The organism is Neobacillus muris (assembly GCF_943193175.1).
GTDB classification, from domain to species: domain Bacteria; phylum Bacillota; class Bacilli; order Bacillales; family Cytobacillaceae; genus Neobacillus; species Neobacillus muris.
Map to the genome: position 1 here is coordinate 115,344 of NZ_CALPDF010000003.1, position 57,671 is coordinate 173,014.

The window sequence follows — 57,671 nt, forward strand, 5'->3', positions numbered from 1 at the left end:
TGACTTAGGCAGCCGGCTGCCCCAAACCATCCTGAATGGATAGCGAACTTGAGCCGCTTGCCAAAAATCAGCTTCATCGCCTAAATTCAACTGCGTCTGGAGCCTTCCGCCCGTTAACGCATTTCTTGATGTAATTTCACTAAACTGCTGGATAGGAGTTGAATTTCTTCAGAAGAGAAGTTCTTCAATATTTCTTCAAGATAGATCTGACGTTTGTTGATGACTTCATTAATAATTCGCTTGCCTTCATCGAGCAAATGAATTCTGACAACTCGCCGGTCGTTCGTATCCTTCACCCGTTCAACCAAAAGATTGCGCTCCATGCGGTCAATTAAATCGGTTGTTGTGCTGCATGCCAGGTACATTTTATTGGACAACTCGCCGATTGTCATATCTCCATCTTCAAAAAGCCATTGCAAAGCAACGAACTGAGGTGGTGTTATTTTATAATTGCTTAAAATTTCCCGCCCTTTTTGCTTGATGATCCCCGAGATATATCGTAATTCTTTTTCAATAGTACCAACAATATCTGCATTGCCGGCTGGAAGATTATCGAGTTCCATGAACCATACACTCCTAAAATATGCTTCTCCTCATGACTTGATAATGAAAATAGACATTTTTTCGGTCAAGCCTGTCCTTATTTTGTACTTTTTTCACTAAAATTTCAAGCTGGAACTATCCATGCCTTCACAAACAAAAATAGAATGGATGGAATTTATCAAATCCCATTAATCGTCTATTATGTAGATTTCTAGTTTTTTCGCCCATTCATGGGTCAAGAGAACCCAAGGGGTATTTCAAGCACTATGAAAATTTATCGCCTAAATGTATGAACCGGCCTCCATTACGGATGCCGGTCATGTTTAAAGTTCTAGTTCTCCCATACGAAGGAGTTCTACAACTGCTTGTGATCGCCCCTTAACACCAAGCTTTTGCATAGCATTCGAAATGTGGTTCCGAACTGTTTTTTCGCTGATAAATAATTCACTAGCGATTTCTTTTGTTGTTTTGTCCTGTACTAACAGCTCGAATACTTCTCTTTCACGTTTGGTGAGTAATGGCTTGTGAGTATAATCATTCTCCTTCAAGTATTGTGACCCTCCTTGCCTTCGCCAGTTATGCACCGGGGGTGGGTATATATTTAGTCACCATATATTATGTGAACAGCACACTTCTAGTGACTAAATTGCTTAAGGGAAATTGGAAATTATCAAATAATTTCCGCCGCTTTTAACCTGATTTATGCAAAAAACAGAAAAGCTCCACCTAGGAGCTTTTCTGTTTTGCATAAATAATATATCGTTTCGGCGCATTTCCCACATAACGGAATGGATAACAGGTGGTCACGATTAATTCCTCTTTTTGATTTTGCAGCGTGATGATGCTGGTATCATCGGATTTTACGATTTTCGTATCGGTAATTTCATAGGTAAAGTTTCCATACGGCATTTTAACTTGAAGTGAATCACCAATTTTCAGCTCTCCCAGCCGGCGGAAAACGGTATCACGATGGCCTGACAACACAATTTGTCCATTATCTCCTGGAAAATAGGAGCCTTTATAATGTCCTACCCCTTTGGCTAAATCATCAGGATCGGTCCCTTCAATGATGGCCAGTTCAGATTTTAATTTAGGAATCACCAAAAGACCCACTGTATCCCCAAAACTGGGCTGTGGAGCTGTCTCATCGGTATTTTTATCTGTTTTGATGGGTTTTTCCTCCACGAGCTTTTTGGCCTCCTCGACAGATGCGGCCGTTTGCACCTTCACATCGATAATTTGCCAAACGCCAATCCCCATCACAATCAGGCCAATTAAGATAATCAAGAGCGGAAACTTTGATTTCACCTTTCCATACCTTCCTTTTTCAATAGGACTTGATATTCCAAGTATATCAAACGTTAGTGAATTACACTATATTTGTAGGAATTAATGTATACAGAAAGAGGCTGTCCCAAGGGAACCACCTATGAGACAGCCTTTCATAGAAAATAACATAGGCCGAACAGCAGGATTAAACATGATCGCTTCCAAAGAAGTTTCTGAAGGCCTGGAAAGTAGTTTCACGGTTCAATGCTGCAATCGAGGTTGTCAATGGAATGCCTTTAGGGCAGGATTGAACACAGTTTTGTGAATTTCCGCAGTTGGCAAGGCCGCCATCATCCATAATCGCTTCTAAACGTTCAGCTTTATTCATGGCACCCGTTGGATGGGCATTAAACAAGCGTACCTGTGAAAGAGGCTGCGGTCCGATAAAGTTCGACTTGCTGTTTACATTCGGACAAGCTTCCAAGCACACACCGCAAGTCATGCATTTTGATAATTCATATGCCCATTGCCGTTTGGTCTCTGGCATGCGCGGCCCTGGACCCAAATCGTATGTTCCATCGATCGGAATCCACGCTTTTACCTTTTTCAATGCATCGAACATTCTGCTCCGGTCAACCTGAAGGTCACGAATAACCGGGAATGTTTTCATTGGCGCTAACCGGACTGGCTGCTCCAGCTTATCCACTAACGCCGAGCAGGATTGGCGCGGCTTGCCATTGATCACCATGGAACATGCCCCACAGACTTCTTCCAGACAGTTCATTTCCCAAGTGACTGGCGTTGTTTTCTGCCCCTTTGAGTTTACTGGATTTCTGCGAATTTCCATTAGCGCAGAAATGACGTTCATATTCGGACGATATGGTACCTCGAACTCCTCATCATAAGGAGCAGAATCCGGGGTATCCTGACGAGTTATTATAAATTTGACCGTTTTAGTTTCAGCCATTCCTTCCCACTCCCCTTTTTATTAATGCTTGGTCGTATAATCCCGCTTTCTTGGTTTAATCAAGGAAACGTCAACTTCCTCATAATGGAAAGCTGGTGCCGACTCTGCATCAACAAATTTCGCCATCGTTGTTTTTAAGAATTCCTCATCATTCCGTTCAGGGAATTCTGGCTTATAATGTGCACCGCGGCTTTCATTACGATTGTAAGCGCCAAGAGTAATGACCCTTGCCAATTGCAGCATGTTGAATAATTGGCGGGTAAACGCTGCACCCTGATTGCTCCATTTCGAAGTATCATTGATATTGATGTTTTTATAGCGTTCTAATAATTCTTGAATCTTTTCATCTGTTTTTAATAACTTATCATTGTAGCGGACAACGGTGACGTTATCTGTCATCCATTCGCCAAGCTCTTTATGAAGAATATAGGCATTTTCTGTTCCATCCAGCTTCATGATGTGATCCCATTTTGCCTGCTGTTCTTGGACATGGCGGTCATAGACGCTGGAAGAGACTGCATCAGAGCTCTTTTCAAGTCCTTCAATATATCGAACTGCGTTAGGGCCGGCAACCATACCGCCATAAATCGCCGACAATAATGAGTTGGCACCTAATCGGTTCGCACCATGCTGTGAATAATCGCACTCACCAGCAGCAAACAGCCCTGGAATATTGGTCATTTGATCATAATCAACCCATAGTCCGCCCATCGAATAGTGAACGGCAGGGAATATTTTCATAGGAACCTTACGAGGGTCATCGCCCACAAATTTTTCATAGATTTCGATAATTCCGCCGAGTTTGACGTCCAATTCATGTGGATCTTTATGCGAAAGATCCAAAAATACCATGTTCTCGCCATTAACGCCAAGCTTTTGGTTGACACAGACATCAAAAATTTCACGTGTTGCAATATCACGAGGAACTAAGTTACCATAAGCAGGGTATTTTTCTTCAAGGAAATACCATGGCTTGCCATCCTTATACGTCCAAATCCGGCCGCCTTCACCGCGTGCTGATTCACTCATAAGGCGAAGCTTGTCATCACCCGGAATGGCGGTTGGATGAATTTGAATCATTTCGCCGTTCGCATAATAGACCCCTTGCTGATAGACAATCGAGGCTGCTGAACCTGTGTTAATGACAGAGTTCGTTGATTTGCCAAAAATAATTCCAGGACCGCCTGTCGCCATAATAACAGCATCGGCAGCAAAGGACTTGATTTCCATTGTTTTTAAATCCTGGGCAACAATACCGCGGCAAATGCCATCATCATCAACGACGACGCCAAGGAATTCCCAGTTTTCATACTTGGTAACTAATCCAGCTACTTCTTGACGGCGAACCTGCTCGTCCAAAGCATATAATAATTGCTGGCCAGTCGTTGCGCCGGCAAAAGCTGTACGGTGATGCTGTGTTCCTCCAAAACGGCGGAAGTCCAGCAATCCTTCAGGCGTACGGTTAAACATAACTCCCATCCGGTCAAATAAATGGATGATGCCAGGTGCTGCTTCGCACATTGCTTTTACCGGAGGCTGATTTGCCAGGAAATCTCCTCCATAAATCGTATCATCAAAGTGAATCCAAGGGGAATCCCCTTCACCTTTTGTATTGACTGCTCCATTAATACCGCCTTGGGCACAAACAGAGTGAGAGCGTTTTACTGGAACTAATGAAAATAATTCAACTGGTGTCCCATGTTCTGCAGTTTTAACCGCTGCCATCAAGCCGGCTAATCCGCCGCCGACTATGATCACCTTTCCTTTACTCATCGTGACTCACTCCCTTAATTCGAGAATCCATTATGTTTTTAAGTGAATAATCCTGCTAGTTTAAATAAATGCTAGTAATGTCCGTATTCCTACAATGGAAAGCAGCACGAAAACGACCATCGTGAAATATGTAGAAATTTTTTGAGAACGCGGTGATACGGTAATTCCCCAGCTGACCAGGAAAGACCATAGACCATTGGCAAAGTGGAAAATCGCTGATAGGATCCCCACTAGGTAAAACCCAAACATAAATGGCGATGACAGGATTTCCGCCATCATATCGAAGTCAACTTCCGAACCAAATGCGGCAGCGACCCGGGTTTGCCATACATGCCAAGCAATAAAGATAAGTGTAATGACACCGGTCACACGCTGGATAATATACATCCAGTTTCTGAAATATCCGAATCTACTAATATTGCTTGTTGCCGTAAAGGCAATATACAATCCATAGATTGCATGGAAAAGAATAGGAAGATAGATCACCACTGTCTCCAGGACGATTTTGAATGGAAGATTCCCCATAAAATTGGCAGCCGTGTTGAATGAATCTGCTCCCTTTGTTGCAAAATGGTTGACTGTTAAATGCTGCAATAGAAAAATTCCAATCGGAATGACCCCGAGCAGTGAATGCAATCTTCGATTAAAAAACTCGCGATTCCCCGCCATAGATTTACCCCCCTTTAGTTTTAAAAAACCAAAAATTCTCCCTTTAAAAAGTCACTGCTTCACTGTGACAATTATGTGACATGTTCATTTTACTCCCAACATTTTGGAGCGTCAAGGAAACGGATACATAAAACACGCGTAAAAAATAAAATTTTTAAAATATATTGATATTATACTAGAAAACGCTTGCATTTTAGGAAATTTGAATTAGATTTTCTTCTTCAGCTGATAAGTTCTGTGATAAAATTACCAACATCTTACGGGTAACATTTTTCTTCTTTAGGTAAAGATAACGTTATTCAAAAAATCAAGGTATTTTACAATAGCAAAAACTTCCATGAAAATCTGCCGGCTTTTTTAAAAAACGGTACTGAAATACGCTCAAGTTTGTATATAATAGAATCGTAGAAAGAGGGGAAACTCGTGAAGGAAAGCACTGCTCTAGAACAATCTGTTCATTCATTAGAAACAAGAACCATATCGACTTTTGGATATGAGTTAATCAGGGAAACTCTATTGCCGGAGATTTTTGGTAAAGATACCCCTGAGATTCTCTATTGGGCCGGGAAACGTCTTGCAAGGAAATACCCATTAGCCAATTATGAAAGCCTAATCGAATTTTTTGAAAAAGCCTCTTGGGGAACGCTTGAAATCGTAAAAGAAACGAAAAATCAGCTGGATTTGGAGCTGACGAGCCCGCTGCTTGCCCCCCGTGTCAAATCAAAGGCAGAACATTACTTTCAGCTGGAAGCTGGCTTCTTAGCACAGCAGATTGAACTGCAGAAAGAAGTTGTGGCGGAAACGTTTGAGCATCCTGTAAAAAAATCCAATAGGGTTCAATTTACAGTAAAATGGGATCAAAACGACCCCGTCTAACAGCTAAAAATGCAGGAGGATGCTAGTGCATCCTCCTATTTTTTATAGGCTTCCCTTATTCCACTCTTCCTAGTTCAAAGGCATCGTGCAAAACTTCCACAGCCTTGAGCATATTTTTCTCTTCCACAACCGCAGACACTTTAATTTCTGATGTGCTGACCATTTTCACTTGAATATTGTTGTCAGCCAATACTTCAAACATTTTAGCTGCGACACCCGGATTCGAAATCATGCCTGATCCCACAATGGACACTTTCGCCAGTTTATTTTCCGCATCCAGCTGCCCATAGCCCAAAACCGCTTTGTTGTCTTCAAGCACATTCAATGTTTCCAGCCAATCATTGGTATGGATGGAGAAGGAAAGATTAGCTGTTCCTGCTTCCGTTGTGCTCTGGATAATAATATCCACGTTAATATGATTTTTGGCCAATGTCGTAAAAATCGTCGATAGACTTGTTAATGAATTTGTTAGCCCTAACACGGTTACTTTAGTGATTTCATCCTCAAATGCGACTCCGCGGACAACTAGATTTTGTTCCATTGTTGCTTCCCCCTCAATAACAGTACCTTCTTCTTTTTCCATGCTTGATCGGACTTCCAGACGAACCTGATGGTTTTTGGCAAATTCCACTGCTCTAGGATGCAGGACGCCAGCTCCCAGGTTGGCCAGTTCAAGCATCTCATCATAGGATACCGACAATAATTTGCGGGCATTCTTAATATATCGCGGGTCGGTTGTAAAAACGCCCGTAACGTCTGTGTAAATGTCACACCGCTCTGCCTTAAGGGCTGCCGCCAAGGCAACAGCCGTCGTATCGGATCCGCCGCGGCCCAGTGTGGTAATTTCTCCATCCTCTGTAATCCCTTGAAATCCAGCTACAATGACGATCCTGCCGCGGCCAAGCTGCTGTTGGATGGCCTTAGTTTCAATCCTCGCAATTCTAGCATTGCCATGCACTGGCTCTGTAATGATTCCTGCCTGCCATCCGGTATAGGAAATGGCCTCAAGCCCCTTTTGGTTAAGGGCAATGGATAATAAGGAAATCGTGACCTGCTCGCCAGTTGTCAGCAGCATATCCATTTCCCGCTTGCCCGGCTGAGGAGAAAGCTCCTTTGCCATATTCACCAGCTGGTCAGTTGTTTTGCCCATGGCCGAAACCACTACAACCACTTGGTTTCCCTTGTCTATTTCCTCTTTAACACGTCCGGCTACATTGAGAATGCGGTCGATGCTGCCTACGGAGGTTCCTCCAAACTTTTGTACAATTAGCCCCATGTTTTCTCCCTCTTTCACATTTCAACTATCATTACTGTTATCTCCCAAATAAAAAAGCAATGGGAGATTATCCCATTGCTTGTTCAACACGAAGAAAAGTTCATGCGCACACAATGAAAGATAGCTCTCCAAGAACCTTGTCTTGACAGTCCTGCATCTCTTAAATACAGAACCAGCAAAGAAAGCCATGAGTCTTTCTTTACTTCGGCGAACATCCCCTTTCAAAGCCCTTCCTTGAAGCTCATCCTTCTCCGGACTTCTACTATTGAAGTTCGCACCTCTACCTTCACTTTAACACGTAAAAGTGATAGTTATTAAATTTTCACTCATTATAGCACAATCAAAATTTTATGACAATCAGTCTGACTGAAGTTTTTTGGCCAATTCCTCCGCCACATGAACAGGAATCCCGATCGCAGTGATCTCTTCTATCGTGGCTTCCTTCATTTTTTTTACGGAACCGAACTGTTTCAGCAATAATTTTTTCCGCTTTTCACCGATACCCGGTATGTCATCCAGCAAGGATTGGAAGGCCGTTTTGCCGCGCAGCTGTCGGTGGAAGGTGATGGCAAACCGGTGCACCTCATCTTGAATTCGCTGCAGCAAATAAAACTCTTGGCTGCTGCGCCCCAGCGGAATAATTTCCAAGGGATCTCCATATAACAGCTGGGATGTTTTATGCTTGTCGTCTTTGACGAGACCGGCCAATGGAATATCCAATCCCAGCTCATTTTCCAATACATCCCGCACCGCTTCGACATGGCCCTTTCCGCCGTCAATTAAAATTAAATCCGGCAGCGGCAAATCCTCTTTCAGAACTCTCGAATAGCGCCTTCTGGTTACTTCCCTCATAGATTCATAATCATCTGGTCCTTGAACCGATTTGATTTTATACTTCCGGTATTCCCGTTTGTTGGGCTTTCCGTCTGTAAACACAATCATAGCCGATACCGGGTCGGTCCCTTGGATATTGGAGTTATCAAATGCCTCAATCCGGTGAGGGGTATAAATTCCAAGATATTGGCCCAAATTTTCCACCGCTTTGATCGTTCTCTCCTCATCTTTTTCAATTAAGGAGAACTTTTCTTTCAGAGCGATTTTCGCATTTTTGACGGCCATTTTAACAAGATCCTTTTTCTGCCCCCGCTGCGGCTTGACCACTTTTACTTCTAAAAGCTGTTCAGCCAATCCTTGGTCGACTTCATCCTGAATGAGGATTTCCTTTGGCTTAAAGTGATTGGACTTTTGATAAAATTGTCCAAGGAAGGTGAGCATTTCTTCCTCTGGTTCATTGTAGGCCGGGAACATCGAGACATCTCTTTCAATCAGCTTTCCCTGGCGCACAAAGAAGACCTGGACACACATCCAGCCTTTATCGACGGCATAGCCAAATACGTCGCGGTCGGTAAAATCGGTCATGGTGATTTTTTGTTTTTCCATAATCGTTTCAATATGGACGATTTTGTCGCGGTATTCTTTTGCCCGCTCAAAGTCAAGCTCTTCTGCTGCGGCACCCATTTTTTCGGTCAGCTCTTTTTTTATATCCTTATAGCCGCCATTTAAAAACCTGGTGATTTCGTCTGTCATTTCCTTATAGGTTTCTTCTGCAACTTCATTTACGCACGGGGCCAGGCACTGGCCAAGATGGTAGTAGAGGCAGACGCGGTCCGGAAGTGTCGAGCATTTCCTTAATGGATAGATCCTGTCGAGCAGCTTTTTAGTTTCGTTGGCTGCTCCCACATTAGGATAAGGCCCAAAGTATTTCCCTTTATCCTTTTTCACTTTTCTTGTGATGATCAGTTTCGGATGCCGTTCTGCGGTGAGCTTAATGAACGGATAGGTTTTATCATCCTTCAGCATGATGTTGTATTTAGGATCGTATTTTTTTATTAGATTCAATTCGAGCAGTAATGCTTCTATATTGGAGGAGGTGACAATATATTCAAAGTCTTCGATTTCATTTACGAGACGCAATGTTTTTCCATCATGTGAGCCTGTAAAATAGGAACGGACACGATTTTTTAATACTTTTGCTTTCCCTACATAAATAATCGTACCCTGACGGTCCTTCATCAAGTAGCAGCCAGGCTGATCTGGAAGCAGTGTCAATTTTTGCTTTATCGTTTCATTCATTACGGCTGCTCCCCCCTTCCGTCTATTATCCTTAAAATTGTAAAACAAAGTGCGTTTAAATGGAAGTATGAGTTTATGGAAACAAAAGAAAAACCCCCAACGGATTAACCTCCGCCAGGGGTTGTAATGTTTAGGAATTAGATGTGTTTTTGCAGGACGCCTGCTAAAGCGTCTTTTGGCTGGAAGCCAACTACTTTATCGACTACTTCTCCATCTTTCAATACCAATAAAGTAGGGATGCTCATTACGCCAAAGTTGGCAGCCGTTTGTGGGTTGTCGTCCACGTCTAATTTTTTGATGGCTACTTTATCGCCCATTTCGGCGTCAAGTTCTTCAAGAACTGGAGCGATCATTTTGCAAGGTCCGCACCAAGGTGCCCAGAAATCGACAAGAACAAGGCCATTGCTTGTTTCAGCCGCAAAGTTTGAATCAGTTACGTGAGAAATTGCCATTTTAAAGCCCTCCTAAAATAGAACTAAAATCTAACGAAAGTATACCATCGAATGGTAAATCACGCTATTAATATGTTTCGTCATACATTTTCCCCTAATCCCAATTTTCCTATTCCGCTGATTCCGGTTCCTCATGTTTAGTTTTTTTAAAAATTAACAAATTTTTCATTTTCTTTGTGCTTGGCCGCTGAAAACTTTCTTTAGAATGGAGTTGAATCTAATTAATTGGAAAGGTTGTGGCCTATGGCATTTAAGCAGCGGTATGAATCAGATGAATTAAAGATTCTTCGTTCTTTGGACAATCGGATGGTTTTATCGCCATCGGACAAGCAGCATTATTTGAACTTAAAAAAAGGGTATGAGGGTGAGGTGATGTTTGATGAGATGACGGAGAAGCTAAAATGTGAGTGTCACATTCTCAACGATTTGCTTTTCAAAGTAAACAGTTCCACCTTTCAAATTGATTCGTTAATCATCATGCAAGGGCAAATTCATATTTTTGAAGTTAAAAATTATGCGGGAAATTTAATATATGGAGATGATTATTTTAAAACAGAAGCAAATACAGAAATCCAAAACCCGCAGCACCAATTAAATCGAAGTGAAGTATTTCTCCGGCAGTTATTTCAAATTCATAAAATCAAGTTGCCTATTGAGGCACAAGTGGTATTTATTAACCCCGAGTATACACTTTATCAATGTCCGCTTAATAAACCTTTTATTTTCCCAACACAATTAGACCGTTATTTTCAAAAATTGAATCAAACCCCTTCGAAGCTTAATGAAAATCATATGAGGCTTGCTGAAAAATTAATTTTAATGCATATTAAAAAATCTCCCTATACTCAGCTTCCTTTATATACATATGAACAGCAGAAAAAAGGAATTACTTGTTTTTCCTGTGATTCATTTTCTGTAAGGGTCAATAATCGCAAGTGTGTTTGCGAGGATTGTGGTTATGAAGAAAGTGTTGAGTCAGCCGTTATGCGGAATTTAAGGGAAATGGTGTTGTTGTTTCCTGAAATGAAGGTTACTACAAACCTTGTTCACGAGTGGTGCCAGGTGATTGAGTCAAAGAAGAGGATAAGCAGGGTTTTGGAAAAGAATATGAAGATTGTGGGAATGGGGCAGTGGGCATACTATGTAGAAAAATGAGAATCAAAGAACAAAGTGATTGTAAATTTTTTATACGGATAGATTTAAAGACTCTACCTGTGGCTGTCTAGCTGGACTTTTTCTTTAAGAACTCTTATTGAAGACAGTTCTACTCTTTCCTTGACGCGTTTTGTCTTCAAGCGCCCTTATTGAAGACAGTTTCACTCTTTCCTTGACGTGTTTTGTCTTCAAGCGCCCTTATTGAAAACAGTTCTACCTTTCCCTTGACGTGTTTTGTCTTCAAGCGCCCTTATTGAAGACAGTTCCACCTTTCCCTTGACGTATTTTGTCTTCAAGCGCCCTTATTGAAGACAGTTCTACCTTTCCCTTGACGCGTTTTGTCTTCAAGCGCCCTTATTGAAGACAGTTTCACTCTTTCCTTGACGCGTTTTGTCTTCAAGCGCTCTTATTGAAGACAGTTTCAACGTCTCTTGGTCTTGTTTCGACTTTAAGAGCCTTCTATAAAATTCTGCTCAGATATGTAAAAAAGCGAGCGGCCGATTGACCGCTCGCTCACCATTATTGATGTACCTTCAACTTTTTAAACTCTTCCGTCAGCATTGGCACCACTTCGAATAAATCACCGACAATTCCGTAGTCAGCCACCTTGAAAATATTGGCCTCAGGATCCTTGTTAATGGCTACAATGACTTTTGAGTTAGACATGCCCGCCAAATGCTGAATCGCACCGGAAATACCGCAGGCAATATATAGATCAGGCGTTACAACCTTACCCGTTTGGCCAATCTGGAGCGAGTAATCGCAATACTCCGCATCACACGCGCCACGGGATGCTCCTACTGCACCGCCAAGCACTTCTGCCAATTCTTTTAAAGGCTGGAATCCTTCAGCGCTCTTCACGCCGCGGCCGCCGGAAACAACCACCTTCGCCTCACTCAAATCAACGCCTTCAGATGCTTTACGAACCACTTCTTTTACAATCGCACGCAGATCCTTAATGTCTACAGCAATAGAAGAAACCTCACCGCTTCTGCTTTCATCTTTTTCTAATGGGGCAATATTATTTGGACGGACAGTTGCAAAAATTAGCCCCTCCGTGACGATCTTCTTTTCAAACGCCTTACCCGAATAAATTGGACGTGTGAAAACCACATTGCCTCCGGCCACTTCAACAGCTGTCGCATCAGAGATAAGACCTGAGCCAAGTTTGGCTGCAATTCTTGGCGCTAAATCTTTACCAAGTGCCGTATGGCCTAAAATAAGTCCCTCTGGCTGCTCTTGATCAATAACAGCTAGCAGCACTTGAGAAAAACCATCCGATGTATATTGCTTTAATTTTTCATCTTCCGCCACTACCACACGGTCAGCACCCGATTTAATCAATTCAGCGCCTAAAACGCTTACAGAATCGCCAATCAACACGCCTACTACTTCGCCGCCTTCTGAAACGGTTTTGGCAGCTGCCACTGCTTCGAATGATACATTCCGCAATGAGCCGTCACGAACTTCCCCTAACACCAACACTTTTCTAGCCATTCGTTTTTACCTCCTGCAAACAATTTTTATGAAAACCTATTAAACTACTTTTGCTTCAGAATGGAGCAAATGTACGAGTTCTTTCACCTGATCAGCCAGATCGCCGGATAGGACTTTTCCTGCTTCTTTTTTAGGAGGCAGATAGATCTCGATCGTTTTCGTCTTGGCTTCCACGTCTTCTTCCTCAAGATCAAGGTCGTCTAATTCCAATTCTTCAAGCGGCTTTTTCTTTGCCTTCATGATGCCTGGCAATGATGGATAACGCGGCTCGTTAAGGCCTTGTTGGGCAGTGACCAATAATGGCAGGCTGGTTTCAATCACTTCAGAATCACCTTCTACGTCGCGTGTCACGACAGCAGAAGTTCCGTTAATCTCTAATTTAGTGATTGTGGTAACGTAAGGGATATTCAGCAGTTCAGCCACACGCGGGCCAACCTGTCCAGATCCGCCGTCAATGGCTACGTTTCCGCCCAGGATTAAATCAGCCTCTTTATCCTTCAAATATTCTGCAATAATTTTTGCAGTGGTAAATTGGTCGCCATTTTCCACATCATCTTCCGTATTAATCAGGACAGCTTTGTCTGCGCCCATGGCAAGTGCTGTACGCAATTGCTTTTCTGCTTCTTCATTGCCGACAGAAATGACGGTTACCTCGCCGCCATTGGCATCGCGGACCTGAATCGCTTCTTCAATTGCGTATTCATCATAAGGGTTGATAATAAATTCGGCCCCATCCTCATTGATTTTCCCGCCGGAAATGGTGATTTTTTCTTCCGTATCAAATGTTCTTTTCATTAATACAAAAATGTTCATGGTTTCCCTCCTAAATATTCAAACATTCCTTATGTTTGAAAGATTGAGAAATTTATTAGCAAAAAAATATATTAAACCCTCGTCTCAAGCGATAGACGCCCGAAACGAAGAAGTTTATGCACCTTTAAAGTTTGGCTCCCGCTTTTCGATAAAAGCAGAAATGCCTTCCTTTGCATCTTCAGAGGCAAAAACTTCACCAAATAATTGAGCCTCTCTGGCAGTCCCCTCATAAAATTCTTTTGTTTTTCCATAGTTTAATAGTTCAATAGCTGCTTTAATGGCAACAGGACTCTTTTTGGCCATTTTTTTAGCAAGCTTATAGGTCTGGTCTAAAAGCTCAGCCTCCGGGTAAGCGCTATTTGCCAAACCATATTGAACAGCCTGCAATCCAGTGATTGGCTCCGAGGTAAACATCATCTCAGCTGCCCTTGCAGAACCGATGTATTTTGGCAGCCTCTGTGTGCCGGCAAATCCAGGGATCAGGCCAAGCTGCAGCTCAGGAAGGCCCAATTTGGCATTTTCCGTGACATAACGGATATGACAGGCCATCGCAAGTTCCAGACCGCCTCCGAGGGCAGCGCCATGGATAGCAGCAATAATGGGTTTCGGAAACTTTTCCATACGGTCAAACAAGCCTTGTCCAAATTTGCCAAGATTCGCAAAATCGTCAGAAGATTGGACAGTGGTAAATTCTTTAATATCAGCCCCCGCTGAGAAAAAGCGGCCATGGCCATGAATGACAATGGCTCGGATTTCGCTGTTTTCCTCGATTTCATCCAAGACGCCGGAAATCTCACGCAATAGGCCGGATGACAGCGCATTAGCCGGCGGCCTGTCTAACGTGATCGTGGCAATCCTGTCCTCAATGGACCATTTCAAATATTCCAATCTAACCCCTCCCCTTGTTCCCACTTTAAAACGTTAATGTGTCCCGCACCCATTGATCAAAAGACGGTGGACTTGCGGTGCGAGTGCATTCAAGTCATATTTTTCCTCATTCATCACCCAGGTTGTGACTGTTTCATCAATCGTGCCAAAGATCATTTGCCGTGCGAGCCGGACATCCAAGTTGCTGGAAAACTCTCCGGATTCCTTTCCTTCGATGATGATTTTGTCGATGACCTGCAGATACCCTCTGAGAACTTCATTTATCCGGTGACGCAACTCTTTATTGGATTGGCGCAATTCAAGCTGAGTGACCACTGCCATATGATGATCCTCAGAGAGAAGCTGGAAATGAGTCTCAACCATCATTAATAACTTCTCTGCCGCCGTATCTTTTCCTGCAATTTTTTCATCTATTTTTTCAACGAAAGCTCCCATTTTTTCTTCAAAGAGAGAGATCAGGATGTCTTCTTTGTTTTTAAAATATAGATAGATGGTGCCGTCGGCTACCCCGGCCTGCTTGGCAATTTTAGAAACCTGCGCCTGGTGATAACCATTTTCTGCTATGACAATCACGGCAGCATCAATAATTTGCATAAATTTCGGTTTAGATCGTTTCATGTTACCCTTCCTTTGAGAAAAATAGAAAAAGCGCAGGACACTAGAATGAAGCGGACTTGGTTCCGAACACTCTTAAGGTAAGCTACGCTTTTCCTTCCTAAGCTTACCTTAAAGAGTGGAAAAAGTAAAAAAGATTAAAAATATGAATGAATCATCATTCATATTTTTATGATAATTTTTAACGGCCGTTCTGTCAATAAATATTTGCGATATTTTGAACTAGCCTATTTTTCTCATTTACGCCTGTTTTTTGTCTTCTTCTGCAAACTTTTGTTTATCTTCCTCCACCAGGGTCCGGCGCAAAATCTTGCCGACTGCCGTTTTAGGAAGCTCTTTTCTGAATTCATAGATTCTAGGAACCTTATAGGCTGCTAAATATTTGCGGGCAAATTGGTTCAGCTCTTCCTCGGTAACCGATGCACCTTCTCTCAGTACCACATAGGCCTTCACTGTTTCCCCGCGATAGGGATGCGGGACACCTGCTGCAACCACTTCAACGACATCTGGATGCTCATATAATACTTCTTCAATTTCTCTTGGATATATATTATAGCCGCCGGCAATGATCATATCCTTCTTGCGGTCAACCACATAGAAGTAGCCTTTGTCATCTGCATAACCAAGGTCTCCTGTATAAAGCCATCCATCTTTTAAAATTTCTTCAGTTTCATCAGGACGATTCCAATAGCCTTTCATGACTTGCGGACCCTTGACAACAATTTCGCCAATTTCACCTGGCGGCAAGACTTCCCCTGTCTCTGTCGAAACGATTTTGGCATCGGTGTCAGGATAAGGAACCCCAATACTTCCCTTTATCCGCTGATCCCACAAGAAGTTGCAATGAGTAACCGGTGAGGCTTCTGATAAACCATATCCTTCCACCAGCTTACCTCCCGTGACCTCTTCGAATCGCTGCTGTACCTCAACTGGAAGCGGAGCAGAACCGCTGATGCATGCCTCAATCGAGGAAAGATCATATTTGGATAGATCGGGATGGTTTAATAAACCGATGTAAATGGTTGGCGCCCCTGGGAAAAGTGTCGGCCGCTGTTTATCAATCGTTTTTAACGTTTCCAGCGCATCAAATTTCGGCATCAGGATCATTTTAGCCCCCATTTTGATCGATAACAGCATACATACCGTCATTCCATATACATGGAAAAATGGGACAATCCCCAATACGATTTCCTTCCCCGGCTTCGCTTTATAAACCCAAGCTTCGCTCATCAACGTATTGGAAATTAAATTTTTGTGAGTTAACATAACCCCTTTTGGAAAGCCCGTTGTTCCTCCGGTATATTGGAGCAATGCCAGGTCTTCTTCAAAATCGAAGTCATATTTGGCTATATTCTTGGCTGGCATTTTGACAATTTCAGTCAGTAAGTGTGTATTGCCCTCATGCCTTACTTTTACGACAATGCCGTACTGCTTTTTCTGGATGTAAGGGTATACAAAATTCTTCGGAAAGGGCAAGTAATCCTTGATAGCTGATACAATAATATGCTGCAATTCTGTTTGCGCCATGATTTTTGTCACTCTAGGATACAATATGTCCATTGTAACAATAGCTATGGCACCGGAATCCTTCATTTGGTACTCAAGCTCACGTTCCGTGTATAGCGGGTTTGTTTGAACTACGATGCCGCCAGCCATTAGGATGCCGAAATAACAAATGACGGCCTGTGGAGTATTTGGCAGCATAATGGCGACCCGATCGCCTTTTTTTATGCCGATTTGTTGTAAGTAACCCGCAACGCTGGCGGCTTTTTGATAAACCTGTTTAAAGGAAAACTCTTTCCCCATAAAATGAATGGCCGATTTTTCCGGATGTTGTTGGGCAGAATGCTCCAATAATTTATAAACAGGTTCATTGAGGTAGGTCAGAGTGGCTGGAATTTCCTTTGGATATGCCTTCAACCACGGTCTCGTTTCCATCATATTCCCCCCTTTTTCTGATAAACAATTTAAAAAATTCAAACTACTAAAACTATTATAGTACAGCATTTACCAATTAACAATTAAACTTCCTAAATTTTGTCTGATAACCCAGTGCTGTTATAACAAAATAACATTAAAAAATCACCGCCGGTTCGATTCGGCGGTGATTTTAAGCGTAGAAAAGTTTTATGTCCATACAACCATATATATGATTCCAAAAAGCAAAAACAAACCGCATAACACAAAAAGCACTTTCGCTAATGTCTCCAATTGTCTTCTCCCCTTACGAAATACCTGCTCCAATGACATAGGATAATCCAATTGATATAATCATGGATATCAACCCCACTGCCTGGTTATTGTTTTGAATTTCCTCGTCAATCTTAAATTTTGGTGTGAGAAATTCAAAAATAAAATACCCTGCCAGTAAAAGAACAAAACCGTATACACCCCAACCAATCATGGTTAGCAATGAGTCATGCGCATCAATCGTGTGGCGGAAGATATTGGCTACTCCAAAAATTTTGCCTCCTGTTGCCAAGGCCACTGCCACATTCCCTTTCTTAATCTCTTCCCAATTTTTATACTTTGTTACCAGTTCAAAAATGGCCAAAAAGACTACCATGCATAAAATAACCACACTATAATAGGCTGCGATTTGAATATATTGATTTTCCCAAAACTGGTCCATTGTCGCTTCTCCCCGGACTTTATTTAAATTCAACGACGGTTACCCCGGAACCGCCCTCTCCCGCTTCACCAAAACGGATTTTTTTAACGGAACGGTGATTCTTTAAGTATTCTTGTACACCCTGCCGTAACGCCCCGGTCCCTTTTCCATGGATAATCGATACCCGCGGATAGTTTGCCAGAAGGGCATCATCAATATATTTCTCTACCTTCATTAAGGCATCTTCATACCGCTCCCCGCGCAAATCGAGTTCAAGCTTGACTTGAGAATCCTCCCGCCCTCTTACTAGAGCCATTGGCCTTGTTTCCAATTGTTTAGGAGTTCCGAGATATTCGATATCTTTTTCTTTCACCTTCATTTTCAGTATCCCGATTTGCACCTGCCATTCCGTATCCGAGACCTGTTCCACCAAGGTCCCTTTTTGGCCGAAGGTCAAGACCTTTACCTCATCGCCAGGCATATAGGTATGCTTTTTGGTTTTCTTGGCAGGAAGCTTGGATGATTTCTTTATTTCAGGGCTGGCTGCCTCCAATCTTCTTTTCGCGTCAATTAACTCATGCTCTTTTATTTCAGCATGCTTTTCCGTACGCATTTTCCGAAGATCGCGGATGACCTTTTCAGCCTCCTCCTTCGCCTCATCAATCAATTTCCCGGCTTCCTCAGCAGCTTTTTCCAGCATGGAATCCTTCTGCTCATAAAATTCGATCATTTGCTTTTGCAGGTCATGATGCAGCTTTTCCGCTTGTTTTAAATAGTCACGGGCCTCCTGCATTTCTGTTTCTGCCTGTCGTTTGCTGGATTCTAACGAGGCAATCATGTTATCAATTTGATTGGTATCCTCACTGACATGCGACCGTGCTGCCTCAATGACCTTGTCATTTAAGCCCAATCGTTTGGAAATCTCAAATGCATTGCTTCGGCCCGGCACCCCTAAAAGCAGCTTATAGGTCGGACTTAGCGTTTCTACATCAAATTCTACACTGGCATTTAAAACACCTTCCCGGTTATAGCCATAAGCTTTCAATTCCGGATAGTGGGTAGTGGCAACTACACGCGCACCGCGGTTATGCACTTCATCCAGAATCGAAATGGCCAAAGCGGCCCCTTCTTGCGGGTCTGTTCCGGCGCCAAGTTCATCGAATAACACAAGACTGTTATGATCCACTTTTTTAAGAATCTCCACAATATTGACCATATGCGATGAAAACGTACTTAAACTCTGTTCAATCGACTGTTCATCACCAATATCCGCATAAACCGCGCCAAATACGGCGAGCTCCGAACCGTCCAAAGCAGGGACCTGCAGCCCGGCCTGCGCCATTAAGGCACATAGTCCCAACGTTTTTAAAGTGACCGTTTTTCCCCCTGTGTTTGGTCCGGTTATCACAATCGTCGTGTAATCTTTCCCGATTAGAATATCGTTCGGTACCACTTCATCCATCGGGATTAACGGATGTCTTGCTTTATATAAGCTGATTTTGCCTTCGTTGTTCATTTGCGGTTTCGACGCTTTAATTTTTTTTCCATAACGGGCTTTGGCAAAAATAAAATCCAAATTGGCCATTACCTCTACGATCACTTTCAGCTCACTCTCATGCTCCGCCGTTTTCGCAGAAAGTTCGGTTAAAATCCGTTCTATTTCCACCTGCTCTTTGACCCGGATGTCCTGCAATTGGTTATTTAATTGCACAATTACCTGCGGCTCAATAAATAGTGTCTGGCCTGATGCGCTTTGGTCATGGATAATTCCGCCATAATGGCCGCGGTATTCTTGTTTCACAGGAATGACGAATCGGTCATTACGGATGGTAATGATGGCATCCGATAACATCTTCTGCGCACTGGACGAGCGGATCATGCCTTCCAATTTTTCCCGAACCCTCGCTTCATTGGTACGCAGCTGATGCCTTAAGGAGCGCAGCAGCTCGCTGGCACCGTCCAGCACTTCCCCGCTTTCATCAATGGCCATTTTTATCGTTTGCTCCAAATTAGTAAGCGGAATAATTTGCGACACTTGATCCAGCAAAATAGGCAGTTCGGTCCGTTCCTCAGCGATTTCTTCAATAAATCGTTTCATTTGCCGGCTCGCATGAATCGTGCTGGCAACCTGAATCAATTCATGTGGACTTAAGACACCGCCAATGACCGACCGCTTAATATGTGCCCTTATATCGTGAATCCCAGCTAACGGGACCTGGCCCTTGATGCGGATGACCGTTGCTGCCTCATCAGTTTCCGCTTGCAGTTTTACTACCTCTTCATAATTGGCAGATGGAACTAAATTTTTAATTTTTTCTCTTCCAAGCGAAGAAGCGGCATGTTCTAATACCTGGTCTCTTACTTTGGTGAATTCTAATACTTTTAAAGTTCTATCTTGCACGAGGATCATCCTCCTTGATGTCAATTCGATGCAGCTTCCTTGTTGAATTTTGCGGCTTTTTTTCCTTAACGGAAGCTCATTTTTTATTTGCCAGGTAGTCCAGCAAATCATATTTGTCCAACGCGTTAAGCACCGTCGACTTTTTAATCCAGCCCTTTTTGGCGGCGGATACCCCTATTTCCATATGCTTTAAGGTATCGACTCGGTGTGCATCGGTATTGATTAAGATTTTTACCCCTGCATCCTGTGCTTGGCGCAAATATTCGGCAGCCAAGTCCAGCCGGTTAGGGTTCGCATTTAATTCTAAAGCTGTATGGGTTTGTTTGGCTAACTCAATCAGCATGGGGATATCTACTTCATATCCTTCACGCCGGCCAATTTTTCTCCCGGTTGGATGGGCGATTAAATCCACATGGGCATTTTCAAGCGCAGTCCTCAACCGCTCCATAATTTTTTCTTTTGGCTGGGTAAAGGCCGAATGAATCGAAGCAATCACAAAATCAAGCTCCGCCAATAGGTCATCCTCAAAATCCAAGGTCCCGTCAGGTAAAATATCCATTTCAATGCCGGACAGAATGACAAAATCAGTGTACTTGGCATTTAATCGCTTAATCTCTTCCCTCTGCTGCAGCAGCCGTTCCCGGGTCAGTCCGTTGGCAACCTTTAAATATTGCGAGTGGTCAGTAATCGCCATGTATTGATACCCTCTCGCGCGGCACGCTTCTGCCATTTCCTCAATCGTATGGGCCCCGTCACTCCAGGTAGAATGCATATGGAGGTCCCCTTTGATGTCTCCAAGCTCAATTAAATCCTCATTCTCCGAAAAGGTGTCAACCTCTTTGCCGTCCTCTCTTACTTCAGGCGGGATAAACGGAAGACCGAAATGGTTATAAAATTCTTCTTCTGTAGAGAAAGTTAAAATTTCTCCTGTCTCAATATTTTCGATACCATACTCACTGATCTTTTCGCCTCGGTCCTTGGCCAGCTGGCGCATTCTTACGTTATGGTCCTTGGAACCGGTAAAATGGTTAAGTGTCGTAATGAACTCATGAGGCTTGACCAAACGAAAATCAACGGACACATCGTAATCAAAGGCAAACACAACTGAAACTTTCGTATCGCCAGCTCCAATTACCTCTTTTATCGCAGGCAGGTTCAACAGTTGATCGCGAACTGATTCATAATCGTTCGTTGCGATGATAAAATCAAGATCCTTAATCGTTTCCCGCATTCTTCGCAGGCTGCCTGCACGGGAAAACCGTTCGATGTCTTTCATTTCGGCAAGCTTTGCTTCAATTTGCTCAGCAAGCGGCAGCATAAACGCCAGAGGCAGACGGTCTGGCCGGGTTCCAATATTTTCAATGGCGCTTAATATTTTCTCTTCCGTTTTTTTGCCAAAGCCGGCTAAAGCTTGAACCTGTTTTGCTTCACAGGCTTGCTTTAAGCTTGTGACATCGACAATTCCTAGTTCCTGATAGAGCTTAGCAATTTTTTTGCCGCCTAGTCCCTGTATCTGCAATAACGGAATTAATCCTGGAGGCACTTCCTCTTTTAATTCTTTTAGCACGGTTGAACTGCCTTCTTTTATGTACTCGACTATCACAGCGGCCGTCCCTTTGCCAATCCCAGGAATTGAGGTAAAATCTTCAATTTCAAAAAGGCCTCTCTCATCGGTTTCCAAGGCATTAGCCGCCTTTCGAAACGCTGATATCTTGAAGGAATTTTCTCCTTTTAATTCTAAATAAATGGCAATCGTTTCCAGTAAACGAATGATTTCCTTTTTAGTTATTTCCATGTAATCACCTGCTTTTTAGATTCCACTACTCCATTTTACCCTTTTTTATCACATAAAGAAAAACTTCTCTGCTAGAGAGAAGTTCAACCAGCTGTATAATCCATCCACCAGTCTTTGATTTGCTCAGAAAGGATTGGGGTGTAGTTGACAATTGCTTTTGATAAAGCAGAACCATCCAACTGAGTTTGAATAAATTCGATTGGAATTAATGCAGCAATGTATAATAAAATAAACATAATCAAATAGACTTCACAAAAGCCCAAAACGGCTCCGGCCCAGCGATTCAATTGTTTCAAAATCGGCAAATGGGCAATAAAGTCAAACATCGAACCGATAATTTGCAGCACCACCTTGGCGGCAAAAAAGATAATCACAAATGCAATCGCCCGGTAAAAGGCATTTTCCATATTGGCAGAGTCTGTTAAAATCTGTAGAGCCGTATTCTCTCCGAAATTCGGATATGGAATCCACAGGACAAGTTTGGGGGCAAGTTCATCATAGTATAAAAATGCCGCCACATATGCAATAATAAAGCCGACTAGATGAACAAGCTGAAGAATAAAGCCTCTTTTAAGGCCGATAAAAATCCCAGCAATCAGAAAAATAATGATAGCTAAATCTAACATAGTTTAATAGTCCTTTTCTTTTTGTTGTTCTAATTTCAATTGTTCCAATTCATCTTTCATTTTCAAATATTCATTGACTGCATTGACTGCGGTTAAAACAGCTAGTTTATTAACATCCAGATTCGGGTTCTTTGAATGGATTTCACGCATTTTATCGTTAACTAAGGATGCAACAAGCCGGATATGGTTTGGGCTTTCCGTGCCCATAATGATGTATTGCTGTCCATAAATATCTACGCTTATTCTGCTTTTATGTACATTCGTCAACGTAAAGGCCCCTTTCAAAGAATCCTACAAACTATCATAACACGAACAGAAAAAGTCGAAAAGCAAAAGAAATTGTATAGAAATGTGGTGCAGCTATTGGGTAATATTGTTTTGCAATGCCAAATGAAGCAAATAGAAAAAATGAAAGACTTTTATGATGAATTTCTAAGAGATCCCAATCCCCCTGGCAGTGTGTTTGCCGCGAAACTTCCAGCCTGTATGGTTACGGCCTATAAATCTGGCAAGGTTTTATTTCAGGGAAATGATGCTGAAAAAGAAGCAGAAAGATGGGGAAACCGCAGCCCTGCTGTGAACAAGCCGGCTGTTAAAACTGCGGGGCAGAAATCCGCCGCAAAAGGTACCGTTCCGCCGGGTATTGCGCAAATGTCGGTCATCGGGTCGGATGAAGTGGGCACCGGTGACTTTTTCGGTCCCATCACGGTCGTGGCTGCTTATGTAAAAAATGAAAATATTCCTCTACTAAAGGAATTGGGGGTCAAGGATTCCAAGGATTTAAATGATCCAAAAATTATCGAAATTGCCAAGATCATCAAAGATGTCATTCCATACAGCCTGATGACGTTAAAAAATGAAAAGTATAATCAGGTGCAGAGTTCGGGCATGTCACAGGGTAAAATGAAGGCGATTCTTCATAATCAAGCAATTTTAAATGTCCTTGGAAAAATAGGTCCAGAAAAGCCTGATGCGATTCTGGTTGACCAGTTTGTTCAAGCAAGCACGTATTTCCAGCATTTGAAAGGGCAAAAGTCCATTGCCAATGAAAATATTTATTTTAGCACTAAAGCAGAAGGAATTCATCTAGCGGTGGCTGCTGCCAGTATTCTTGCCCGCTATGCCTTTATCCAATATATTGATAAGTTGAGTAAAGCAGCAGGGTTTACGATTCCAAAAGGAGCTGGGGCACAGGTAGATGAGGCTGCCGCCAAGCTGATTCTTAAAAAAGGCAGGGATGTTCTTCCGGCCTATGTGAAGCTTCATTTTGCCAATACAGAAAAAGCGATAAAGCTTGCAGCAAAAAAGAGAAAATAGGAGGGGGAAGAGATGAATAAGTTAACGGAGGCCGAGCGGGATCAAGCCTTGGCAGCGTTATCCGGCTGGCAATTAGACGGGAAATTCATTGTGAAGAGGTACCGCTTTCAGGAGTTTTTAAAAGGAATTGATTTTGTTAATGAGATTGCCCAGCTTTCAGAGAAAAAAAATCATCATCCGTTCATTTCGATTGATTATAAGTTACTGACGTTAAAACTAACCTCCTGGCACGCTGGCGGACTAACCGCATTGGATTTCGAGTTAGCGAAAATTTATGATTCAATCTATGAGAAATACTAAAAAAGAGGCTGCCCTTATCGTTTTTTCGAGCGGGCAGCCTTTCATGGTTTAGTTTTCTTAACAGCTGGCAATATGTATTGGTTACCTACTTTCAATAAACTCATCTCTACTTACCTTTCTGCCGTTTGGCGGAGGAGCTCCTATTTACCTAAAATGTAAAAACAAAGCCGGCTTCCCCTTACAGAGCGAGCCGGCTTTATTGCTATTTATATTTATCCCCTTAACACAGCTCCGGCTTTTTCTGCCAGAGCAGTTAAGACACGGTCATGAACTTTTGTTACTTCTTCATCTGTCAGGGTGCGTTCAGGGTCCACATATTTAAGTGAGAAGGCAATAGATTTCTTGCCTGCCTCCATCTTATCTCCTTGATACAAATCAAACACTTCTGCTTCTTTCAACAGCGGTGCGCCTGCTTCAAGAATAATGCCTTTCAATGTACCAGACACAGTTTCTTTATCCACAACAAGAGCGATATCTCTCGTAATCGATGGAAAACGTGGAATGGCTTGATATTGCAAGGCTTCCGTTTCTTGTTCTAAAACCGCTTTTAACGAAAGCTCGAAAACATAAGTATCTTTTAAGTCTAAATCCTTTTGGACATTTGGATGAACCTGGCCGACAAAGCCGATTTTTTCACCGTTCAACTGGATTTCAGCCGTACGTCCAGGGTGCATGCCCTCTGCTTGTGCCTGCACATATGCCACTCTGTCCGTTAAACCAAGCTTAGCAAACAATCCTTCCAAAATCCCTTTTGCGACATAGAAATCGACCTGCTTTTTCTCGCCCTGCCATGAATGGTATTGCCATAAACCGGTAATTGCTGCGGCAAGATGTTCGCTTTCATCCGGCTGCACATCGCTGCCGTTTGCCAAAAAGACATTTCCTGTTTCATATACAGCCAAGCTGTCGTTTTGGCGGGCACTGTTATATTTCACTACCTCCAGCAGCTGCGGCAGAATGCTTAACCGAAGTACACTGCGGTCCTCACTCATCGGCATCGCCAGGTGAATAGTATCGCGTTTTTCTAAGGCAAATTGCCCAGCTTTCTGTTCACTTGTTAAAGAATACGTTACGGCCTGGTAGAGACCGGCTCCTTCAAGGTATTGACGCACAACCCGGCGTTTCTTTTGATAGTCCGATAATTTGCCTGGTGCTGCAGATCCGATTGGCAAGGTAAATGGAATGTTGTCATAGCCGTAAAGACGGGCTACTTCTTCAATTAAATCCTCTTCAATTTTAATATCGCCGCGGCGGGTTGGAACGGTCACAGTGATCGTATCCCCCTCAGTTACTGCTTCAAACTGAAGACGGGCAAAAATGTCTTTCACCTGGTTCATTTGAATGCCGGTACCAAGCACTCGATTAATTTTTTCAAGAGTAATCGATACTACCGCTGGTTCCACAGTAAGAACATCGACTTCCGCCGTTCCTTCCAGCACCTCGCCTCCGGCATACTTAGCGATTAAGTAAGCAGCGTGTTCCCCTGCTGGGCGGACACGGTTCGGGTCAATGCCTTTTTCATAGCGGGCACTTGCTTCACTTCTGAGACCGTGGTCTTTTGAAGCCTTTCTGACGGTCGCGCCATTAAAATAAGCGGCTTCTAATAATACAGTCGTCGTATCGGAAGTGACCTCAGAATTGGCTCCCCCCATAACCCCGGCAAGAGCAACCGGCTCTGTACCATTGGTGATGACAAGATGGTCAGAGGTTAATGTCCGTTCAACATCATCAAGCGTAACAAACTTCTCGCCATCGGCTGCCCGGCGTACCAGGATCTGCTTGGAACCTAAGCGGTCATAATCAAAAGCGTGCAGCGGCTGTCCGTATTCCAATAGAATATAGTTCGTGATGTCAACCACATTATTATGCGGACGGATTCCAGCTGACATCAGACGTGTCTGCATCCATAATGGCGAATTGCCAATTTTAACATTTTTAATGACTTTCGCTGCATACAGCGGATTATCCTCTTTTGCTTCAACAATGACCTGTACGTAATCAGAAGCCTTTTCACCAGATGGCTCGAGGTTCGTTTTAGGAAGCTTCACTTCTCTTCCCAAAATCGCGGCAACCTCATAGGCCACACCCAGCATGCTCAGGCAGTCAGCACGGTTTGGCGTTAGGCCCAGTTCCAAAATTTGATCGTCGCGTCCAAGCAAAGCTAACGCATCCGTTCCTACTTCGGCATCAGACGGAAAAACGAAGATTCCTTCTGAGTACTCTTTTTGGATTAATTTGCTTTCAATGCCGAGCTCTTGCAGGGAGCAGATCATTCCGTTGGATTCTTCTCCGCGAAGCTTGGCCTTTTTAATTTTAAAATTGCCAGGAAGCTTGGCACCTACTGTAGCAACCGCAACCTTTTGTCCTTTATCAACATTCGGAGCGCCGCAAATAATCTGCACTGGTGCTTCTGCACCGATGTCAACAAGGCACTTATTTAATTTATCGGCATTGGGATGCTGCTCACGTTCTAGCACGTGTCCGACCACGACACCTTTTAACCCTTCGTTAAGGATTTCTACCCCTTCGACTTCAATTCCGCTTTTGGTGATTTTTTCAGCCAGCTCGGCCGGGGTCACTCCAGATAAATCAACATAGTCCTGAAGCCATTTATATGAAACAAACATTTTGTTTTACCTCCTATTCCTCAATTGCAAACTGTTTTAAGAACCGTACATCGTTTGTATAGAAATGGCGGATATCATCTACGCCGTATTTCAACATCGCAATTCGCTCTGGTCCCATTCCGAACGCAAATCCGGTATATTTTTTCGAATCATAGCCGGCCATTTCGAGCACATTTGGGTGAACCATGCCAGCCCCAAGGATTTCAATCCAGCCAGTCTGTTTGCAGACGCTGCAGCCATGGCCGCCGCACATTTTACAGGAGATATCCATCTCGACTGATGGCTCTGTGAATGGGAAAAAGCTTGGACGCAAGCGGATTTCACGATCCTGGCCAAACATTTTCTTAGCAAAAACATCCAATGTGCCTTTCAAGTCACTCATGCGAATATTTTCGCCAACGACCAATCCTTCAATCTGCATAAACTGGTGGGAATGGGTTGCATCATCATTATCGCGGCGGTACACTTTGCCAGGGCAGATAATTTTGATCGGCCCTTTGCCTTGATGCTTTTTCATTGTTCGTGCCTGAACAGGAGAGGTATGCGTACGAAGCAGGATTTCTTCGGTAATGTAGAAAGAATCTTGCATATCGCGGGCAGGATGGCCTTTTGGCAGGTTCAAGGCCTCAAAGTTATAATAATCTTGCTCTACCTCTGGGCCTTCTGCAATTTCGTAGCCCATTCCAATAAATAAATCTTCAATTTCTTCAATGATTTTGGTTAATGGATGGTGGCTGCCCACATTGACTGGCCTTCCAGGCAGTGTCACATCAATACTTTCTCCTGCCAATTTTTCTTGGACAGCCGCTTCTTCCAACTCGGATTGTTTTGCTTCAATTCTTGCTGAGATGGCTTCACGCACTTCATTAGCAAGAGCGCCGATCACAGGACGCTCTTCAGCCGAAAGTTTGCCCATGCCTCTTAATACTTCGGTAATCGGTCCTTTTTTGCCTAAGTAAGCGACGCGAATGTCATTCAATTCTTTTAAGCCCGCCGCTTGATCCACTTTTTGAATCGCTTCTGTCTGAAGCTCTTGTAATCGTTCTTGCATGCTATTTCCTCCTTCATTTTGTTACATATGTATAAAAAATAAAAAACCCCATCCCAAAAAAGGGACGAGGTTATCATTCGCGGTACCACCCTTGTAAACACACCATATGTACATGTGTTCGCTTCATTCGGATAACGGCTGTGCCGGGGCATCTTTACATGGATACGATTTTTCATGGTCCCGATGCCAACTCTGGAGGTGAACATCTCCTGTCTGGTCCATAAAAATGCTTTCAGTCGCGGCATTTTCTCCCTAAGATGGCCGATTGACAAGACACTCTTCTCCGTCATAGTCGATACAATATAACATTGTTCAATATTATATACCAATTTTTCCTGTGTTTCAAACCTATCTTCGCCTATTTTTTCAAATAATATAACAGAATGCCGGCTGCAACAGCCACATTCAAGGATTCACTCTTTCCATATATCGGAATATAAAGGTTTGCGGCAGTGGCTGAAAGCAGTTCTTGGCTGATCCCATTTCCTTCGTTTCCGACAACGAGGGCAAATGAATCGGCTGGTGAAATTTCCGTATAAACGGAGGCTCCTTCGAGGGCGGTGCCATATACCGGTATGCCCCTGGCAGAAAGTTTGCTGATCCATTCCTCCAGATCCCCTCTTACGATCGGCAAATGAAAATGGCTGCCTTGTGCGGACCGTAACACCTTGGAATTGAAGACATCCACACTGCCGCGCCCGACAATGACGCCATCGATCCCAGCCGCATCCGCGGTGCGGATCATCGTCCCGAGATTGCCTGGGTCTTGGACGGCATCAATAAAAAGAAAGGTTCTGGCATCCTCCAAAGACTCGTCAATGGCTGGCTGGCGGCATACAGCGTAAATTCCTTGCGGCGCTTCTGTATCCGTTAACGCGTCGGAGATTTCCTCGGTAACCATTGTGATTGGGGTATCCCCGCTATCTAAACGTGAAGGAACGCCAATTTTTTCGGAGACGATAATTTCCACGACAAGCCCGTCTTGTTTCAGTGCCTCCTCTACGAGGTGAAACCCTTCGACGAGGAAGGTGCCTGAACGGTCCCGCTCTTTTTTCGTCTGCAGCTTTTTCCATTGTTTTACTTGCGGATTTTGTATCGATTGTATGTATTTCAAAGTATTTTTCCCCTCTAAAGTAATTGATTGATTTTTTTATTATAGCTGAAATACATATTAAAGCCAAAATCAGACAATCTAATAAGGTAAATGAGCATAAAAAGGAGTGTGCCATCATGAACTTAAATTTGCGAAAAGCGGTCATTCATAATGTTGCCAACGACACGCAGGAACAATTGGAAAATACGATTGTGGATGCGATTCAGAGCGGGGAAGAAAAAATGCTTCCTGGTTTAGGTGTATTGTTTGAAATCATTTGGAATAACGCTTCGGAAGATGAGAAAAAAGAAATGCTGTCTACTCTTGAAAACGGGTTAAAACAATAAAAATGAAGTCAAAGCCGGTCCATTTATCAAATGCCGGCTTTTTTTATGATAAAATTCCACCCTTTTTGCTGTTTCAAATTTTCTATTTGCAAATTATATATGTTTTTGCGAATTGATTGTTTCTTTTTGCGAATCGAATCCAACATAAAAAAATCCTCGGCACCTGTCTGCCGAGGATCCACTTTTTATTCAAAAATGATCTTATCAACTGCCTCGCGATCTAACCGCTTAATGACCTCAACGATCAGTTTCACAGCATTCTCATAGTCATCACGGTGCAGCATGGCAGCATGGGAATGAATATAACGGGTCGCAATGGTGATCGCCAGTGCCGGTACCCCATTATGGGTCAAATGAATTGAACCGGCATCCGTACCGCCGCCAGGAATTGATTCAAATTGGTAAGGAATGTTCAATTCATCCGCCGTATCCGTGACAAAGTCACGCAGTCCTTTATGCGCTACCATGGATGCATCATAGACAACGATTTGCGGGCCCTTGCCCATCTTGCTCATTGCTTCTTTTTCCGTGATTCCAGGCGTATCCCCTGCAATGCCGACGTCAACAGCAAAGCCAATATCGGGTTCAATCTTATGTGTGGAGGTTTTGGCCCCTCGCAGGCCGACCTCTTCTTGAACATTACCGACACCATAAACCACGTTTGGATGGTCCACACCTTGGAGCTGCTTTAACACATCGATGGCAATCGCACAACCAATTCGGTTGTCCCACGCTTTTGCCAACAGCATCTTTTCATTGTTCATCACAGTGAATTCGAAGTACGGCACGACCATATCTCCAGGGCGGACACCCCACTCTTCGGCTTCTTCACGGCTGGAGGCGCCGATATCAATAAACATATCTTTGATTTCGATTGGTTTCTTGCGGGCTTCAGCGGACAGGACATGCGGCGGCTTGGAACCGATAATACCTGTAACATCCCCTTTTCTTGTGACAATCGTCACGCGCTGAGCAAGCATGACCTGCCCCCACCAGCCGCCAACTGTTTGGAAACGCAGGAACCCTTTATCGTCAATTTGGGTTATCATAAAACCAACTTCGTCCAAATGCCCAGCCACCATAATTTTCGGGCCATCTGCTTTTCCTGCCTTTTTCGCAATTAAACTGCCAAGTCCATCCGTTGTGATTTCATCAGCATAAGGTGTTATGTATTTTTTCATGACCTCGCGAACTTCCCGCTCATTGCCAGGAATGCCTCTGGCATCCGTTAAATCCTTCAGCATGGTTAATGTTTCATCTAATTTTGCCATTGAAAAGCCCCCTTCATTTTCATCAAACTACACCCTCTATTATAGCGAAACCCGCAAGCAGCCAACAAATTTAACCATCAATAATTATCGGCTTGTCTTTGATAATTTACTTCATTTTTCCGTAAATATGCCTGCTCCATTTCAGTTTGGCTGATTCCTAATAAAATCCCCAGCTGCAAATAGGTCTCTATTACGGTTAAAAATCCACTAAAACTCTTGTCTAGCTTAAAACGATCAATCGTTTCGTATAACAATAAAAATTGCTCGGTCACATTTAAACCGGACGGCTTTACTGCCACTTCAAATTCCTGACGGTCAAACCCGCATTCAATTCCAAGCGACAAAATAAAATGGACCCCATCGACAAACTCCTCTAAGATGACGTCTTTGGGAGAAGATGGCTTCACACTCCAAAATTTAAAGCATCTCGTTTCATTGGCGAGCTCCCCCACTTCTACCAGTAACGCGAGCACTTTTCTAGAAAATAAATCTTCTTCCTGCAGCTGATGTTTTTGTTCTATATGTTGATCCAACGCTTTTTGCATATCAAAAAGTTTTGTTAGCTTCATAATGACTATGCTCCCTTATTAGAATAATATTTTCGCATAAATAACCAGTTCCACAAGTGCCAGAATCGGAAATCCCCACTTAAATTGAAAATGCTTTGTTTTATGATGAAATAACTGCATCCCAATCGCAGCCCCGATGGCACCTCCGAAGACTGCTACCAGCCATAAAGTTTTTTCGCTTATCCGGTACTGATGCTCCCTGGCCCGTTTCTTATCCACGCCCATAATGATCAATCCTGCCAGATTCATTAAGGCAAACACTAACCATAAAACCGTTATGCCATCCATTTAAAGTTTCCCCTTTATAGCAAAAGAGCCATCCTCAAAAATCGAGAATGGCACTTATGTTTATTATTTGCTTAATTGCTGCTTAGCTGTATCTGCTAATTGAGTGAATGCTTGAGCATCGCTAATTGCTAATTCAGCAAGCATTTTGCGGTTTACTTCGATACCTGCAAGCTTCAAGCCATGCATTAAACGGCTGTAAGAAAGACCGTTCATGCGAGCTGCTGCATTGATACGAGTAATCCAAAGTTTGCGGAAATCGCGCTTAACCTGACGACGGTCACGGAAAGCATATTGCAATGATTTCATAACCTGCTGGTTAGCAACTTTGTATAATGTATGTTTTGAACCATAATAACCTTTAGCTAATTTAAGAACTTTTTTACGACGTTTGCGAGTAACAGTACCGCCTTTTACACGTGGCATGTAATTTCCCTCCTATAATAAATCTTTCCGATTACTTAACGTTTGTTAATAAATGACGAATGCGTTTGAAATCGCCTTTTGAAACAAGGCCAGATTTGCGAAGCTTACGCTTAGCTTTAGTTGATTTGTTAGCAAATAAGTGGCTTGTATAAGCATGGTCACGCTTAAGCTGACCAGATCCAGTTTTTTTGAAACGCTTTGCAGCGCCGCGGTGAGTTTTCATTTTTGGCATTTGGGATATCCTCCTTATTACTTTTCAATTTTAGGTGCTAAGACAAGGAACATGCTGCGGCCATCCATTTTTGGATGGGACTCAACAGTTGCTACTTCCTTGCACGCTTCGGAAAAACGGTCTAATACTTTTTGACCGATTTCTTTATGGGTAATTGCCCGTCCTTTAAATCGGATAGAAGCTTTCACCTTGTCGCCTTTTTCCAAGAATTTAATCGCATTGCGCAGCTTTGTATTAAAGTCATGCTCATCAATGGTTGGGCTTAGGCGAACTTCTTTTGTAGTGATGATTTTTTGATTCTTGCGAGCTTCTTTTTCCTTCTTCTGCTGCTCGAATTTAAACTTGCCATAATCCATAATCCGGGCTACCGGAGGCTTTGCATTTGGTGCAACCAGCACTAAATCAAGATTCACTCGTCCGGCAATTTCCAGCGCTTCGTTTTTAGATTTAATTCCTAATTGTTCCCCGTTTTGATCAATCAGGCGAACTTCACGAGCGCGAATACCCTCATTTACCAACATGTCTTTGCTAATAGTTAGCCACCTCCAAGGTTCTTCATCAAGAATACTTTTGTCAGGGACAAGAATCTGGAAGATTCCCCCTTCAAAACCTGATTCATGATACGATTTGAAAATACAGAATCATAAGTTCCAGCAGAGAAGTCAATTAAAAAAGTGCGGATGCAAACACCCACACTTTACGAAACATAGTTTAAGTAACTATAAGTCCACGTAATACCTGTCAACTGCTAAACGCGTCAAATCAGGTGAGAAGCGGGCGCTTCTTCTTTCCCAAAACTTAGTATTCAGTTTTATACCTTAGTAACTATAACATAAGCAAAGATAAGATGTCAAATAAACTTTTTCAAGACGACAACGAAAATTATTTTAACAAAAAACGATAAATTATTCAATAGCTTTATAAAAAAAACAACTGAGAGCCACAAGAGCCCTCAGTTTAAAGGATTAGATTCTTTGCACTTCAGCTTTTAGTGATGCAAGAAATTCTTCAAATGGCTTAGTATCCGAATTTTGCTCACCATATTTGCGGACGTTAACGGCGTTTTCAGCCACTTCTTTGTCACCAACGACCAGCATATATGGAATTTTTTGCATCTGTGCTTCACGGATCTTATAGCCAATTTTTTCATCACGGCCGTCTAATTCAACACGGAAGCCCTGTGCTTTCAATTGCTCTTGAACCTTTCTTGCATAATCATAATGTGCATCAGGTGAAACCGGAATGACTTGTACTTGCACCGGCGCAAGCCATGTTGGGAACGCACCTTTGTATTCCTCGATCAGATACGCAACAAAGCGTTCCATCGTAGAAACAACACCGCGGTGGACAACAACCGGGCGATGCGGCTTGCCGTCTTCCCCAACATAAGTCAAATCAAAGCGTTCAGGCAGCAAGAAATCCAATTGAACAGTGGAAAGCGTTTCATCCTTTCCAAGCGCTGTTCTGACTTGAACATCCAGCTTCGGTCCGTAGAAGGCCGCTTCTCCTTCAGCCTCGAAATACTCAAGGCCAAGGTCATCCATTGCTTCTTTTAACATACTTTGTGCTTTTTCCCACATGGCATCATCGTCAAAGTATTTTTCCTTATCCTGCGGGTCCCTGTAGGATAACCGGAAGGAGTAATCCTTGATATCAAAATCTTTATAAACATCCATAATCAGATTGACCACGCGTTGGAACTCTTCCTTAATTTGATCCGGACGGACAAAAATATGGGCATCATTCAGTGTCATCCCACGAACACGCTGCAGCCCTGATAGTGCGCCGGACATTTCATAGCGGTGCATCGTGCCAAGCTCGGCAATCCGGATTGGCAGCTCGCGATAGCTGTGAATCGCGTTCTTATAAACCATCATATGGTGCGGACAGTTCATTGGACGGAGCACCAATTGCTCATTATCCATTTCCATAACCGGGAACATGTCTTCATGGTAATGGTCCCAGTGGCCGGAAGTTTTATACAGCTCCACATTCGCCATGATTGGTGTGTATACATGGTCATAGCCTAAACTGATTTCTTTATCGACAATATACCGTTCAACGATGCGGCGGATGGTTGCCCCTTTTGGCAGCCAGAGCGGCAGCCCTTGTCCGATTTTTTGGTTATTGGTGAATAAGTTTAACTCTTTGCCCAGTTTGCGATGGTCGCGCTCTTTTGCCTCTTCCAGCATACGGAGATGCTCGGCCAGGTCCTCTTTTTTGAAAAACGCTGTTCCATATACACGCTGAAGCATTTTATTATCACTGTCACCGCGCCAATAAGCACCGGCAATGCTCAATAATTTAAATTCTTTGATTTTCCCAGTAGATGGAACATGAATACCGCGGCAAAGGTCAAAGAATTCCCCCTGCTCATAAATGGTAACTGTCTCCTCCGCTGGAATGGCTTCAATTAGTTCAAGCTTATAAGGGTCTCCAACTTCATTAAATAATTGGACGGCCTCATCACGGCTGACCTCTTTGCGGACAATCTCAAGGTTTTCGTTCACAATTTTCGCCATTTCTTTTTCAATCTTAGGCAGGTCTTCCAGAGTCAATGACTCTTCAAGATCCATGTCATAGTAAAATCCGCCCTCAATAACCGGGCCGACACCCAACTTGGCATTTGGATACAGGCGTTTAACAGCCTGTGCCATTAAATGGGCTGTGCTGTGGCGCAATACCTCCAAGCCATCCTTCGCATCTGGTGTAACAATTTCTATTGAACCGTCTTCAAACAGCGGACGGCGAAGATCCACTAATTTGCCGTTAAATTTACCGGCAATCGCCTTTTTCCTTAGCCCTGGACTAATGGAGCCGGCGATATCTTCCGTTGTTGTTCCTTTGGGAAACTCCTTCACTGCTCCATCAGGAAACGAAATTTTCACAACGTCTGACATAACTATTCCTCCTTAAATAAAATAAAAAAACCCGTCCCTATCGAATAGGGACGAGTTTGAATTAACACGTGGTTCCACCCAGCTTTTCATTTTCCATCGCATGATAAAAAATGACTTTAGGTCAGGTAACGGCTGCTCCGTCAACAATTACTTGCTTCCAAAGAAGTTTTCACTGCTGAAGTTTAAAGGCGGTAAGCATTTTTTTCGTGATAGGAGGCTTACAGCCGAGACCTCCCTCTCTAACATCCGTAAAAAAATACTGTTGTCCTCATCATAACTTGTTACAATCATTCTTTTGTCCAACAATAGCCATGAATGGCTATAACATTTTTAACTATGTACGTTATTATAATCAGTTTATTTTCAAAAATCAAGGATCTCACGCCTAAATTGTTTATTTATTTCAATTAGGAACCATTGTGTTCAGACTTGCCGGGAAGAAAATCAAATGGTTCCAGGTTACGAAGGCTTTGGTACGGTTTGATGATCACCCTCTCCTCAAATATATTTTCAATTGTCCTCACAAGAGGAGCATCTTTTTCCTTTGTATATAGAAAAATCGTAGTGGGTGCGAGTGAAAGCAATGGGGCAATCGTGCCAGAATCCACATAAATCGGGTGATTAACCAGCAGTTTTCGGTCAATCATTTTGGCCAATTCACTTCTTTTTATTTCAATAAACTGCTTGTTATAGAAGGTAATCTCTTCATCCATCAACAAGTAAAGAATGTCCGTTTTTGGTTCACGGCCGGCTAAAAAATCTCTTAACATTTGAACAAACATCTGATATTCCTGTTCCATTTTGTATTCATCAATCGAAACTTCCACATACCTTTCCAAGTATTGAAGATAAGAGCGCAGGCGGAATTTCACAAATGAGTCAAAGGAAAAGGTTACTTGATCATTGAAGATATGTTCAATTGCATCTTTAACTTTCTTTTCTTCATTCGTATCCTTAATAAACACGGATAAATCTTCACGCTGCCCTTCAAGGATGGAAGTAAGGATTTCTAAAATTTGCTGCTGCTCTTCAGCATCCTTAAAATAAAATTGTTTACTTAAAATCTCATGAAACCAATCATCCCGTTTAACCGTGGTGATAAATCGATAGAAGCCTGTTTTTGCGCATTCCAACAGATCCTCTGAATCAGAGCTTTCCTGAATATTCACTTTATATCCATCTTCTAAAAGAAGACTATTTGCCAGGTTCGGAACATTTTTCAAACAATTACATAAGTGCTCATAGCACTTAATCGCATCTGTTTTGTTTTGGAAGATGATTTCTGCCAACCAAATCCCCCCTTTAACCAAATCTCTGTTTTAATATATATATGGGGAACTTGGCCAAAATAGAAGTTAGCAGAACGGATGATTCCATAAAAAAGAGGATGGCCCCTAAAGGCCGCCCTCAAAATGAAAAAAATATACGGTCATTGTCTCCGATTTGGACCAGATACTAACACTGGATCACTTAATGCGCGGATCCGTTCCATAATCCGGCGGGCTTTCACTTTTTCTTCCTCGCCTCGCTGGCTATAGGCCAAATGATGTTCAAGCCCCTGAAAATCGAAGTTTGAAGTAAAAAACGTCGGCAGCTTCTCAAGCATCCGATATTGGAGAATCGGACCTAACACCTCGTCCCTCGTCCAGCTCGAAACCGCCTCGGCCCCAATATCATCCAGCATTAATATCGGTTCCTTTTTTAACGCTTCAATTTTTTCGTTTAACGTTGAATCCGCTATAGCGCTTTTCATTTCGCGCAGCAGCTCAGGCACATACACGATCATCGAAGAGATCTGCTTTTTCGCCAGCCGATTAGCAATCGCACCGAGAAGATAAGACTTGCCAACCCCGAACTTCCCATAAAAATACAGGCCCTTCGTTGGATTGCCCTGGTCATAATTGTTTAGGAATAAAGCCGCTTTTTGAACCGCATCAATCCGCTCAGCGTCATGTTCAAAATCTTCAAACGTTGCACTTAAAATATCTTTAGGAACATGCAGGCTTTTAATTAATTTTTCATTTTTCCGCCGTTCATCCTCCATCACTTTGCGCGGACAGCGCTCATAGGTCACATCAATGGCATTTCTCGTTAAAACAAGTTCAGGCTGATAGCCTTTCATCATATTGATGCAGCCCTCAAGGCATTCGCATTTGTCACATTCCTTGCTCTGATTGATATACTCATAGAGCTTGTTTAAGCTTTTATCAATCATCTCTTCAGAAATATGTGCTTGATTCTTCTGGATAAAAGCTCTGATGTCTGGATGTGATAAAGTTTCCTGACGGATTCGTTCATATCGTTTTTGGAAATTTTCACTTGAAGCTAACCGTTTTAATGTTTGGTTAATTCGTTCCATCCTTCACCATCCTAATCATCGAATGCCTTAAGCATTTCTTCAATTTCGCGTTTTTTGGCTTCTATATCGGATTCAGGGTCCCCCTGTGTGCTTTGTTTCGCTTGGACCGGCTGTGCTTCATCAAACCAGTCGGGAAGAAACTCCGTTCGGGTCGGCTTTTTCTTGGCCGTTTTCCCGGCATTTTTTGCCGTTTTGTTCTTGTGCTCTATCCTGGCAAAATCCATGGCTTCCTGAACCGTTTTTAATTGTTTTCTTGCCCAATGGCTGGCAATCGTTTCAACATAGCCCTTGGTAAATTTCATATCGTTAATCAGCATGACATACCAAATAAGGACGTTAATCACACCTGGCAGCAGCTTTTGATTAATCATCACTTCTTCCACAATTTTAATTTCAGAAGCTGATGGTTCACCGCCTACTGACAGATCCCTTAACACCTTTAATGGAGATACCGTTTCAAAATAGAGGATTAACTCTTCTTCTTTTGTTTTCGGCTTCTGTCGCTGCTGTTTGTGGGCCTCTGGCTGGGTTCGTTCAATCAGGCTGGGAAGCTGATCATAGTTCTCAAATTGATACCAGTCCCGTGCCGCTTTTCGTAATTGCTCTACATCAATCTCATCATGCTCATTGAGCGCATCCATAATAAATTTCTTCATTTGGATGGCATCGATATGGTAGAGGAACGCCAATTTGCTAATAACCTCTTTAACCTTTTGGTTAATGGCCTTTCGCGGCACTAAAGATTCGTGCAATCCCGACAGAAGAAGGTCAAAATCAAACGTATAACCCTCAAGGGAAATTCCCCTTTGGTCATTCCGGCCAATAAACCGTTCATTTTCATCACTGTCCAGTTCTTCAGTCAAGTCCTGCAGATACTGAAGATTTTCTGGTGCGCCTGAAATGAACACATCCTGAAAAGCCTTGGTCACATCCTGATACCCCTGCTCTTTAGGAAGCTGCTGGTCAGAGAAAAACCGTTTCAGCCGAGCAAAATGCTTTTTGCCAATTTTACGATAAAGATAAATATTTAACATGCCATCTAAAAAAAATTGCTCTGGATTTAAAGGCGGCAACAGTTCATAAATAAAGGAGCGTTCTCCATCAATGGATTTGACATACGTTTTTAACAGCCCAATCCCTTCTAGCTTTAATCTAGCATGAAAAATATCCTTCAGGTTCAGATCTAATAGATTCATCAATAAATGATGGGTAGAGGATTCAGACCAAAGACGATTTTCTTCCAGCTCTGCCCAAAGGGTCATATATAAGCTGTGACAGGCTGAACCAATTAACGGCTGATACAAAAAAGTCAGCACTTTTCGGTCATAATCATGCAGCAGCCCATTAGCTGTAACAATATAACGATCGATAGGAAGTATTTCCTGCCAATGCTGCGCCATGTTTTGTCAGACCTTTCCATATAATTGTAAAAAGAGCCAAAGACCCCTTTAGCTCTAAGATTTCTCTTTCTTAATCAATTCTTTCAATTCATCAATAAACACATTGATATCCTTAAACTGACGGTATACGGACGCAAAGCGGACGTACGCCACTTCATCGACTTTGGCCAGCCTGTCCATGACCATTTCCCCTATGGCTTCGCTTTTAATTTCCGATATCCCTTGGCCGCGCAAATCTTTTTCGACACCATGGGTAATATCTTCTAATTCCTTTAAAGCAACCGGCCGCTTCTCACAGGCTTTAATCAGTCCGCGCAGGATTTTATCGCGGCTGAATTCCTCCCTGGTGCCTTCTTTTTTCACCACAATTAAAGGAATCTCTTCAATTTTTTCAAAGGTCGTGAAGCGATATCCGCATTCTTCACATTCACGTCTTCTTCTTGTAGCTCGTCCTTCATCTACCGGCCGGGAATCCAGTACACGCGTACCATAATGCTGACATGAAGGGCATTTCATTGGCAACTCAACTCCAAATCTAAACGAATCCGATCCATTTTCTCATTATCCTACTATTATCTTATATAAAAGAGATTCGATACACAAGTAGATGCTGATTAGTTTTTTTTAGGTTTTATTTCAGTATGTAACTTATTGATCCGGTCATAGTAAGCATTTATCCGCTTTTTTAACGCTGGAAATGTTCCGGTGAGTGAAATTCTTTCCGTGGAAATATGAAAATCAACCGCTGTCTCCAATGGCTTGGATTGAATAATTGTCGCTATAAGAAAGCAAGAAAATGGTTTTTTTATTTCTACAGCAATTTCGCCATGTTCTTTTGATACGGTTTTGATCTGGCAATCCGCATCTTCTTTAAATATTTTTTCTACTGTGTCCAACATTTGGCTGGCTTTTGTTTTATAATAATGCGTCTTCAAGGAATCATCGGATTGCCGGTCTGAGGTTTCAATCGACCTCTTATACCGAGTGAACAAATTGGCCATGGGTATCTCCTCCAAAACTATTCGTTACATAATAGTATATAATATAATCCCTAAAATATAAAAAGAGGTGTAGTTACTATACACCCCTTAAATATCAATATTATATCATATTATCTATTAATTTAAGAACTTTTGCTGAATTTTTGTTTGAAACCAGCTGCCTTTTTGCCATTTCCTTTAACCAGCCTTTACCTCAGCTCTTTTCGCCAATGCTTCGGCAACATGCAAGCTAAGATCCACCACGCGGGAAGAATAGCCCCATTCATTGTCATACCATGCCAGGACTTTTACCTTTCTGCTTCCCATTACCATAGTAGAAAGGCCATCTATTACGGCTGAATAATCGTTCGTATTAAAATCGACAGAAACAAGCGGTTCCATTGTAAGGTCTAAAATTCCTTTTAAAGGCCCGTTCTTCGCCTCGATAAACGCATGATTTACTTCGTCAACGGTTACATCATGCTTCAGATCGACTACTAAATCAACCAAAGACACATTTGGAGTCGGCACCCGTAAGGAAATGCCATGCAGTCTTCCCTTCAACTGCGGAAGAACAAGCGAGATGGCTTTTGCCGCACCAGTAGTGGTTGGGATAATCGATTGTGCGCAGGCACGTGCCCTTCGTAAATCCTTATGGGGGTTATCAATATTTTTTTGATCATTGGTATAGGAATGAATGGTCGTCATTAGTCCGCTTTCTATTCCAAATTTGTCATCCAACACCTTGGCAACTGGAGCCAAACAGTTGGTGGTGCATGATGCATTGGAAATAATGCTGTGCTGGTCAATATTTAAGGCATCTTCATTCACACCCATTACGATCGTAACATCCTCATTTTTCCCCGGTGCTGTGAGGATGACCTTTTTCGCTCCAGCTTCGAGATGCAGCATCGCTTTTTCTCTTGCATTAAATTTGCCTGTCGCCTCGATCACGATATCAACCCCCAGCTCCCGCCATGGCAAAAGCTTTGGATCCCGTTCATTTAGTAATTTTACCCGTTTCCCATTTACCAATAGTTCATGATCTAATGGAATCACTTCTCCTTGGAATTTCCCATGGATCGTATCATATTTTATCAAATGGGCTAATGTTTCCGATGGATAGCTTGCATTGACGGCTATAACATCAAGGTTGTTTTCAAGGATTGCCTGCCGAAAAACCATCCGCCCAATTCGTCCAAAACCATTTATCGCAATTCGCGCCTTCATTTTACAGCCCCTTCCAGATTAGTGTTATACTTATTAACACCTTTTATTGGTATTAGTATAACATATTTAAGGGTAATTGCGATAAATAAAAAGACACATTTTTAAAAAGTTTTATTTTTCAGAATTTAAACCAAAAATAAATAAGAGGGCTTTCCCCTCTTATTGCTTAGTCTTCGATAATTCCCCAGCCCCGCAAAATAGCCAGAAGCTGCTGCTTGGTGGATTCAATCGTGCCTGTATTGTCAATTACCGCATCAGCCAGTTTTACTTTTTCAGAAAGCGGCATTTGCGATTGGATTCTGGCTTTGGCCTCATCCTTGGATAATGGATTTCGATTCATTAATCGTTTAAGCTGGGTCTCTGCATCAACATAAACTAGTATAGTTTTTTCAACCATATGGGTTAATTTGCCTTCAAAAAGCAGCGGGATATCCAAAACCACAGCTTTTTCCCCGTTCAGCACCGCTTCTTGCATTTGTTGTGCCATCCGCTTCCTAACCTCTGGATGCGTAATTTCATTTAGGCGCTGCCTCAAAGCAGAATCATAAAATATGATGGAACCTAATTTAGGCCGATCAATTTCGCCATTTTCCAATAAAATATCCTCTCCAAATTCAGAAACAATCAGCTTGTAGGCTGGTTCTCCTTGTTGGACGGCCAGGCGCGCTTCAACATCTGCATCAATCACTGTGATTCCCAATTCTTTAAACATATTGGATACTGTACTTTTCCCGCTGGCAATACCGCCTGTCAATCCAATCATAAGCGTCATTAGTATTTCCTTCCTCTATCCATTATAGTTTCCAGATACCAATCATTATCAATAAAATCCCTGGCAAAAACGAAAAACGTTGAACCCAGTTGAACCGATGAAAATAACTGCCGCTTTTAATTCCAAACAAAACAAACAATGAACTCATAACCGCTGATGCTAAAGCTAAATATATTGGCGAGAACCCCAGCATGGCTGCGCCAATCCCTGCCCCAAATGCATCCAGCGAAAGGGCAAAGCCTAACATGAAAGCCTCGATGCCGGTAATGGTTCCGGAGTGATCAAAATCGGCTGACATGGGTTTTTTTAATATATTGATAGCAAGACCTAGTGAGCGGATTTCAAAATTGACAAGGGTTGTTTCCTGGTCGACGGGTTCCTTTTCCTTTTCAGGACGGAAAAATTGGTAGAGAACCACGGCTCCGATACAAATTAACAGGAATCCTCCCAATTTAGTTGTCAGCTCTGGTGACATCACTTTTGTCAGGCCATGGCCGATAGACACCGCCAGCATCAGTGAAATCGCAGAACAGGCCGCAATAATAAGAACGGATTTAAGCGGCATCACCATTTTTCTTAAACCATAAGTAAATCCAACACTAAAGCTATCAATACTAAGAGCAAATGCAAGTAACAGTAGTGAGAATATCTGACCCATAGTCAATAGGCTCCTTCCTAGAAAATCACTACGATAGTATATGGCAGGAGCCCATCCTTTGTTATTCATTTGTTCTTGTGCTCTTTACGAGTCAAACAGGAAACGCTGTCAGCTGTTTAACCTTTGGCAATTGGGGCAATAATGGGTGCCGCGTCCGCCCACTTTCATTTTTTCCAAGGGTGTGCCGCATCTTTTGCAAGCATCCCCTTCCCGTCCGTAAGCATACAACTCAAGCTGAAACATGCCAATTTCGCCTTGGGAGTTTACGTAAGAGCGAATCGTGCTGCCGCCTTTTTTGACTGCCTCTCCCAAAGTATCGGCTATTTCTTTATGGAGAGTGGCTATTTCTTTATCGGTTAAGGAACTGGCCAGCCGTTCCGGATGGATTCCTGCTCGAAACAGGGCTTCATCAACGTAAATATTTCCAAGGCCAACGAGGATCGTTTGATCCAGCAAGGCCGGCTTAATCTTACGGTTGGTTTTGGACAATTTGCTTTTTAAATACTGTTTGGTGAATTCCTTGGAAAAAGGTTCAGGTCCAAGTTCCATTAACGGCGGCTTTTTAAATTCTTCCCCTTTAGTATATAAATGCATAGTACCAAACTTCCGTACATCGCGATAGCGCAGCTCGGTTCCATCCGTAAAGTGAAAAATCACATGTGTATGCTTATCAAATGGTTCCTCTTGCTGATACAGCCCGTACCTGCCCTCCATGCGCAAATGAGAAACCAGCGCATATTGGCCGGTGTAAATGATTAAAAATTTCCCTCGTCTGCCGACATCCACTATGGTTTCACCTTTTAGGGCATCAATAAATTGCTCTACTTCTAAAGGAGTTTTAATGATTTTTGGCCAATAAACAGTTATATTTTCAATTTGTTTCGATTGGACAAGCTTGACTAAGGTTTTCCGCACTGTTTCTACTTCAGGAAGCTCCGGCATGAGATCCCTCCTCACATGCTAAAATCTATGATGATTTGTTGTCCTATTTGGCATCAAACCATGTCGGACCGTATGCATAATCCACTTTTAACGGCACTTTTAATTCAAGGGCATTTTCCATTACCAGCGGGACTAGACTTTTTAGAATTTCGACTTCTTCCTCGGGCGCTTCAAAGATGAGTTCATCGTGAACTTGCAATAACAATTTTGATTTCAACCCTTTGTCCTTTAATGCTTCATCCATATCGATCATTGCTTTTTTTATGATATCGGCAGCACTGCCTTGAATCGGAGTATTCATGGCGGTCCGTTCCGCAAAGCTCCTCAGATTGAAGTTGCGTGCTGTTATATCAGGCAAATATCTCCGGCGATTCATCAAGGTGGTTACATACCCTTTTTGTTTCGCTAAATGGATTATGTCATCCATATAGGCCTTAACACCAGGATAGCTGTCAAGGTAACGCTCAATAAATTGGCCGGCCTCTTTTCTTGAAATGCCAAGTGATTGTGAAAGGCCGTAATCACTGATTCCATAAACAATCCCGAAATTGACCGCCTTGGCATGACGTCTCATGTTGGAGGTCACTTCCTCCTTGCCAACATGGAAAACTTCCATAGCTGTTTTCGTATGGATATCCATGTCCTCTTTAAAGGCTTGGATCAGTTTTTCATCTCCAGAAATATGGGCTAAAACGCGCAGTTCAATCTGGGAATAATCTGCAGCGAAAATGACCCAGCCCCGCTCAGATGGAATAAAAGCCTGGCGTATCTTGCGGCCTTCCTCTAATCGAATGGGAATGTTTTGCAAATTAGGATCAATCGAGCTTAATCTTCCTGTTGCTGTCAGGGTTTGCTGGAATCTGGTATGGACCTTGTCCGTTTTTGGATCAATCACTTTCAGCAAGCCTTCGATATAAGTAGATTGCAGTTTTCCTAACTGGCGATAAAGTAGAATATGTTCAATGATTTCATGATAAGGAGCAAGTTTCTCTAAAACATCTGCCGACGTCGAATAGCCCGTCTTCGTTTTTTTGATCACTGGGAGCTGCATTTTTTCAAAGAGAATGATCCCTAGCTGTTTCGGTGAATTGATATTAAACTTTTCACCTGCCAATTCACAGATTCTATTTTCAATCTCTACCAGCCGCTCACCCAGCTCTCTTCCCATTGCCTGCAGCCGATCCCGTTCCACTTTAATGCCGGTCGATTCCATGTCAGCCAAAATTAGTGATAACGGCATTTCCAGCTCCTTAAATAATTCGTATTGCTCATTTATTTTTAATTCATCTTCGAGCGTGTCTGTCAACTCAGCCATTATCAGGCTTTTCCTCACAAGATGGCCGGCAAGCTCTGAAGTCTCAGGAACTCTCCGTTTTGCCCCTTTTCCATAAAACGACTCATCCGACTGAATATTCGTTAAACCATATTTTTGGGCGATTGATGCCAAATCTTCAAGAGTCTCAGACGGATTTAGCAGATACGAGGCGATTAAAATATCAAATTTGACTCCAGTTAAGTGAATGCCAAATCTCCTTAACGATACCTCTGACCGTTTGGCATCATACACAATCTTGGTCTTCTGCTGATCCTCAGCCCATGTTTTAAATGCCTCTGAAGCTAATGCCTGCTCTACAGGCAAAAAGTAATGGCCGGTTTCGTTGACAAGGGCAAAACCAATCATGTCAGCTTGATGATAATTATCATCAAGCATTTCCACATAAAAATAATTTTCATCAGAAAAGATCTCATTGGTTATTTCTTTTGGAATCTCAAACTCAATCTCCTCTAATGTCAATTCCTCTGTTTCTGACACTGACTCTCCTATTCTGTCCAATAATGACGTGAAACCCAATTCCTTGAAAAAGTTAATCAGTTTAGCCCTGGAAAAGCCTTCATAGGCTATTGTCCCAAAGTCTATCTCAACGGGTGCCTGCCTTTCAATCGTTGCCAGCTGCTTGCTCATGATGGCTTGATCCTTGAATTCCTCAAGCTTTTGCTTTAGCTTTCCATTGACTTGCTCCAGCGATTCCAGCAAGCCTTCCACTGTTGAAAATTCCTTCAACAGCTTGATAGCCGTTTTTTCTCCTACTCCAGGAACACCGGGGATATTATCGGACTGATCCCCCATAAGTCCCTTCATATCAATAATTTGCTCCGGAGTTAACCCATACTTCTCCATGACATGCTCTGGTGTGTACTCTTCAATGTCGGTAATTCCTTTTCTTGTGATTCCAACCGTTGTATGCGGTGACGTAAGCTGGGTTAAATCCTTATCTCCGGAAATCACCTTGACTTCAAAGCCTTCTTTCTCAGCTCTTAGAGAAAGTGTGCCAATAATATCATCGGCTTCATAATTCTCCAGCTCATATCTGGAAATCCTGTAGGCATCCAAAAGCTCGCGGATAAATGGAAATTGTTCAGATAATTCCGGGGGCGTTTTTTGCCTGCCGCCTTTATATTCGGAAAAGGTTTTATGCCGGAAGGTTGTTTTACCGGCATCAAATGCCACAAGCATATGGGTCGGCTTTTCATCCTCAAGAATTTTCATCAGCATCATCGTAAAACCGTACACTGCGTTTGTATGTATGCCTTTATCGTTATTAAGCAGGGGAAGGGCAAAAAATGCACGGTACGCAATACTGTTACCGTCAATTAACACTAGCTTTTTTGTTTCCACCAAATCTCACCTTCCATCTTTTTTATTGCTGCTTATGCAGTTCGACCTTAAATACACTGCCCTTCCCCACTTCACTCTCTACATGAAGATTTCCGTGGTGGGCCTCAACTATATGTTTGACAATGGCCAACCCCAGGCCTGTGCCGCCTGAATTGCGGCTTCTGGCACGGTCCACTCGATAAAACCGTTCAAATATCCGCGGGATTTCTTCCTTTTCAATTCCAATCCCGGTGTCTTTTACCGTGATAGCAACAGAATCCCTATTTTCAGTTAATGTTACGGTTACTTCCCCATCTGAAGGTGTATATGTAATCGCATTGGCAATTAAATTGATAAACACCTGCTTTAGCCGGTCTACATCCCCATTAATGATGACCGGGTTTGGAAGACAGGCCAGTTCAAGCGAAATATTCTTTTCCTTTGCCTTTCCGGAAAGCAGATTTATTACGTCTTCTAACAAATGGTGTAAATCGAACTCCAGCTTGTTTAAAGTAAATCCATATGCCTCCAGCTTAGACAGCTCCAATAAATCTTGAATCAGTGATTGCAGCCGTTCGCTTTCCTTTAAAATAATCGATAGAAAGGATTCCAGTGTCTCCTTATTATTCATCGCGCCATCTAAAAGGGTTTCTGAAAAACCTTTTATTGAAGTAACAGGAGTCTTCAATTCATGAGAGACATTGGCGACAAAATCCTTCCTCATTAACTCCAATTTTTTCAGTTCTGTAATATCGTGGAAAACGACTAAAACACCTTTCCAAACATTGTTTGTCCCAATGATCGGCACACCGTAAACATCGAAGTATTTTCTCTCGATCCCTACCGGCATTTGCAATTGATTGCTCACTTTGTGCTCCGTTCGAAAAACTTCTGCGACAATTTTACAAACTTCTGGTTGATCGATGACTTCATAATAGAGCTTTTGCAAATAATCCGCATGATTGATATGAAATAAATCAATATACCCCTTATTGATAAGGTTGATGTAGCCGCGGCTGTCAATTAAGACGAGCCCTGCTCCGATGTTTTCAATTAAAGCCGTTAACCGATCTTGTTGAATTTCCTGCGTTTTTTCAAGCTCTTGAAGGTTTTCAGCAAGCATATTGATGGAGGATGCCAGCATTCCTGTTTGATCTAGCCTTTCGACAAAAGCGCGTGCACGGTAATTTCCTTTTGCCAGCTCTTGAGCCGTTTTGGCTGCCTCTTCTATCGGTTTCGTATAGGATGATGTGATACGGTTGCCAAGATAAATAATCACGATTAACGCTAAACCTAAGCTAATGGAAAGAATCCACCATATTTGCCCATATGCTTGTTTCAACTCATTGGTTTTAACGCTTAGAAAAATATACCCTTCCGTTTGTCCATCTTTTTTAATCGGCTTCCAATAATAATGAAGGTCGTAGCCATCGCCCTTTTCTAATTTTTCATCCTGCTTTGATTTTTTTTGGATAACTTCTGGAATAATACTGCTTAACCTTGAATCGCTATTATTTTCCAATTCGCCAGTATCATACAATATTTTTCCATTGGTATCCGTGACAGTAGCCCGGTCGTGCAGCAAATCACTTATTTTAATGACAGCCTGTTGATTAAATGAATCAATCCCGCCGTTTTCCTCAATATAAAAGCTTAGAAGGTCTTTTTCGATTTTTAGCCTTTCATTGAATGATTGCAAATAATAGCTTTTAAATAACTGGCCAAGCAAAATTCCTAAACCTACTAATACCGCGATAATTAAGGTAATTAAAGCAATAAAAAGCTTTGTCCGGAATTTGGTCATTCTTCTTTTGGCTCCTCCAATTTATAACCAAGACCGCGGATGGTTTTAATATAGGCAGGCTTCTTTGTATCCTCTTCAATTTTTTCTCTTAAATGAGAGATATGGACATCAACAATTCTAGTATCGCCCGCAAAGTCGTAATTCCAAACGGCACTTAACAATTGGTCCCGTGTTAATACTCTTCCTTTATTTTGTGCCAGGTAGAGCAGCAGCTCAAACTCCTTTAAAGTAAGCTCCAGCAGCTCATCATTAAAAAATGCCTCATATTTTTCAGGAAAAATGCTTAACGGCCCTATGATGATTTTGCTTCCTTCTTTAATGGTCTCCTCGGATGCACCATTTTGAATATTGGTTCTCCTTAGGATGGCTTTTACCCGTGCAATCACTTCTCTTGGACTGAAGGGTTTTACCATATAATCATCTGCACCCAGCTCTAGCCCTAATATTTTATCGAGCTCATCGTCTTTGGCTGTCAGCATTAGTATCGGAGTCATGATTTTTTCTTGGCGCAGCTGCTTGCAAACTTCGACTCCATCCATTTTCGGCAGCATGAGGTCCAGGATAATAATATCTAGATTATCCTGTTCGGCCAGTTTTTTGCCGGTCTCCCCATCCATTGCTGTAACGACATCAAAGCCTGCTTGTTCTAAATTGTATTGAAGCAATGTCACAATTGACTGTTCATCATCAACAACAAGTACTTTTGCACCCATCCAATCCCCGCCTTTTGTATGCTCTAGTCTATTCACCTCATTATAATATAAAACACGTAACTTTTCTCGTCCTCAAGTCTTTTGGCGGAAATGCTATAGAAATGGGGTACGAAAGTTGAACGGCTTTATCTAACAGTTACGCCCCTCTTTCCGACAGTTGCGCTCCTCTTTTCGACATTTACTCTCTTTTATCCGACAGTTATGCTCTCTTTCCGAGTCAGCTTGGCAGGCATAAAAAAATTCGGGAGCAAGGCCCCCGAATTTATTACTTTATGCTAATACATTCATGACGTTCTTTACTGAATCCACAGACTTATCAAGTGCGGCCTTCTCTTCAGCCGTAAGCTCCAATTCAATCACTTTTTCAATGCCATTGGCACCCAGAATGGCTGGCACCCCAAGATAGATGCCTTCATAACCATACTCTCCCTCGAGAAAAGCAATCGAAGGAAGCACACGGCGTTGATCTTTTAAGATGGCCTCACACATTTCAACTAAAGAGGCTGCAGGTGCATAATAGGCACTGCCATTTCCAAGCAGATTAACGATTTCACCGCCGCCTTTTCTTGTACGTTCCACAATGGCATCTAAGCGGTCTTTAGGAATTAATGTTTCTAACGGGATCCCGCCAGCAAAAGAATAGCGGACAAGCGGCACCATGTCATCACCATGTCCGCCTAATACGAAACCGGTAATGTCTTTCACAGAAAGGTTTAATTCCTGGGCAACAAAGGTGCGGAAACGAGCAGTGTCAAGAACGCCAGATTGGCCAATTACGCGGTTTTTAGGGAATCCAGACTCCTTATATACAGTATATGTCATCGCATCAACCGGATTGGTTAACACGACAATGATACAATTCGGAGAATACTTAACAATTTCTTTTGTAACACTTTTCATGACCTTTTGATTGGTTTGAACTAAGTCATCACGGCTCATGCCAGGCTTGCGTGCTATGCCTGCGGTAATGACCACAATATCAGAATCCCTTGTATCTTCGTAATTAGAGGTCCCAACAATATTAGCATCAAATCCTTGAACAGGGCTAGCTTCCAGCATGTCAAGTGCCTTCCCTTTTGTAGAGTTTTCCATTTGTGGAATATCAACTAATACGACATCCCCAAGTTCTTTTTGGGCAAGTAAAAATGCTGTCGTAGCCCCAGTGAACCCACCGCCAATTACAGAAATCTTTTTGCGTTTCAATGACATTCAAACCCATCCCCTTTGTTCGTATTAAATATAAAGAAAGACCGATAAAAATGAGCCGGCCTATACTCTAACATAATCAATAAACAAAAGCACCCGTTAATTTCAGTCCTTTCCATACAGCATGTTATAGAAAAACAGCTTCCCCTTAAAGTTGTTTTCAATTGCTGCCGTCCAGTCCTAAACGGGCGCTCTCGCTTTTCATATAATGACCAAAGTTTATAGCTTAACGTCTTTGGGAAAAGTTCAGCTCCAAGCCATACAGCGCTAGCCAGGGCTTTTCACTTTTCTTATTCCATATTCTTAATTAGTTCATCACCAAATTCAGAAGTTTTTACTTCTGTGGCTCCATCCATTAATCGGGCAAAGTCGTAAGTAACCACTTTGGATGCAATTGTTTTTTCCATTGATTTCACAATCATTTTAGCGGCTTCATTCCAGCCTAGATGCTCAAGCATAAGCACGCCGGATAAAATGACAGAAGAAGGATTGACTTTGTCTAATCCAGCATATTTAGGTGCAGTGCCGTGTGTTGCTTCAAAGATCGCATGTCCTGTTTCATAGTTGATGTTAGCGCCTGGTGCAATACCGATGCCGCCAACTTGTGCAGCAAGCGCATCAGAAATATAGTCGCCGTTTAAGTTCATAGTAGCAACTACATCAAATTCACGCGGACGAGTAAGAATTTGCTGCAGGAAGATATCAGCAATCGCATCTTTAACAATGATTTTTCCAGCTGCTTCAGCCTCAGCTTGCGCTTTGTTAGCTGCTTCAGTGCCTTGTTCTGCTTTAATGCGGTCATATTGAGCCCAAGTAAACACTTTGTCGCCGAATTCTTGTTCAGCAAGCTCATAACCCCAGTTTTTAAATGCGCCTTCCGTGAATTTCATGATGTTTCCTTTATGAACTAATGTTAAGGATTTACGTCCTTCTTTAATAGCATAATTCAGGGCTGCACGGACAAGACGGTTGGTGCCTTCCTCTGAAACTGGTTTAATGCCGATTCCTGAAGTTTCTGGGAATCTGATTTTATTGACACCCATTTCATTCTGTAAGAAGTCTATTACTTTTTTTACAGCTTCAGAACCTTTTTCATATTCAATACCAGCATAGATGTCTTCCGTATTTTCACGGAAAATCACCATATCTGTATCCTGAGGGCGCTTAACTGGTGAAGGAACCCCTTCAAACCATCTTACAGGACGCAAGCAAACGAATAAGTCCAGCTCTTGTCTTAATGCTACGTTAAGAGAACGGATTCCGCCGCCGACAGGAGTCGTCAATGGGCCTTTTATGGCAATTAAATATTCATTAATGACATCAAGAGTTTCTTTAGGAAGCCATTCACCAGTCTCGTTAAAGGCTTTTTCCCCTGCTAAAACCTCTTTCCAAATTAACTTGCGTTCCCCTTTATAGGCTTTTTCGACAGCCGCATCCAGCACTCTATAGGAAGCTGCCCAAATATCAGGACCTGTTCCATCTCCCTCAATGAATGGAATGATTGGATTGTTAGGAACGTTCAATACCCCGTTTGTTACCGTAATTTTTTCGCCTTGCATAGTTGTTCTCCCTCCTGTTATGTATCAGCATATAGACTTAATCAAAGGTTAGAGGAATCCAATCCCTCTAACCTTCGATGGTCAATCCTATTACACCAATTTTTTGATGAAAAGTAAAATTTTATCTCTTATAAATTAATCCCTGTGTTCAATTGGAACATATTTTTGCATGCCAGGACCCGTATATTCCGCACGTGGACGGATTAACCGGTTATTTGCATATTGCTCCAAAATATGGGCCAGCCATCCAGATACACGGCTGACGGCAAAGATTGGTGTCATTAAATCATGGTCGATTCCCAGGCTGTGATAAACCGATGCAGAATAGAAATCAACATTTGGCGGTAATTTCTTTTCGCCTGTAACGATGCTCTCAATTTTAACGGACATGTCATACCAATGGGGTTCACCAGTAAGTTCCGTTAATTTTTGAGACATGACTTTAAGATGCTTGGCACGAGGATCACCGTTACGATATACCCTGTGTCCAAAGCCCATGATTTTCTCTTTTCTTTCCAATTTCCCACGAATATATGGTTCAACATTTTCAAGAGTCCCGATTTCCTTTAACATCTTCATAACGGCCTCATTGGCACCGCCATGAAGCGGTCCCTTAAGGGCGCCAATCGCAGATGTAATGCCGGAATATACGTCAGAAAGTGTTGCGACACATACACGTGCAGTAAAGGTGGAAGCATTTAATTCATGATCCGCATGAAGGACAAGCGCTTTATTGATTGCCTCCACTGCAATTGGTTCGGGTTCTTTGCCAGTCAGCATATAAAGGAAGTTGGCTGCAAAGCTTAAATCCTTTTTTGGAGCAATGGGCTCAAGCCCTTTTCTTACCCTAGCAAAGGCCGCCACAATGGAAGGCATTTTTGCCTGAAGACGGATGGCTTTACGGTAATTCGCGTCCTCCTCCATAACATCAGCCTCATCATCATATAACCCTAACAGGGACACAGCTGAACGAAGTGCTGCCATTGGATGGACTTTTTGGATTGGATACGTTTTAAAATGATTCAGGACTTCTTGAGGAAGTTCAGCGTTTTCGGACAGCTGATTTTTCAATTCAGCTAATTCTTCAACATTCGGCAGTTTTAGATGCCACAATAGATAAATAATTTCTTCAAAACTAGCATTTTCAGCTAAATCATCAATGTTGTAGCCAACATAGGTCAGCGTGTCATCAATGATGGAGCTAATTGATGATGTTGTGGCTACTACCCCTTCAAGACCGCGTGTTACTGTCATCCATATCTCTCCTTCACCTTCAAATTTCCCCTTACCCATTGTAAAGACTTAAAAACCCGGAACCCATTGCAGATTCCAGTCAAGTTTGAAAGAAACAGCATCAGTAAGAATTAAGGCCGCTATTCTTAAAAAATATTTATTCACTTATCCAGCCCTTAAATTGACTGAGCGGTTGCTCGGCCACGCTGCAAAACCATGTATGCCCTTTCATTCAAACAAATAATAAATTCTGCAATTTAACAGTCATCCTATATAGTTTATATAATAAAGGAAACACTTACAAGCCTATTATAAACAATAATCAGACTTTTGTGAATGAAAAGCAATTGAAAACATTAAAAAATTATTATTTTAAAAAATATTAATGAAATAGTTCAAAAAATTTCATGGCTGAATACGCGATGCCAGCACCAATTAACGGCCCCACTGCAACGCCCTTAAACAAGGAAACAGATAAGATTGTCCCCAAGACAAGTGCAGTTGTGATATGAGGGTCATCCGCTAAAAGCTTCACACCGCCTTTAGCCAGAAGCGCTACAACAATGCCAGACAGAAGAGCAATCCAGGCATAAAATGATTTAAACGCACCGGATAAATCCTTAAATCCAATATCGCCGCTGGCAATAGGCGCCAAAACGGCAATCGTAATCATAGTGACGCCCCAGTTGATTCCTTTGGACTGAAGGATTGGAAATACCTTGTCTCCGGCTCCGCCGGTCTTAATTAACAAGAGAACTAAGATGGCAATCATTAAAGAACTGTTTTTCGCAATATAGCCGATGATTAATAATAACATTAGAAATAATATAGATTCACTCATCATCAACACCCCTTTTTATCATAATAAAACAGTCTTACAGCAGGATTAGAATTTAATGGAGGAGGATTCCACCTCTATAAATAACGAATTTTCCGTATTGGAAAATCATGCAGCATTACTCAAAAAATGGTAAACTTAATCTAGGACCTTTCCAAAGACAAGGAGGTTTCTTTTTTGAATCCTGCGTATCTAAACAGAACCATACGTTTTATTATTGTTATTGGCGCAATCACTCTAGGTCTCGTTTCTTTTTACTATTTATCAAAAATAACGTATCCCTTTCTAATTGGTTTGATCATCGCCTTGATGATAAACCCTTTAGTCAACTTCTTGGAAAAAAAGGCCAGAATGCCGCGGGCGCTTGCCGTTTTCATCAGCCTTATTATACTATTTGCTGCGTTCGCTGGAATCATTACTCTTTTGATTGCCGAAATTGTTTCCGGGGCAGCTTATTTATCAAAAGTCGTGCCTGAGCATCTCCTCAAATTCATTACTTTTATAGAAGATTACTTTACTGCACAAATTATACCTTTCTATAATGATTTAACGAAGATGTTCAATAAACTGGATGCCGGACAAAAAGATACGATTATAGAAAACATTCAAAATGTCGGAACAAAAATTGGAACTACTGTAGGTTCATTTATCCAAAATTTATTTGGAAATATTCCTAATATCTTATCTTGGTTCCCAAACGCTGCGACGGTTCTGATTTTCTCGTTATTAGCAACGTTCTTCATCAGCAAGGATTGGAATCGGTTAAGGGTATGGGGGAGCAAGCTGCTTCCTCAAAAAGCAAAACACAGCTTTAACACGGTATTTATCGATCTGAAAATGGCTTTAGCCGGATTTATCAAAGCCCAATTGACTTTGATTTCGATTACGACCGTGATTATTTTAATCGGCCTTTTGATCCTAAGGATCGATTACGCCATCACGATAGCCTTGATTGCAGGCATTGTTGATATTCTTCCCTATCTTGGTACCGGAATTATTTTTGTGCCATGGATCATTTACATGGCAATAAGCGGAAATATCGGACTTGCCATTGGACTTGGGGTTCTATATCTAGTAGTCCTTGTCCAAAGGCAGATAATGGAGCCGAAAATATTGTCTTCCAATATTGGCATGGACCCGCTGGCAACACTCATTTCCTTATTTGTCGGCTTTAAGCTTATTGGCTTCTTAGGACTGATTGTCGGCCCCGTTAGTCTCGTCATTCTTACCACTCTTTATCGTGCCAGAGTTTTTCATGATTTATGGAATTATATAAAGGGCGAATAAAAAACGTCAACTCCATAGGAGCTGACGCTTTTTTTTTTACAAAACGCTTGCATGCCCGTTATAAATGATGCCTCTTGTTGAGTCAACGGTGACTTCTTGGCCATCTCTGAATAGGCTCAATGCATTCTGTACGCCAACAATTACTGGTATGCCAAGATTTAAGCCAACTACAGCCGCATGGCTTGTAAGTCCGCCTTCCTCGGTAATAAGCGCACTGCATTTTTCAAGGGCAGGTACCATTTCGCGGTCCGAACCAATGGTGACCAGAACCGATCCAGGTTTCACTTTTTCAATGGCTTCACTTGCATTATGGGCAATTACAACCTTACCAAAGCCAGATTTTCTGCCAATGCCTTGAGCCTTTGCAATAATATCACCAACAACATGAATTTTCATAAGGTTGGTTGTGCCAGTCTCGCTAACTGGAACACCTCCCGTAATGACAACTAAATCACCATGCTTAACAATACCACTGTTCAAGCTCTCTTCAACAGCTATATCAAGCATCTCGTCTGTTGACGTAGCAACTCTCCCAAGCTGTGGAAATACACCCCAAACAAGAGATAAGCGGCGGTAAACCGGTTCATTTGCGGTTACGGCTACAATGGTGGTCTTTGGACGGTACTTAGCAATCATTCTTGCTGTATGGCCGCTTTCTGTAGAAGTAATAATGGCATTGACATCTAAATTTAATGCAGTATGCGCAACAGATTGGGCAACAGCATCAGTAAGATTATGCTCTATATTTTTGCTTCGGTTCGAAAGGATTTCTTTATGATCGAGTGCTTGTTCAGCTCTTAATGCAATATTATGCATCGTTTGTACGGCTTCAACCGGGTAAAGTCCTGCAGCGGTTTCACCTGAAAGCATGATTGCGTCTGTCCCGTCGAAAATGGCATTGGCAACGTCGCTGGCTTCAGCACGTGTCGGACGTGGGTTTCTTTGCATAGAATCAAGCATTTGGGTAGCCGTAATAACCGGTTTTCCTATAGCATTACATTTTTTAATTAGCATTTTTTGAACAAGTGGAACTTCCTCTGCCGGTATTTCCACCCCAAGGTCTCCACGGGCTACCATCAAACCATCGGAAACTTCCAGGATCTCATCGATATTATCTACGCCTTCCTGATTTTCGATTTTAGGGATGATATGGATGTGGGCTGCATTATGTTCTTCTAAGAGCTGACGGATTTCCAGCACGTCTTTAGCACGGCGCACAAATGATGCCGCAATAAAATCGATTCCTTGTTCAATGCCGAAAAGGATATCCTTCTTGTCCTTTTCTGTAATGCCAGGCAGATTAACCGAAACCCCGGGAACGTTTACACCTTTTTTATTTTTTAATGTGCCGCTGTTAAGGATTTTAGTAAGAATCTCTCCAGCTTCTTTATCAACCTTAATCACTTCTAGACCGATGAGTCCGTCATCAAGGAGAATTTTAGAGCCAACTTGAACGTCATCAATTAAACCAGGATATGTAATAGAGAATTTCTCAAGTGTACCTTCTACTTCCTTCATGGAAATAATAATGGATTCACCAGACTTAAGTTCAAGGGCTCCATTTTGCATATTATGTGTCCTTATTTCAGGACCCTTCGTATCAAGTAAAATCGCAATGTTTTTTCCGTTCTCACTTGCAGCTTCACGGATATTTTTAATGCGGCCCCCATGTTCTTCAAAGTCCCCATGGGAGAAATTCAACCGGGCAACGTTCATTCCGGCATTCATTAATTGGGTTAATTTGTCTACTGATTCACTTGCAGGTCCAATGGTACAAACAATCTTCGTTTTGCGTAACATTCAATTTGCCTCCTATTATAAAGTGCCAAGCGCCCGCGAATGACATTCCCTGGGCGCTGCTCTGAATTGACATAACGGAAAAAATCTTTTTAAATCGAAAGAACCTTTGAAAGGTTAAACAAATCTAAGTCAATTTTATGTTTACGCTGCTCAAGTGCTTCAATGATATCGTAATCAACCAGTTTATTATTTTCAATGCCTACTGCCCGGCCGCCCTTTCCTTCCATCAAAAGTTCAACGGCTCTTGCTCCCAATCTGCTGGCAAGTACACGGTCTTGCGCACTTGGCGAACCGCCGCGCTGCATATGCCCTAACACTGATACCCGAATATCATTGTTTGTCAGTTCTTTTAACTGCTTTGCAAAATCAACGCCGCTGCAGACACCTTCTGCCACCACAATGATACTATGCTTTTTGCCGCGTTCTTGGCCTTTGCGGAGCCTTTCGACGATATTATTCATGTCATAGTTTTCTTCCGGAATCAAAATGGTTTCTGCTCCTCCGGCAAGTCCAGCCCAAAGAGCAATATCCCCTGCATTTCTCCCCATAACCTCTATGACAAACGTTCGATCATGGGATGTAGCTGTATCACGAATTTTGTCAATGGCATCAATGACCGTATTTAACGCCGTGTCAAATCCAATGGTAAAATCGGTTCCTGGTATGTCGTTATCAATCGTGCCTGGTACACCTACACATGGGTATCCTTGCTCTGTTAACGCTTTTGCTCCCATATAGGAACCATCGCCGCCGATCACAACCAGACCCTCAATTCCATGGGCATTTAGCTGCTCTATCCCTATTTGCTGCACTTCTCTTGATTTAAATTCTGGACAGCGGGCAGATAGAAGCATCGTGCCCCCTCTGTGTATAATGTCACCAACAGAACCAAGTTCCAGCTTCTTAATATCCCCTTTAATCAATCCAGCATAACCGCCGTAAACTCCATAAACTTCCATATCATTAAAGATTGCTTTTCGGACTACTGCCCTAATGGCCGGATTCATCCCTGGAGCGTCACCGCCGCTTGTTAGTACACCAATTTTTTTCATGGTCATCACCTCATTAATCGTATATCATTATGTAAAACAATACTCGTAGGTAATAAATTAGCTATGTTTGATACATTGGCTTATTCTATTATTATTTACATAAAACCCTTGAATATTTATAAAATAACATGAAGAAATGCCTATAACAACTATAAGAAGCACACAATTTCAATAGACGGAATAGTGTGTTAACTGAAAGCGGTTCATTTTTAGGTTGGAAGCGATATCATTAAATTTTTAGTGAATTTTTTTTAACATTTTAATGAAGCTGGTACTAGAGTGGCAATTTCTCTGTAAACGACAGATTTTCCACAATGCGGAAAAGCGTGCTCTGCAGTGGAGCACGCTTTTCTAATAGGACTTGCAAACTGGCGGATATTACTTTATGCCGATATAGTCATTTAC

Annotated in this window: 54 protein-coding genes, 1 riboswitch and 2 other annotated features (1 of these 57 only partly in view); of the genes, 6 read left to right on the top strand and 48 right to left on the bottom strand. The window is 42.3% G+C overall.

Annotation, left to right across the window (positions count from 1 at the left end; genetic code table 11):
• Nucleotides 1–113: 113 nt before the first annotated feature.
• The 6 genes from NFS43_RS03330 to NFS43_RS03355 all read right to left on the bottom strand — a co-directional run bounded on the left by NFS43_RS03330 (nucleotide 114) and on the right by NFS43_RS03355 (nucleotide 5,221).
• Nucleotides 114–563: a MarR family winged helix-turn-helix transcriptional regulator gene (locus NFS43_RS03330; protein ID WP_251549453.1), complete on the bottom strand. Its 450-nt coding sequence runs from the start codon at nucleotides 561–563 to the stop codon at nucleotides 114–116.
• A 303-nt stretch (nucleotides 564–866) separates the two neighbouring features.
• Nucleotides 867–1,091 carry a helix-turn-helix domain-containing protein gene (locus NFS43_RS03335; RefSeq protein ID WP_042459328.1) on the bottom strand — a complete coding sequence of 75 codons (225 nt, stop codon included), beginning with the start codon at nucleotides 1,089–1,091 and terminating at the stop codon, nucleotides 867–869.
• Between the two features lie 178 nt (nucleotides 1,092–1,269).
• Entirely contained in the window at nucleotides 1,270–1,851 is a 582-nt protein-coding gene (locus tag NFS43_RS03340) for a class D sortase (RefSeq protein WP_251549455.1), read from the bottom strand.
• A gap of 166 nt (nucleotides 1,852–2,017) precedes the next feature.
• The gene (gene sdhB, locus NFS43_RS03345) at nucleotides 2,018–2,779 is read right to left on the bottom strand and encodes a succinate dehydrogenase iron-sulfur subunit (RefSeq protein ID WP_251549457.1); all 762 of its coding nucleotides are present in this window, start codon (nucleotides 2,777–2,779) and stop codon (nucleotides 2,018–2,020) included.
• A gap of 21 nt (nucleotides 2,780–2,800) precedes the next feature.
• Nucleotides 2,801–4,552, bottom strand: a complete 1,752-nt coding sequence (gene sdhA / locus NFS43_RS03350; RefSeq protein WP_251549459.1) for a succinate dehydrogenase flavoprotein subunit — start codon at nucleotides 4,550–4,552, stop codon at nucleotides 2,801–2,803.
• 60 nt (nucleotides 4,553–4,612) lie between these two features.
• The gene (locus NFS43_RS03355; RefSeq protein WP_251549462.1) at nucleotides 4,613–5,221 is read right to left on the bottom strand and encodes a succinate dehydrogenase cytochrome b558 subunit; all 609 of its coding nucleotides are present in this window, start codon (nucleotides 5,219–5,221) and stop codon (nucleotides 4,613–4,615) included.
• Between the two features lie 423 nt (nucleotides 5,222–5,644).
• Here NFS43_RS03355 and NFS43_RS03360 point away from each other — a divergent pair, with 423 nt between their 5' ends.
• Nucleotides 5,645–6,097, top strand: a complete 453-nt coding sequence (locus tag NFS43_RS03360) for a YslB family protein (RefSeq protein ID WP_251549464.1) — start codon at nucleotides 5,645–5,647, stop codon at nucleotides 6,095–6,097.
• A 55-nt stretch (nucleotides 6,098–6,152) separates the two neighbouring features.
• Here NFS43_RS03360 and NFS43_RS03365 read toward each other — a convergent pair whose 3' ends face one another.
• The 3 genes from NFS43_RS03365 to trxA all read right to left on the bottom strand — a co-directional run bounded on the left by NFS43_RS03365 (nucleotide 6,153) and on the right by trxA (nucleotide 9,958).
• Nucleotides 6,153–7,373, bottom strand: coding sequence for an aspartate kinase (locus NFS43_RS03365; protein ID WP_251549466.1), 1,221 nt, complete (start codon nucleotides 7,371–7,373; stop codon nucleotides 6,153–6,155).
• A 113-nt stretch (nucleotides 7,374–7,486) separates the two neighbouring features.
• Nucleotides 7,487–7,664, bottom strand: a riboswitch (Lysine riboswitch).
• 66 nt (nucleotides 7,665–7,730) lie between these two features.
• The gene (gene uvrC, locus NFS43_RS03370) at nucleotides 7,731–9,506 is read right to left on the bottom strand and encodes an excinuclease ABC subunit UvrC (protein ID WP_251549468.1); all 1,776 of its coding nucleotides are present in this window, start codon (nucleotides 9,504–9,506) and stop codon (nucleotides 7,731–7,733) included.
• Between the two features lie 137 nt (nucleotides 9,507–9,643).
• Nucleotides 9,644–9,958: a thioredoxin gene (gene trxA / locus NFS43_RS03375; RefSeq protein ID WP_251549470.1), complete on the bottom strand. Its 315-nt coding sequence runs from the start codon at nucleotides 9,956–9,958 to the stop codon at nucleotides 9,644–9,646.
• Nucleotides 9,959–10,201: 243 nt separating this feature from the next.
• Between trxA and NFS43_RS03380 the strand changes: the two genes are divergently transcribed.
• The gene (locus tag NFS43_RS03380; protein WP_251549472.1) at nucleotides 10,202–11,113 is read left to right on the top strand and encodes a nuclease-related domain-containing protein; all 912 of its coding nucleotides are present in this window, start codon (nucleotides 10,202–10,204) and stop codon (nucleotides 11,111–11,113) included.
• Between the two features lie 519 nt (nucleotides 11,114–11,632).
• On the opposite strand, the gene NFS43_RS03385 is transcribed toward NFS43_RS03380, so the two are convergent.
• The 10 genes from NFS43_RS03385 to zapA form a co-directional block, all read right to left on the bottom strand.
• A complete protein-coding gene (locus NFS43_RS03385) occupies nucleotides 11,633–12,610 on the bottom strand; it encodes an electron transfer flavoprotein subunit alpha/FixB family protein (RefSeq protein ID WP_251549474.1) in 978 nt (325 codons plus the stop codon).
• A gap of 39 nt (nucleotides 12,611–12,649) precedes the next feature.
• Nucleotides 12,650–13,423: an electron transfer flavoprotein subunit beta/FixA family protein gene (locus NFS43_RS03390; RefSeq protein WP_251549476.1), complete on the bottom strand. Its 774-nt coding sequence runs from the start codon at nucleotides 13,421–13,423 to the stop codon at nucleotides 12,650–12,652.
• 114 nt (nucleotides 13,424–13,537) lie between these two features.
• Complete coding sequence (locus NFS43_RS03395; protein WP_251549478.1) at nucleotides 13,538–14,311, bottom strand: enoyl-CoA hydratase; 774 nt, start codon at nucleotides 14,309–14,311, stop codon at nucleotides 13,538–13,540.
• 33 nt (nucleotides 14,312–14,344) lie between these two features.
• The gene (locus NFS43_RS03400; protein ID WP_251549480.1) at nucleotides 14,345–14,929 is read right to left on the bottom strand and encodes a TetR/AcrR family transcriptional regulator; all 585 of its coding nucleotides are present in this window, start codon (nucleotides 14,927–14,929) and stop codon (nucleotides 14,345–14,347) included.
• Nucleotides 14,930–15,166: 237 nt separating this feature from the next.
• Complete coding sequence (locus tag NFS43_RS03405; RefSeq protein WP_251549481.1) at nucleotides 15,167–16,867, bottom strand: long-chain-fatty-acid--CoA ligase; 1,701 nt, start codon at nucleotides 16,865–16,867, stop codon at nucleotides 15,167–15,169.
• 283 nt (nucleotides 16,868–17,150) lie between these two features.
• Nucleotides 17,151–17,558, bottom strand: coding sequence for a DUF350 domain-containing protein (locus NFS43_RS03410; RefSeq protein ID WP_251549483.1), 408 nt, complete (start codon nucleotides 17,556–17,558; stop codon nucleotides 17,151–17,153).
• 19 nt (nucleotides 17,559–17,577) lie between these two features.
• Nucleotides 17,578–19,938: an endonuclease MutS2 gene (locus NFS43_RS03415; protein WP_251549485.1), complete on the bottom strand. Its 2,361-nt coding sequence runs from the start codon at nucleotides 19,936–19,938 to the stop codon at nucleotides 17,578–17,580.
• 76 nt (nucleotides 19,939–20,014) lie between these two features.
• Complete coding sequence (gene polX, locus NFS43_RS03420) at nucleotides 20,015–21,733, bottom strand: DNA polymerase/3'-5' exonuclease PolX (RefSeq protein WP_251549487.1); 1,719 nt, start codon at nucleotides 21,731–21,733, stop codon at nucleotides 20,015–20,017.
• 83 nt (nucleotides 21,734–21,816) lie between these two features.
• Nucleotides 21,817–22,359, bottom strand: a complete 543-nt coding sequence (locus NFS43_RS03425; protein WP_251549489.1) for a CvpA family protein — start codon at nucleotides 22,357–22,359, stop codon at nucleotides 21,817–21,819.
• A 3-nt stretch (nucleotides 22,360–22,362) separates the two neighbouring features.
• Complete coding sequence (gene zapA, locus NFS43_RS03430) at nucleotides 22,363–22,626, bottom strand: cell division protein ZapA (protein ID WP_251549490.1); 264 nt, start codon at nucleotides 22,624–22,626, stop codon at nucleotides 22,363–22,365.
• Nucleotides 22,627–22,722: 96 nt separating this feature from the next.
• Between zapA and rnhC the strand changes: the two genes are divergently transcribed.
• Nucleotides 22,723–23,676: a ribonuclease HIII gene (rnhC, locus tag NFS43_RS03435; protein WP_251549711.1), complete on the top strand. Its 954-nt coding sequence runs from the start codon at nucleotides 22,723–22,725 to the stop codon at nucleotides 23,674–23,676.
• Nucleotides 23,677–23,688: 12 nt separating this feature from the next.
• A complete protein-coding gene (locus NFS43_RS03440) occupies nucleotides 23,689–23,976 on the top strand; it encodes a 4a-hydroxytetrahydrobiopterin dehydratase (RefSeq protein ID WP_251549492.1) in 288 nt (95 codons plus the stop codon).
• A 212-nt stretch (nucleotides 23,977–24,188) separates the two neighbouring features.
• On the opposite strand, the gene pheT is transcribed toward NFS43_RS03440, so the two are convergent.
• From pheT to NFS43_RS03455, 3 genes are all read right to left on the bottom strand, one after another.
• A complete protein-coding gene (gene pheT, locus NFS43_RS03445; RefSeq protein ID WP_251549494.1) occupies nucleotides 24,189–26,603 on the bottom strand; it encodes a phenylalanine--tRNA ligase subunit beta in 2,415 nt (804 codons plus the stop codon).
• A gap of 13 nt (nucleotides 26,604–26,616) precedes the next feature.
• On the bottom strand, nucleotides 26,617–27,654 hold the full coding sequence (gene pheS / locus NFS43_RS03450) for a phenylalanine--tRNA ligase subunit alpha (protein ID WP_251549496.1): 1,038 nt from the start codon (nucleotides 27,652–27,654) through the stop codon (nucleotides 26,617–26,619).
• Nucleotides 27,655–28,012: 358 nt separating this feature from the next.
• A complete protein-coding gene (locus NFS43_RS03455) occupies nucleotides 28,013–28,768 on the bottom strand; it encodes a TrmH family RNA methyltransferase (RefSeq protein ID WP_251549498.1) in 756 nt (251 codons plus the stop codon).
• Nucleotides 28,769–28,884: 116 nt separating this feature from the next.
• Here NFS43_RS03455 and sspI point away from each other — a divergent pair, with 116 nt between their 5' ends.
• Nucleotides 28,885–29,094, top strand: coding sequence for a small acid-soluble spore protein SspI (gene sspI, locus NFS43_RS03460; protein ID WP_251549500.1), 210 nt, complete (start codon nucleotides 28,885–28,887; stop codon nucleotides 29,092–29,094).
• Nucleotides 29,095–29,279: 185 nt separating this feature from the next.
• Here sspI and NFS43_RS03465 read toward each other — a convergent pair whose 3' ends face one another.
• From NFS43_RS03465 to NFS43_RS03575, 23 genes are all read right to left on the bottom strand, one after another.
• The gene (locus tag NFS43_RS03465) at nucleotides 29,280–30,365 is read right to left on the bottom strand and encodes a M42 family metallopeptidase (RefSeq protein WP_251549501.1); all 1,086 of its coding nucleotides are present in this window, start codon (nucleotides 30,363–30,365) and stop codon (nucleotides 29,280–29,282) included.
• Nucleotides 30,366–30,442: 77 nt separating this feature from the next.
• Nucleotides 30,443–30,934, bottom strand: a complete 492-nt coding sequence (locus tag NFS43_RS03470) for a dUTP diphosphatase (RefSeq protein ID WP_251549503.1) — start codon at nucleotides 30,932–30,934, stop codon at nucleotides 30,443–30,445.
• Between the two features lie 18 nt (nucleotides 30,935–30,952).
• Entirely contained in the window at nucleotides 30,953–31,222 is a 270-nt protein-coding gene (locus NFS43_RS03475; protein ID WP_251549505.1) for a DUF1294 domain-containing protein, read from the bottom strand.
• A 63-nt stretch (nucleotides 31,223–31,285) separates the two neighbouring features.
• On the bottom strand, nucleotides 31,286–31,645 hold the full coding sequence (gene rplT / locus NFS43_RS03480; RefSeq protein WP_251549506.1) for a 50S ribosomal protein L20: 360 nt from the start codon (nucleotides 31,643–31,645) through the stop codon (nucleotides 31,286–31,288).
• A 31-nt stretch (nucleotides 31,646–31,676) separates the two neighbouring features.
• Nucleotides 31,677–31,877: a 50S ribosomal protein L35 gene (gene rpmI / locus NFS43_RS03485; protein WP_251549508.1), complete on the bottom strand. Its 201-nt coding sequence runs from the start codon at nucleotides 31,875–31,877 to the stop codon at nucleotides 31,677–31,679.
• Nucleotides 31,878–31,894: 17 nt separating this feature from the next.
• Entirely contained in the window at nucleotides 31,895–32,398 is a 504-nt protein-coding gene (gene infC, locus NFS43_RS03490) for a translation initiation factor IF-3 (RefSeq protein ID WP_251549510.1), read from the bottom strand.
• A gap of 141 nt (nucleotides 32,399–32,539) precedes the next feature.
• Nucleotides 32,540–32,672: a sequence feature (ribosomal protein L20 leader region), on the bottom strand.
• A 170-nt stretch (nucleotides 32,673–32,842) separates the two neighbouring features.
• A complete protein-coding gene (thrS, locus tag NFS43_RS03495) occupies nucleotides 32,843–34,777 on the bottom strand; it encodes a threonine--tRNA ligase (RefSeq protein ID WP_251549512.1) in 1,935 nt (644 codons plus the stop codon).
• Between the two features lie 43 nt (nucleotides 34,778–34,820).
• Nucleotides 34,821–35,061, bottom strand: a binding site (T-box leader).
• Between the two features lie 123 nt (nucleotides 35,062–35,184).
• A complete protein-coding gene (gene ytxC, locus NFS43_RS03500; RefSeq protein WP_251549514.1) occupies nucleotides 35,185–36,066 on the bottom strand; it encodes a putative sporulation protein YtxC in 882 nt (293 codons plus the stop codon).
• A 140-nt stretch (nucleotides 36,067–36,206) separates the two neighbouring features.
• Nucleotides 36,207–37,136, bottom strand: a complete 930-nt coding sequence (gene dnaI, locus NFS43_RS03505; protein ID WP_251549516.1) for a primosomal protein DnaI — start codon at nucleotides 37,134–37,136, stop codon at nucleotides 36,207–36,209.
• An 11-nt stretch (nucleotides 37,137–37,147) separates the two neighbouring features.
• Complete coding sequence (locus NFS43_RS03510; RefSeq protein ID WP_251549519.1) at nucleotides 37,148–38,536, bottom strand: replication initiation and membrane attachment family protein; 1,389 nt, start codon at nucleotides 38,534–38,536, stop codon at nucleotides 37,148–37,150.
• A 54-nt stretch (nucleotides 38,537–38,590) separates the two neighbouring features.
• The gene (gene nrdR / locus NFS43_RS03515) at nucleotides 38,591–39,052 is read right to left on the bottom strand and encodes a transcriptional regulator NrdR (protein ID WP_251549521.1); all 462 of its coding nucleotides are present in this window, start codon (nucleotides 39,050–39,052) and stop codon (nucleotides 38,591–38,593) included.
• Nucleotides 39,053–39,150: 98 nt separating this feature from the next.
• On the bottom strand, nucleotides 39,151–39,537 hold the full coding sequence (locus NFS43_RS03520; RefSeq protein ID WP_251549523.1) for a hypothetical protein: 387 nt from the start codon (nucleotides 39,535–39,537) through the stop codon (nucleotides 39,151–39,153).
• A 177-nt stretch (nucleotides 39,538–39,714) separates the two neighbouring features.
• The gene (locus NFS43_RS03525; protein WP_251549524.1) at nucleotides 39,715–40,746 is read right to left on the bottom strand and encodes a glyceraldehyde-3-phosphate dehydrogenase; all 1,032 of its coding nucleotides are present in this window, start codon (nucleotides 40,744–40,746) and stop codon (nucleotides 39,715–39,717) included.
• A 166-nt stretch (nucleotides 40,747–40,912) separates the two neighbouring features.
• A complete protein-coding gene (gene coaE / locus NFS43_RS03530; RefSeq protein ID WP_251549526.1) occupies nucleotides 40,913–41,518 on the bottom strand; it encodes a dephospho-CoA kinase in 606 nt (201 codons plus the stop codon).
• A gap of 22 nt (nucleotides 41,519–41,540) precedes the next feature.
• Nucleotides 41,541–42,176, bottom strand: a complete 636-nt coding sequence (gene ytaF / locus NFS43_RS03535) for a sporulation membrane protein YtaF (protein ID WP_251549528.1) — start codon at nucleotides 42,174–42,176, stop codon at nucleotides 41,541–41,543.
• Between the two features lie 108 nt (nucleotides 42,177–42,284).
• Entirely contained in the window at nucleotides 42,285–43,118 is an 834-nt protein-coding gene (gene mutM, locus NFS43_RS03540) for a DNA-formamidopyrimidine glycosylase (protein WP_251549530.1), read from the bottom strand.
• 43 nt (nucleotides 43,119–43,161) lie between these two features.
• On the bottom strand, nucleotides 43,162–45,798 hold the full coding sequence (gene polA, locus NFS43_RS03545) for a DNA polymerase I (protein WP_251549532.1): 2,637 nt from the start codon (nucleotides 45,796–45,798) through the stop codon (nucleotides 43,162–43,164).
• A gap of 19 nt (nucleotides 45,799–45,817) precedes the next feature.
• Nucleotides 45,818–47,578, bottom strand: a complete 1,761-nt coding sequence (gene pnpS, locus NFS43_RS03550; protein WP_251549534.1) for a two-component system histidine kinase PnpS — start codon at nucleotides 47,576–47,578, stop codon at nucleotides 45,818–45,820.
• Nucleotides 47,575–48,291: a response regulator transcription factor gene (locus NFS43_RS03555; protein ID WP_251549713.1), complete on the bottom strand. Its 717-nt coding sequence runs from the start codon at nucleotides 48,289–48,291 to the stop codon at nucleotides 47,575–47,577. Before NFS43_RS03555 ends, pnpS begins: the two co-directional genes overlap by 4 nt.
• A gap of 270 nt (nucleotides 48,292–48,561) precedes the next feature.
• The gene (gene mdh / locus NFS43_RS03560) at nucleotides 48,562–49,500 is read right to left on the bottom strand and encodes a malate dehydrogenase (RefSeq protein WP_251549536.1); all 939 of its coding nucleotides are present in this window, start codon (nucleotides 49,498–49,500) and stop codon (nucleotides 48,562–48,564) included.
• Nucleotides 49,501–49,787: 287 nt separating this feature from the next.
• Entirely contained in the window at nucleotides 49,788–51,056 is a 1,269-nt protein-coding gene (gene icd / locus NFS43_RS03565) for an NADP-dependent isocitrate dehydrogenase (protein WP_251549538.1), read from the bottom strand.
• A 135-nt stretch (nucleotides 51,057–51,191) separates the two neighbouring features.
• Nucleotides 51,192–52,310 carry a citrate synthase gene (gene citZ / locus NFS43_RS03570; RefSeq protein ID WP_251549540.1) on the bottom strand — a complete coding sequence of 373 codons (1,119 nt, stop codon included), beginning with the start codon at nucleotides 52,308–52,310 and terminating at the stop codon, nucleotides 51,192–51,194.
• Nucleotides 52,311–52,671: 361 nt separating this feature from the next.
• Complete coding sequence (locus tag NFS43_RS03575) at nucleotides 52,672–53,133, bottom strand: DUF441 domain-containing protein (RefSeq protein WP_251549541.1); 462 nt, start codon at nucleotides 53,131–53,133, stop codon at nucleotides 52,672–52,674.
• A gap of 171 nt (nucleotides 53,134–53,304) precedes the next feature.
• Here NFS43_RS03575 and ytvI point away from each other — a divergent pair, with 171 nt between their 5' ends.
• Nucleotides 53,305–54,414, top strand: a complete 1,110-nt coding sequence (gene ytvI / locus NFS43_RS03580) for a sporulation integral membrane protein YtvI (RefSeq protein ID WP_251549543.1) — start codon at nucleotides 53,305–53,307, stop codon at nucleotides 54,412–54,414.
• A 36-nt stretch (nucleotides 54,415–54,450) separates the two neighbouring features.
• Here the strand turns inward: ytvI and pyk are convergent, their stop codons facing one another.
• The 3 genes from pyk to accA form a co-directional block, all read right to left on the bottom strand.
• Nucleotides 54,451–56,214: a pyruvate kinase gene (gene pyk / locus NFS43_RS03585; protein ID WP_251549545.1), complete on the bottom strand. Its 1,764-nt coding sequence runs from the start codon at nucleotides 56,212–56,214 to the stop codon at nucleotides 54,451–54,453.
• A gap of 89 nt (nucleotides 56,215–56,303) precedes the next feature.
• The gene (gene pfkA / locus NFS43_RS03590) at nucleotides 56,304–57,266 is read right to left on the bottom strand and encodes a 6-phosphofructokinase (RefSeq protein WP_251549547.1); all 963 of its coding nucleotides are present in this window, start codon (nucleotides 57,264–57,266) and stop codon (nucleotides 56,304–56,306) included.
• Nucleotides 57,267–57,644: 378 nt separating this feature from the next.
• Nucleotides 57,645–57,671 carry the end of an acetyl-CoA carboxylase carboxyl transferase subunit alpha gene (gene accA, locus NFS43_RS03595; RefSeq protein ID WP_251549549.1) on the bottom strand. It continues 951 nt past the right edge of the window, so the window shows 27 of its 978 coding nt (coding positions 952–978); the start codon falls outside the window, past its right edge; its stop codon occupies nucleotides 57,645–57,647.

What these genes read in the sequence shown, in the direction of transcription:
- pnpS (WP_251549534.1), bottom strand. Translation starts at nt 47,578, where the DNA reads ATGACCAAATTCCGGACAAAGCTTTTTATTGCTTTAATTACCTTAATT.
- pyk (WP_251549545.1), bottom strand. Translation starts at nt 56,214, where the DNA reads ATGTTACGCAAAACGAAGATTGTTTGTACCATTGGACCTGCAAGTGAA.
- pfkA (WP_251549547.1), bottom strand. Translation starts at nt 57,266, where the DNA reads ATGAAAAAAATTGGTGTACTAACAAGCGGCGGTGACGCTCCAGGGATG.
- NFS43_RS03510 (WP_251549519.1), bottom strand. Translation starts at nt 38,536, where the DNA reads ATGGCGCAGCATTGGCAGGAAATACTTCCTATCGATCGTTATATTGTT.
- nrdR (WP_251549521.1), bottom strand. Translation starts at nt 39,052, where the DNA reads ATGAAATGCCCTTCATGTCAGCATTATGGTACGCGTGTACTGGATTCC.
- citZ (WP_251549540.1), bottom strand. Translation starts at nt 52,310, where the DNA reads ATGACAGTAACACGCGGTCTTGAAGGGGTAGTAGCCACAACATCATCA.
- pheS (WP_251549496.1), bottom strand. Translation starts at nt 27,654, where the DNA reads ATGCAAGAACGATTACAAGAGCTTCAGACAGAAGCGATTCAAAAAGTG.
- NFS43_RS03400 (WP_251549480.1), bottom strand. Translation starts at nt 14,929, where the DNA reads ATGAAACGATCTAAACCGAAATTTATGCAAATTATTGATGCTGCCGTG.
- thrS (WP_251549512.1), bottom strand. Translation starts at nt 34,777, where the DNA reads ATGTCAGACGTTGTGAAAATTTCGTTTCCTGATGGAGCAGTGAAGGAG.
- coaE (WP_251549526.1), bottom strand. Translation starts at nt 41,518, where the DNA reads ATGACGCTTATGATTGGATTGACAGGCGGTATTGCCAGCGGGAAAAGT.
- trxA (WP_251549470.1), bottom strand. Translation starts at nt 9,958, where the DNA reads ATGGCAATTTCTCACGTAACTGATTCAAACTTTGCGGCTGAAACAAGC.
- sdhA (WP_251549459.1), bottom strand. Translation starts at nt 4,552, where the DNA reads ATGAGTAAAGGAAAGGTGATCATAGTCGGCGGCGGATTAGCCGGCTTG.
- NFS43_RS03410 (WP_251549483.1), bottom strand. Translation starts at nt 17,558, where the DNA reads ATGGACCAGTTTTGGGAAAATCAATATATTCAAATCGCAGCCTATTAT.
- icd (WP_251549538.1), bottom strand. Translation starts at nt 51,056, where the DNA reads ATGCAAGGCGAAAAAATTACGGTAACAAACGGGGTATTGAACGTTCCT.
- uvrC (WP_251549468.1), bottom strand. Translation starts at nt 9,506, where the DNA reads ATGAATGAAACGATAAAGCAAAAATTGACACTGCTTCCAGATCAGCCT.
- polX (WP_251549487.1), bottom strand. Translation starts at nt 21,733, where the DNA reads ATGGAAATAACTAAAAAGGAAATCATTCGTTTACTGGAAACGATTGCC.
- NFS43_RS03385 (WP_251549474.1), bottom strand. Translation starts at nt 12,610, where the DNA reads ATGGCTAGAAAAGTGTTGGTGTTAGGGGAAGTTCGTGACGGCTCATTG.
- NFS43_RS03470 (WP_251549503.1), bottom strand. Translation starts at nt 30,934, where the DNA reads ATGAAGCTAACAAAACTTTTTGATATGCAAAAAGCGTTGGATCAACAT.
- NFS43_RS03465 (WP_251549501.1), bottom strand. Translation starts at nt 30,365, where the DNA reads ATGGCAAAATTAGATGAAACATTAACCATGCTGAAGGATTTAACGGAT.
- sdhB (WP_251549457.1), bottom strand. Translation starts at nt 2,779, where the DNA reads ATGGCTGAAACTAAAACGGTCAAATTTATAATAACTCGTCAGGATACC.
- NFS43_RS03365 (WP_251549466.1), bottom strand. Translation starts at nt 7,373, where the DNA reads ATGGGGCTAATTGTACAAAAGTTTGGAGGAACCTCCGTAGGCAGCATC.
- NFS43_RS03475 (WP_251549505.1), bottom strand. Translation starts at nt 31,222, where the DNA reads ATGGATGGCATAACGGTTTTATGGTTAGTGTTTGCCTTAATGAATCTG.
- infC (WP_251549510.1), bottom strand. Translation starts at nt 32,398, where the DNA reads ATGTTGGTAAATGAGGGTATTCGCGCTCGTGAAGTTCGCCTGATTGAT.
- NFS43_RS03520 (WP_251549523.1), bottom strand. Translation starts at nt 39,537, where the DNA reads ATGGCCAATTTGTTCACTCGGTATAAGAGGTCGATTGAAACCTCAGAC.
- NFS43_RS03380 (WP_251549472.1), top strand. Translation starts at nt 10,202, where the DNA reads ATGGCATTTAAGCAGCGGTATGAATCAGATGAATTAAAGATTCTTCGT.
- ytaF (WP_251549528.1), bottom strand. Translation starts at nt 42,176, where the DNA reads ATGGGTCAGATATTCTCACTACTGTTACTTGCATTTGCTCTTAGTATT.
- rplT (WP_251549506.1), bottom strand. Translation starts at nt 31,645, where the DNA reads ATGCCACGTGTAAAAGGCGGTACTGTTACTCGCAAACGTCGTAAAAAA.
- rpmI (WP_251549508.1), bottom strand. Translation starts at nt 31,877, where the DNA reads ATGCCAAAAATGAAAACTCACCGCGGCGCTGCAAAGCGTTTCAAAAAA.
- mutM (WP_251549530.1), bottom strand. Translation starts at nt 43,118, where the DNA reads ATGCCGGAGCTTCCTGAAGTAGAAACAGTGCGGAAAACCTTAGTCAAG.
- pheT (WP_251549494.1), bottom strand. Translation starts at nt 26,603, where the DNA reads ATGTTTGTTTCATATAAATGGCTTCAGGACTATGTTGATTTATCTGGA.
- NFS43_RS03390 (WP_251549476.1), bottom strand. Translation starts at nt 13,423, where the DNA reads ATGAACATTTTTGTATTAATGAAAAGAACATTTGATACGGAAGAAAAA.
- NFS43_RS03440 (WP_251549492.1), top strand. Translation starts at nt 23,689, where the DNA reads ATGAATAAGTTAACGGAGGCCGAGCGGGATCAAGCCTTGGCAGCGTTA.
- NFS43_RS03555 (WP_251549713.1), bottom strand. Translation starts at nt 48,291, where the DNA reads ATGGGTGCAAAAGTACTTGTTGTTGATGATGAACAGTCAATTGTGACA.
- NFS43_RS03405 (WP_251549481.1), bottom strand. Translation starts at nt 16,867, where the DNA reads ATGATGGAAACGAGACCGTGGTTGAAGGCATATCCAAAGGAAATTCCA.
- NFS43_RS03575 (WP_251549541.1), bottom strand. Translation starts at nt 53,133, where the DNA reads ATGATGAGTGAATCTATATTATTTCTAATGTTATTATTAATCATCGGC.
- NFS43_RS03330 (WP_251549453.1), bottom strand. Translation starts at nt 563, where the DNA reads ATGGAACTCGATAATCTTCCAGCCGGCAATGCAGATATTGTTGGTACT.
- dnaI (WP_251549516.1), bottom strand. Translation starts at nt 37,136, where the DNA reads ATGGAACGAATTAACCAAACATTAAAACGGTTAGCTTCAAGTGAAAAT.
- sspI (WP_251549500.1), top strand. Translation starts at nt 28,885, where the DNA reads ATGAACTTAAATTTGCGAAAAGCGGTCATTCATAATGTTGCCAACGAC.
- mdh (WP_251549536.1), bottom strand. Translation starts at nt 49,500, where the DNA reads ATGTCATTGAAACGCAAAAAGATTTCTGTAATTGGCGGTGGGTTCACT.
- NFS43_RS03355 (WP_251549462.1), bottom strand. Translation starts at nt 5,221, where the DNA reads ATGGCGGGGAATCGCGAGTTTTTTAATCGAAGATTGCATTCACTGCTC.
- NFS43_RS03425 (WP_251549489.1), bottom strand. Translation starts at nt 22,359, where the DNA reads ATGTTAGATTTAGCTATCATTATTTTTCTGATTGCTGGGATTTTTATC.
- NFS43_RS03525 (WP_251549524.1), bottom strand. Translation starts at nt 40,746, where the DNA reads ATGAAGGCGCGAATTGCGATAAATGGTTTTGGACGAATTGGGCGGATG.